This is a genomic window from Micromonospora sp. CP22 (assembly GCF_009712475.1).
Lineage (GTDB): Bacteria > Actinomycetota > Actinomycetes > Mycobacteriales > Micromonosporaceae > Micromonospora.
On sequence record NZ_VCJO01000001.1, the window covers coordinates 1 to 57,291 of the forward strand.

At 70.7% G+C, this 57,291-nt stretch carries 51 protein-coding genes, 2 tRNA genes, 1 other RNA gene and 1 pseudogene (1 of these 55 only partly in view); 28 read left to right on the top strand and 27 right to left on the bottom strand.

What is annotated here, in order from left to right; all coding sequences use genetic code 11:
- On the bottom strand, positions 1-919 hold a 919-nt coding region (locus FF096_RS00005; protein WP_155214323.1), incomplete at its 3' end, for a DNA-processing protein DprA.
- 234 nt (positions 920-1,153) lie between these two features.
- Here FF096_RS00005 and FF096_RS00010 point away from each other — a divergent pair.
- Positions 1,154-2,383 (top strand): cytochrome P450, encoded by a 1,230-nt coding sequence (locus tag FF096_RS00010; protein WP_155214324.1) that lies wholly within the window; start codon positions 1,154-1,156, stop codon positions 2,381-2,383.
- 24 nt (positions 2,384-2,407) lie between these two features.
- Here the strand turns inward: FF096_RS00010 and FF096_RS00015 are convergent, their stop codons facing one another.
- The 5 genes and pseudogenes from FF096_RS00015 to FF096_RS00035 all read right to left on the bottom strand — a co-directional run bounded on the left by FF096_RS00015 (position 2,408) and on the right by FF096_RS00035 (position 4,494).
- On the bottom strand, positions 2,408-2,938 hold the full coding sequence (locus FF096_RS00015) for a hypothetical protein (RefSeq protein ID WP_155214325.1): 531 nt from the start codon (positions 2,936-2,938) through the stop codon (positions 2,408-2,410).
- 39 nt (positions 2,939-2,977) lie between these two features.
- Positions 2,978-3,535, bottom strand: coding sequence for a hypothetical protein (locus FF096_RS00020; protein ID WP_309222375.1), 558 nt, complete (start codon positions 3,533-3,535; stop codon positions 2,978-2,980).
- A 43-nt stretch (positions 3,536-3,578) separates the two neighbouring features.
- The gene (locus FF096_RS00025; protein WP_155214326.1) at positions 3,579-3,785 is read right to left on the bottom strand and encodes a DUF397 domain-containing protein; all 207 of its coding nucleotides are present in this window, start codon (positions 3,783-3,785) and stop codon (positions 3,579-3,581) included.
- Positions 3,776-4,159, bottom strand: a pseudogene (locus FF096_RS00030) (DUF5753 domain-containing protein); the annotation flags it as partial. The gene FF096_RS00025 and the pseudogene FF096_RS00030, both read right to left, overlap by 10 nt.
- 250 nt (positions 4,160-4,409) lie before the next feature.
- Positions 4,410-4,494 (bottom strand) — tRNA-Ser (locus FF096_RS00035).
- Between the two features lie 81 nt (positions 4,495-4,575).
- Here FF096_RS00035 and ffs point away from each other — a divergent pair.
- The 9 genes from ffs to FF096_RS00080 all read left to right on the top strand — a co-directional run bounded on the left by ffs (position 4,576) and on the right by FF096_RS00080 (position 14,793).
- Positions 4,576-4,665: signal recognition particle sRNA small type (gene ffs / locus FF096_RS00040), an RNA gene on the top strand.
- A gap of 191 nt (positions 4,666-4,856) precedes the next feature.
- Positions 4,857-7,475 carry a DNA polymerase III subunit gamma and tau gene (locus FF096_RS00045; protein WP_309222376.1) on the top strand — a complete coding sequence of 873 codons (2,619 nt, stop codon included), beginning with the start codon at positions 4,857-4,859 and terminating at the stop codon, positions 7,473-7,475.
- 129 nt (positions 7,476-7,604) lie between these two features.
- A complete protein-coding gene (locus tag FF096_RS00050; protein ID WP_155214759.1) occupies positions 7,605-7,913 on the top strand; it encodes a YbaB/EbfC family nucleoid-associated protein in 309 nt (102 codons plus the stop codon).
- 6 nt (positions 7,914-7,919) lie between these two features.
- Complete coding sequence (gene recR, locus FF096_RS00055) at positions 7,920-8,513, top strand: recombination mediator RecR (RefSeq protein WP_155214327.1); 594 nt, start codon at positions 7,920-7,922, stop codon at positions 8,511-8,513.
- A gap of 269 nt (positions 8,514-8,782) precedes the next feature.
- Positions 8,783-10,444: an ABC transporter substrate-binding protein gene (locus tag FF096_RS00060; RefSeq protein ID WP_155214328.1), complete on the top strand. Its 1,662-nt coding sequence runs from the start codon at positions 8,783-8,785 to the stop codon at positions 10,442-10,444.
- 76 nt (positions 10,445-10,520) lie between these two features.
- Positions 10,521-11,525, top strand: a complete 1,005-nt coding sequence (locus tag FF096_RS00065; protein ID WP_309222377.1) for an ABC transporter permease — start codon at positions 10,521-10,523, stop codon at positions 11,523-11,525.
- Positions 11,522-12,490, top strand: a complete 969-nt coding sequence (locus FF096_RS00070; RefSeq protein WP_155214330.1) for an ABC transporter permease — start codon at positions 11,522-11,524, stop codon at positions 12,488-12,490. Before FF096_RS00065 ends, FF096_RS00070 begins: the two co-directional genes overlap by 4 nt.
- A gap of 63 nt (positions 12,491-12,553) precedes the next feature.
- A complete protein-coding gene (locus FF096_RS00075; RefSeq protein ID WP_155214331.1) occupies positions 12,554-13,666 on the top strand; it encodes an ABC transporter ATP-binding protein in 1,113 nt (370 codons plus the stop codon).
- Complete coding sequence (locus FF096_RS00080) at positions 13,663-14,793, top strand: ABC transporter ATP-binding protein (protein ID WP_155214332.1); 1,131 nt, start codon at positions 13,663-13,665, stop codon at positions 14,791-14,793. The genes FF096_RS00075 and FF096_RS00080 overlap by 4 nt, the downstream gene beginning before the upstream one ends.
- Before the next feature lie 83 nt (positions 14,794-14,876).
- Here the strand turns inward: FF096_RS00080 and FF096_RS00085 are convergent, their stop codons facing one another.
- Both FF096_RS00085 and FF096_RS00090 read right to left on the bottom strand, forming a co-directional pair.
- A complete protein-coding gene (locus FF096_RS00085) occupies positions 14,877-15,329 on the bottom strand; it encodes a hypothetical protein (RefSeq protein ID WP_155214333.1) in 453 nt (150 codons plus the stop codon).
- Complete coding sequence (locus FF096_RS00090) at positions 15,311-15,973, bottom strand: HNH endonuclease family protein (protein WP_309222378.1); 663 nt, start codon at positions 15,971-15,973, stop codon at positions 15,311-15,313. The genes FF096_RS00085 and FF096_RS00090 overlap by 19 nt, the downstream gene beginning before the upstream one ends.
- Positions 15,974-16,081: 108 nt before the next feature.
- Here FF096_RS00090 and FF096_RS00095 point away from each other — a divergent pair, with 108 nt between their 5' ends.
- Positions 16,082-17,518, top strand: coding sequence for an MFS transporter (locus FF096_RS00095; RefSeq protein WP_155214334.1), 1,437 nt, complete (start codon positions 16,082-16,084; stop codon positions 17,516-17,518).
- Positions 17,519-17,649: 131 nt separating this feature from the next.
- Here the strand turns inward: FF096_RS00095 and leuA are convergent, their stop codons facing one another.
- The 3 genes from leuA to FF096_RS00110 all read right to left on the bottom strand — a co-directional run bounded on the left by leuA (position 17,650) and on the right by FF096_RS00110 (position 21,160).
- Positions 17,650-19,407, bottom strand: a complete 1,758-nt coding sequence (leuA, locus tag FF096_RS00100; protein ID WP_155214761.1) for a 2-isopropylmalate synthase — start codon at positions 19,405-19,407, stop codon at positions 17,650-17,652.
- Positions 19,408-19,645: 238 nt separating this feature from the next.
- Entirely contained in the window at positions 19,646-20,194 is a 549-nt protein-coding gene (locus tag FF096_RS00105; protein WP_155214335.1) for a nitroreductase family protein, read from the bottom strand.
- A 156-nt stretch (positions 20,195-20,350) separates the two neighbouring features.
- Positions 20,351-21,160, bottom strand: a complete 810-nt coding sequence (locus tag FF096_RS00110) for a hypothetical protein (RefSeq protein ID WP_309222379.1) — start codon at positions 21,158-21,160, stop codon at positions 20,351-20,353.
- Between the two features lie 222 nt (positions 21,161-21,382).
- Here FF096_RS00110 and FF096_RS00115 point away from each other — a divergent pair, with 222 nt between their 5' ends.
- Both FF096_RS00115 and FF096_RS00120 read left to right on the top strand, forming a co-directional pair.
- A complete protein-coding gene (locus FF096_RS00115) occupies positions 21,383-22,648 on the top strand; it encodes an aspartate kinase (protein ID WP_309222380.1) in 1,266 nt (421 codons plus the stop codon).
- A 5-nt stretch (positions 22,649-22,653) separates the two neighbouring features.
- The gene (locus FF096_RS00120; protein ID WP_309222381.1) at positions 22,654-23,703 is read left to right on the top strand and encodes an aspartate-semialdehyde dehydrogenase; all 1,050 of its coding nucleotides are present in this window, start codon (positions 22,654-22,656) and stop codon (positions 23,701-23,703) included.
- Positions 23,704-23,850: 147 nt separating this feature from the next.
- Here FF096_RS00120 and FF096_RS00125 read toward each other — a convergent pair whose 3' ends face one another.
- Positions 23,851-25,224: a sensor domain-containing diguanylate cyclase gene (locus tag FF096_RS00125; protein WP_155214764.1), complete on the bottom strand. Its 1,374-nt coding sequence runs from the start codon at positions 25,222-25,224 to the stop codon at positions 23,851-23,853.
- Between the two features lie 232 nt (positions 25,225-25,456).
- Here FF096_RS00125 and FF096_RS00130 point away from each other — a divergent pair, with 232 nt between their 5' ends.
- From FF096_RS00130 to FF096_RS00140, 3 genes are all read left to right on the top strand, one after another.
- Complete coding sequence (locus FF096_RS00130; RefSeq protein ID WP_155214336.1) at positions 25,457-26,236, top strand: phosphodiesterase; 780 nt, start codon at positions 25,457-25,459, stop codon at positions 26,234-26,236.
- Positions 26,237-26,603: 367 nt separating this feature from the next.
- Positions 26,604-27,062, top strand: a complete 459-nt coding sequence (locus tag FF096_RS00135) for a lamin tail domain-containing protein (protein WP_155214337.1) — start codon at positions 26,604-26,606, stop codon at positions 27,060-27,062.
- A 123-nt stretch (positions 27,063-27,185) separates the two neighbouring features.
- Complete coding sequence (locus FF096_RS00140; protein WP_155214338.1) at positions 27,186-27,647, top strand: hypothetical protein; 462 nt, start codon at positions 27,186-27,188, stop codon at positions 27,645-27,647.
- 263 nt (positions 27,648-27,910) lie between these two features.
- Here FF096_RS00140 and FF096_RS00145 read toward each other — a convergent pair.
- Positions 27,911-27,987: transfer RNA gene (locus tag FF096_RS00145), tRNA-Pro, on the bottom strand.
- A 64-nt stretch (positions 27,988-28,051) separates the two neighbouring features.
- Positions 28,052-28,945: a metallophosphoesterase gene (locus tag FF096_RS00150; RefSeq protein ID WP_155214339.1), complete on the bottom strand. Its 894-nt coding sequence runs from the start codon at positions 28,943-28,945 to the stop codon at positions 28,052-28,054.
- Between the two features lie 25 nt (positions 28,946-28,970).
- Here FF096_RS00150 and FF096_RS00155 point away from each other — a divergent pair, with 25 nt between their 5' ends.
- The gene (locus tag FF096_RS00155) at positions 28,971-29,426 is read left to right on the top strand and encodes a GatB/YqeY domain-containing protein (protein WP_155214340.1); all 456 of its coding nucleotides are present in this window, start codon (positions 28,971-28,973) and stop codon (positions 29,424-29,426) included.
- Positions 29,427-29,623: 197 nt separating this feature from the next.
- Here the strand turns inward: FF096_RS00155 and FF096_RS00160 are convergent, their stop codons facing one another.
- On the bottom strand, positions 29,624-32,092 hold the full coding sequence (locus FF096_RS00160; protein WP_155214341.1) for a transglycosylase domain-containing protein: 2,469 nt from the start codon (positions 32,090-32,092) through the stop codon (positions 29,624-29,626).
- Between the two features lie 402 nt (positions 32,093-32,494).
- Here FF096_RS00160 and FF096_RS00165 point away from each other — a divergent pair, with 402 nt between their 5' ends.
- The gene (locus FF096_RS00165; protein ID WP_155214342.1) at positions 32,495-32,815 is read left to right on the top strand and encodes a WhiB family transcriptional regulator; all 321 of its coding nucleotides are present in this window, start codon (positions 32,495-32,497) and stop codon (positions 32,813-32,815) included.
- A 40-nt stretch (positions 32,816-32,855) separates the two neighbouring features.
- Here FF096_RS00165 and FF096_RS00170 read toward each other — a convergent pair whose 3' ends face one another.
- The 3 genes from FF096_RS00170 to FF096_RS00180 are packed head-to-tail and all read right to left on the bottom strand — an operon-like array spanning position 32,856 to position 35,622.
- Entirely contained in the window at positions 32,856-34,007 is a 1,152-nt protein-coding gene (locus tag FF096_RS00170; RefSeq protein ID WP_155214343.1) for an ArsA-related P-loop ATPase, read from the bottom strand.
- Positions 34,008-34,060: 53 nt separating this feature from the next.
- Complete coding sequence (locus FF096_RS00175) at positions 34,061-35,038, bottom strand: ArsA-related P-loop ATPase (protein ID WP_309222383.1); 978 nt, start codon at positions 35,036-35,038, stop codon at positions 34,061-34,063.
- 26 nt (positions 35,039-35,064) lie between these two features.
- Positions 35,065-35,622 (bottom strand): hypothetical protein, encoded by a 558-nt coding sequence (locus FF096_RS00180; protein ID WP_155214344.1) that lies wholly within the window; start codon positions 35,620-35,622, stop codon positions 35,065-35,067.
- Between the two features lie 326 nt (positions 35,623-35,948).
- Here FF096_RS00180 and FF096_RS00185 point away from each other — a divergent pair, with 326 nt between their 5' ends.
- The 7 genes from FF096_RS00185 to FF096_RS00215 all read left to right on the top strand — a co-directional run bounded on the left by FF096_RS00185 (position 35,949) and on the right by FF096_RS00215 (position 43,927).
- A complete protein-coding gene (locus FF096_RS00185; RefSeq protein WP_155214345.1) occupies positions 35,949-36,440 on the top strand; it encodes a hypothetical protein in 492 nt (163 codons plus the stop codon).
- Between the two features lie 44 nt (positions 36,441-36,484).
- The gene (locus FF096_RS00190; protein ID WP_013736319.1) at positions 36,485-36,640 is read left to right on the top strand and encodes a DUF4177 domain-containing protein; all 156 of its coding nucleotides are present in this window, start codon (positions 36,485-36,487) and stop codon (positions 36,638-36,640) included.
- The gene (locus FF096_RS00195) at positions 36,637-37,107 is read left to right on the top strand and encodes a RidA family protein (protein WP_155214346.1); all 471 of its coding nucleotides are present in this window, start codon (positions 36,637-36,639) and stop codon (positions 37,105-37,107) included. Before FF096_RS00190 ends, FF096_RS00195 begins: the two co-directional genes overlap by 4 nt.
- A gap of 132 nt (positions 37,108-37,239) precedes the next feature.
- Complete coding sequence (locus FF096_RS00200; protein WP_155214347.1) at positions 37,240-38,067, top strand: MBL fold metallo-hydrolase; 828 nt, start codon at positions 37,240-37,242, stop codon at positions 38,065-38,067.
- Entirely contained in the window at positions 38,064-41,651 is a 3,588-nt protein-coding gene (locus FF096_RS00205) for an adenylate/guanylate cyclase domain-containing protein (RefSeq protein WP_309222384.1), read from the top strand. Before FF096_RS00200 ends, FF096_RS00205 begins: the two co-directional genes overlap by 4 nt.
- 232 nt (positions 41,652-41,883) lie before the next feature.
- Complete coding sequence (locus FF096_RS00210) at positions 41,884-42,423, top strand: hypothetical protein (RefSeq protein ID WP_155214348.1); 540 nt, start codon at positions 41,884-41,886, stop codon at positions 42,421-42,423.
- A gap of 31 nt (positions 42,424-42,454) precedes the next feature.
- The gene (locus FF096_RS00215; protein WP_309222385.1) at positions 42,455-43,927 is read left to right on the top strand and encodes a serine/threonine-protein kinase; all 1,473 of its coding nucleotides are present in this window, start codon (positions 42,455-42,457) and stop codon (positions 43,925-43,927) included.
- A 93-nt stretch (positions 43,928-44,020) separates the two neighbouring features.
- Here FF096_RS00215 and FF096_RS00220 read toward each other — a convergent pair whose 3' ends face one another.
- Positions 44,021-44,323: a hypothetical protein gene (locus tag FF096_RS00220; protein WP_196222408.1), complete on the bottom strand. Its 303-nt coding sequence runs from the start codon at positions 44,321-44,323 to the stop codon at positions 44,021-44,023.
- A gap of 199 nt (positions 44,324-44,522) precedes the next feature.
- On the opposite strand from FF096_RS00220, the gene FF096_RS00225 reads away from it, so the two are divergent.
- Positions 44,523-45,464, top strand: coding sequence for a transporter substrate-binding domain-containing protein (locus tag FF096_RS00225; protein ID WP_155214351.1), 942 nt, complete (start codon positions 44,523-44,525; stop codon positions 45,462-45,464).
- Positions 45,461-46,588, top strand: coding sequence for a hypothetical protein (locus tag FF096_RS00230; RefSeq protein ID WP_155214352.1), 1,128 nt, complete (start codon positions 45,461-45,463; stop codon positions 46,586-46,588). Before FF096_RS00225 ends, FF096_RS00230 begins: the two co-directional genes overlap by 4 nt.
- A gap of 24 nt (positions 46,589-46,612) precedes the next feature.
- Here FF096_RS00230 and FF096_RS00235 read toward each other — a convergent pair whose 3' ends face one another.
- The 8 genes from FF096_RS00235 to FF096_RS00270 all read right to left on the bottom strand — a co-directional run bounded on the left by FF096_RS00235 (position 46,613) and on the right by FF096_RS00270 (position 56,614).
- Positions 46,613-47,776 (bottom strand): acyl-CoA dehydrogenase family protein, encoded by a 1,164-nt coding sequence (locus FF096_RS00235; protein WP_155214353.1) that lies wholly within the window; start codon positions 47,774-47,776, stop codon positions 46,613-46,615.
- Positions 47,773-49,776, bottom strand: coding sequence for a biotin carboxylase N-terminal domain-containing protein (locus tag FF096_RS00240; RefSeq protein WP_309222386.1), 2,004 nt, complete (start codon positions 49,774-49,776; stop codon positions 47,773-47,775). The genes FF096_RS00235 and FF096_RS00240 overlap by 4 nt, the downstream gene beginning before the upstream one ends.
- An 8-nt stretch (positions 49,777-49,784) precedes the next feature.
- The gene (locus FF096_RS00245; protein ID WP_309222387.1) at positions 49,785-51,386 is read right to left on the bottom strand and encodes a carboxyl transferase domain-containing protein; all 1,602 of its coding nucleotides are present in this window, start codon (positions 51,384-51,386) and stop codon (positions 49,785-49,787) included.
- 55 nt (positions 51,387-51,441) lie between these two features.
- Positions 51,442-52,641 (bottom strand): acyl-CoA dehydrogenase family protein, encoded by a 1,200-nt coding sequence (locus FF096_RS00250; protein WP_309222388.1) that lies wholly within the window; start codon positions 52,639-52,641, stop codon positions 51,442-51,444.
- Positions 52,638-54,350 (bottom strand): acyclic terpene utilization AtuA family protein, encoded by a 1,713-nt coding sequence (locus FF096_RS00255; protein WP_155214354.1) that lies wholly within the window; start codon positions 54,348-54,350, stop codon positions 52,638-52,640. Before FF096_RS00255 ends, FF096_RS00250 begins: the two co-directional genes overlap by 4 nt.
- Positions 54,351-54,390: 40 nt before the next feature.
- The gene (locus FF096_RS00260) at positions 54,391-55,179 is read right to left on the bottom strand and encodes a TIGR03084 family metal-binding protein (RefSeq protein WP_155214355.1); all 789 of its coding nucleotides are present in this window, start codon (positions 55,177-55,179) and stop codon (positions 54,391-54,393) included.
- Positions 55,180-55,197: 18 nt separating this feature from the next.
- Positions 55,198-55,818: a TetR/AcrR family transcriptional regulator gene (locus FF096_RS00265; protein ID WP_155214356.1), complete on the bottom strand. Its 621-nt coding sequence runs from the start codon at positions 55,816-55,818 to the stop codon at positions 55,198-55,200.
- Positions 55,819-55,936: 118 nt separating this feature from the next.
- Entirely contained in the window at positions 55,937-56,614 is a 678-nt protein-coding gene (locus tag FF096_RS00270) for a Crp/Fnr family transcriptional regulator (protein WP_013736306.1), read from the bottom strand.
- Positions 56,615-56,833: 219 nt separating this feature from the next.
- Between FF096_RS00270 and FF096_RS00275 the strand changes: the two genes are divergently transcribed.
- Positions 56,834-57,291: the 5' portion of an adenosylcobinamide amidohydrolase gene (locus FF096_RS00275; protein ID WP_309222389.1), read on the top strand. The gene runs 205 nt beyond the window's last position; only the first 458 of its 663 coding nucleotides appear in the window; the start codon lies at positions 56,834-56,836; the stop codon falls past the right edge of the window.

A 57,291-nucleotide genomic window follows, 5' to 3' on the forward strand; every position in this document is an offset into this window, starting at 1 on the left:
AACAGGGCGGCTGCGTCCACTTCGCACGCCCCACCACCGCATCCTGCCAGGTCAGACCGCCAATGGCGGCTGCCGTAGTAGCCACCAGTTCATTAGCTGTGGACACGACGTAGACGCCCGGTCGGGTGGCGTACTCGCGTGCCCAGTCGTGCTGAAGAAGCGAGTTGGCCAGGACTACGGGGCGGCCGTGCTGAAGCGCAAGGCGAGCCTGCATCCGCGCGCCGCTATGGTATGTCGCCTCAACGACGACTGTCGCGGCGGCATAGCCGCTCATAACCGCATTCCGCATGGGAAAAGTGTGCTTGCCGGGTGGCGCGTCTGGCCAGAACTGACTGAGCACCAATCCGTCTTTGACGATCTGATCCTGGAGAGCTCTGTTGGCCGCTGGGTAGTACCTGTTGACCCCTGTACCGATGACAGCGACGGTGCGGCCCCCGGCGCGGAGGGCTGCGGTGTGGGCTGCTGTGTCGATGCCGGCAGCAAGACCAGAAACGACGGTGATGCCGGACTCGGCCAAGGCGGTTGCGCAGGTCTCGGCGATGCCGATGCCATGGTCGCTGGGCTGGCGGGTCCCGACCACTGCCACTGCTCGCCGATCCTCCGCAGGCGTTCCGCGCGTGAACACGATCGGTGGCATCTGATGGATATCGCGCAGGCGCGCGGGATAGGTGTCATCGAACAGTGAGTGCACGTCGATCCCGTCCGCCGCCCACGTCCGCAGCTCAACGAGCGCATCGTTCAACCCGTCTCGCACAGGGTCGTCAGCAAACAGGGTCTGCCCTGCGCCAAGGTGGCGATGCAGGACGGCAAGCGCGCTGCCCTCGGCAAGCACCTCTGCGGTTATCTCGGTCCAGCGAACACCAGGCTGACGCAGCAGCGCGACAAGGGCTGCTACCTGGGCCTGGTGGTCTTCCGGCATGTCAGTGATCCTAGGAGTGCGATCTACCGGCGGCAGCGACACGGAGCTCATTGCCGCTCCTCCCTTCGGTTGACCCTCGACTCTAAGTTTCGTACAGCCGTACGACGGTTTCCGTTTGTCGTGTTTGTGGCGTTGTCTGGCCTTGCGGGTCGGTCGTGCGGCGTCGTCGGTTGCGTGGCGCCCAAATCGACAACGATCTTGCAGGTGGCGAGGTTCGTCGTGCATGGTGGCCCCATGGCGTCTATCGATGTTGATCCCGTGCGGCACCCGTTGAACGTCGACGCGGATGGCATCGATCGGACAACGGGACCGGACAAGCATCCCCTCTACGCGCGGATCGCCGCCTCGGGGTCCGGTGTGCTGCCGGTGGTGCGACAGGTCGGCGGGGAGTGGCTCCCGGCCTTGTTGGTCTGCCGGTACGACGACGTCCGGATGGTGCTTCGGCGGCAGGATCTCTTCTCCCGCGCCGCTGCGGCCCACGCCGACCAGGTCGACGTGTCCGGGACGATGCTCGGCATGGACGGGGCGGAACACGCCGCGGTCCGGGGCACCGTGAAGGACAGTTTCACCAAACCGGCTGTGTCCGAGCTGCGCGACACGGTGCGCGCCGCTGCCGAGGCGCAGCTCGCGGTGTTGGTCGCCAAGGATCGTCAGGCCGATCTGGTCAGCGACTTCGCGGTGCCGTTCGCCCTGAACGTGATCTCCGACCTGCTCGGCCTGCCGGAGCCGGATCGGGCGCAGTTCCACCGCTGGGGCGACATGTTCATGGGGTCGGGTGACCTCAGTCGGGCGGACGCCGCCCGGTCCGCCGAGGAGATGGGCGGCTATCTGTGGCAGCAGTTGGACGGGCGGCGGGGCTGCCCCCGCGAAGACCTGCTGACCCGGATCGCCACGGCGGCGGCGAACCAGCCGCTGGACGTTCAGGTCAAACTGCCGCTCTCGCTGATCGTCGGCGGGTGGGAAACCACTTCCAGTTCCATCTCGACCTTCCTGTATCTGCTGCGCACCTGCCCGTACGCCGGGCACGACCACGCGTGGGACTACCTGCTGGCGCATCCGGAGGCGGTCGACGGGGCGGTCACCGAGTTGGAACGGCTGCACTCGACCTCGAACGGTGACGAGATGCCCCGGCGGGTGATGGCGGATGTGACCCTGCCCAGCGGTACGCGGCTGGCCGAGGGTGACATCGTGATCCCGTCGCACGACGCCGCGAACCGGGATCCACGGGTTTTCCCGGACCCGGAGCGGATGGACTTCGGGCGTGATCCGAACCCGCACCTCTCGTTCGGGTACGGCCCGCACTACTGCATCGGCGCACACCTGGGCGCTTTGGAGGTGCGGGTCGCGTTGGCGCTGCTGCTGCGGGAGCTGCCGACGTTGCGGCTCGCCGTGGCCCCGGACGAGGTCCGATGGAAGCAGGGACACGCCATCCTCGGCCCTGCCGCACTACCGGTCACCTGGTGAAACCGGCCAGGTGGTGAGGCCGGGTCAGCAGGGGGCGTGGCCGTCGACGAAGAGGCGGTGCGCCCAGGTGGCGTAACCAACGATGATCTTGCGTACGGTCTGGCCGTCGTGCAGGAACAGGTACGCGCGGTCGCCGTCGCGGGCGAGCAGACCGTCGAAACGGTACGTCCCCTGTGGGGCATGAAGGTCGCGTACGGTCGGATAGCGGGCCCGGACCTCGGCGATGGGTGAGCCGGCGGAGATCCCCTCGGGGGTGCGGACCGGGTCGCCGGCCCAGAGCAGCACCAGTCGATCATCGATGAAGATCGGGCTGATCTCGTCATGCCCGGCCAGCGTCGGCCCGCAGGCGTCGACGTCGGTACGCAGGATGCCGCGCCGGGCCAGCTCGCGTTCCGACGCGCCGAAGTCCACATCGGCCAGCCCGTCGAGATCGACGATGCTGACCGAGGCGACGGGCTCGCGGACGGCGATGGTGTCCGGTGGCATGACTCCGCTACCCGATGCCGAGGCAGCCAGAAGTAGTGCGGCGATGAAGCCGAATTGTCGCAATTTCATCAGAATCCCCCAGTCCCCAACGTGACGGGGGCGCTGAGGTTATTGCCGGGACTCCCATTCGTCTGCCAATTCGTCCCAGTAGTCGACGCTGAGCCCTCGTCGGCCGTGCGCGAGCCAACCTTCGGTGCTCCGCTCGACGTGTAATCCCAGCTCAGCGAAGGGGTCGATCCACTGCCCCGGCTCCGCGCCCAGCTCGACCAGGGCCGCGTTGATCGGCCATCCGGGGCGCGGGCCGTCGAACGCCGCGTCGAAGCGCGGACCCCAGGAGAGGGTGCCGTCCAGCCAGACCGCCGCCGCCTGGTGCCCGGCCCCTCCGGCGAACTCCGCCTCGACGTACGCGACCGGCCCGCGCAGTGACCAGCGGGCCAGGGCGTCGGTCAGCGCGGGGGAGAGGATCAGCGTGAACGGGTGCTCCGGATCGGGCTCGTCGGTCGTGTAGTCGGGAGGTGTGCCGGTCAACTCCTCGACGAACTGCGGCGTGACGGGCAGCAGCGCGAAGTCCTGTCGCAGCTTTCCGAGGACGGCGTAGTCCAGCTCGCGGGTCTGCTCGCGCAGCAGCTCGGCGTCCGCGACGATCGCGCTGAGCTGGTAACTCACCCCGCGTCCACAGCCTGTGGATAGAACATGTGTACGATGGGAGTCAGGTCTTGTCGACCGTGGCGACGAAGGCGCGCCAGGCCGCCCGTGTGAAGATCAGCGCCGGCCCGGTCGGGTCCTTCGAATCGCGTACGCCAACCACGCCGGGCAGGTTGTCGGCGACCTCGACGCAAGCTCCCCCGTTGCCGCTGCTGCGGCTGCTCTTGCGCCAGCGGGCACCGGACAGCACCGGGATGTCGTTCACTGCCATGACTGCGCCACCTCCTTGATCAGGTCGACCGACTGCCAGTGCGACAGTGTCTCGCCGCGTACGTTCTCCCAGGCGGCCAGTATCGCCGCGATTTCGGCCTGCTCACTGACCACCTGCCCCTGCACCTGGTTGTCCAGGTAGCCGGCGATGCGGTGATCCGGCGCGGTGGCGATGATGAACGGGCCGTTCAACCCAGCGTATTCGCCCACTGTGGACGGCACCACATGGATCCGGATGTGCGGCTCGGCGCACGCCTCGACGAGCGCGAGCAACTGCTCGCGCATGGTGGCCGGGCCGCCGACCGGCCGACGCAACACCGCCTCGTCCAGCACGGCGGTGAACAGCGGCGGAGCGAAGGAAGGGCACCTTATTAACGCCTCGCGTTGTACAAGGGCCCCTTCCTAACCGCGCTACTAGTTAGGCGGCAGCCTCGATGGCGTGGGCGGCAGTTGAGGCCCTGACCCTGACCGCCCGCGACACCGGGGTGTGAAGCCGTAGTGCTGTTGCCGGTGTCCGGGAGCTGGCGAGCGGTCCGATCTTTCAACTGAGACGAGAGCGACCGTAGAGACGACTCAGGGCCGGTCCCAATGGGGCCGGCCCTGGCGTTTGTGCTGCTCAGGTGAGCGGAGGATACGAGATTCGAACTCGTGAGGGTGTTAACCCAACACGCTTTCCAAGCGTGCGCCCTAGGCCTCTAGGCGAATCCTCCGCGAGCCAGGATACAGGTCTGCGCCGAGCTTCCCACCCCACCACCCCCTGAGGATCCACGATCGGTCGGGTAGGCTGGGCGTACCTCCCGTGCGGCGGTATCTCGTGAACCTCCCCAGGGCCGGAAGGCAGCAAGGATAAGCGAGCTCTGCCGGGTGCACGGGAGGCCTTTCTGTCTCCGCCTCCGGTGTCTCCCACCTCACTCGCTGTGCCCGGGTGCTGCCGGCTCAGGTGTTAAGAGGGGCCCCTTCCTCTACCGGAGGCGTTAATAAGGTGCCCTTCCTTGCACCGCCGTCAGCGGGGTGGGTGGTCAGGCGGGGCGGGTCGGCGCAGAATGGCTCGGTCGAGAGGAGGCGGGACGCCGTGGCACTGGCGCTCTACCGCAAGTACCGGCCGCGTACCTTCGCCGAGGTCATCGGGCAGGAGCACGTCACCGAGCCGTTGTCGCAGGCGTTGCGTAGCGGGCGGCTGAACCACGCGTACCTCTTCTCCGGCCCGCGCGGCTGCGGCAAGACCTCCAGCGCCCGCATCCTGGCCCGCTCGCTCAACTGTGAGCACGGGCCCACCCCGGAGCCCTGTGGCACCTGTGACTCCTGTCGCTCGCTGGCCGGTGACGGGGCCGGCTCGATCGACGTCATCGAGATCGACGCGGCCAGCCACGGTGGCGTGGACGACGCCCGTGAGCTGCGCGAGAAGGCGTTCTTCGCGCCCGCCAACAGCCGCTTCAAGATCTATGTGATCGACGAGGCGCACATGGTCTCGTCGGCCGGCTTCAACGCCCTGCTCAAGCTGGTCGAGGAGCCGCCGGAGTACGTCAAGTTCATCTTCGCCACGACCGAGCCGGAGAAGGTCCTCGGCACGATCAAGTCGCGGACCCACCACTACCCGTTCCGGCTGATCCCGCCGAAGGTGCTCCGGCCCTATCTTGAGCAGCTCTGCGAGGCCGAGGGGGTGCAGGTCGAGTCGGCGGTGTTCCCGCTGGTGGTGCGGGCCGGTGGCGGCAGCGCCCGGGACAGCCTCTCCGTACTCGACCAGCTCATCGCCGGTGCCGGTCCCGACGGGGTGACCTACGCCCGAGCCGCCGCGCTGCTCGGGGTGACCGACGCGGCGCTGATCGACGAGATGTGCGACGCCCTCGCCGCCGGGGACGGTGCCGCCGCGTACGCCACCGTCGACCGGGTCGCCGAGGCCGGGCACGACCCCCGCCGGTTCGCCTCCGACCTGCTGGAACGTCTGCGGGATCTGATCGTGCTCCAGCAGGTGCCCGACGCGGTGGCCAAGGGGCTGATCGACGGGCCGGACGACCAGATCGAGCGGATGACCGCCCAGGCCCAGCGGCTCGGGCCGGGCACCCTGTCCCGCTGCGCCGACATCGTGCACGACGGCCTGGTGGAGATGCGCGGCACCACCGCGCCCCGGCTGCTGCTGGAGTTGATCTGCGCCCGGATGCTGCTACCGGGCGTGGACGACTCGACCGGTGGTCTGCTCCAGCGCCTCGAACGCATGGAGCGGCGGCTCACCGTCGTCGGCACCGACGCGCCGTCGGCCGCCGCCGACTCCGCGCCCGCCGCCAACCCCCCGGCCGTACGCACGCAGCCTCCCGCCGCGCCCGCGGCTGCCGCCGCGAACCGGGCCGGGACCGGCGCTGCCGCGCCGGCTACCGACGCCCCACCTGTCGATCCCGGCAACGGTCACCCGCACTCCTCACGTGGCGGCGTGACCTCGAACGGTGGCCCGAGGGCTGGTGGTACCGCAGCGGGTGGAGCCCACACCGGCACCACACCGGCCGGTGGGCCGGATGGCGGTCGGCCGGGGGCGACCGATGGTGTCGCCGCGCCCCGGCGACCGGTGCCGGCGTCGGCGGTCATGCCCGACCCGGCGACCCCGGAGCCGCCCCGCCCCGGAGCGGTGAGCCCCGGCGTGCTGGACGCGGTGGCGGTGCGCCGGGTCTGGCCGGAGGTGGTCGGCAAGGTCAACCGGAGCAACAAGCGGATCGCCGCGCTGATGCGGGACGCCGTCGTCCGGGACCTCGACGGGGACACTCTGGTGCTCACCGTGAAGTCGGCGGTGCTGGCCCGGATGATGTCCGACCACGCGCAGGTGCTCACCGACGCGCTCTACGAGGAGTTGGGCGGACGCTGGCAGATCCGGTGCGAGGTGGCCGGCGAGCGGGGCGGAGTATCGCTCGGTCCGTCGCGCGGCACCGCCGCTCCCAGCGCTGCTCCGGCGACCGCCAGCCCGGACACACCGCCGGGGCGTGCCGACCGGGGTCGTTCCGGCAACGCTCGTCGGCCCGGTGACGCCGCCGAGGGCGACGACGACTGGCCGGAACCGGCCCGCCCAGGTGGCAGTGATCCGTCCGCTGGCGGTGGCGGCTCCGACGACGACTGGCCGGAGGCCGCCCGCCCCGGCGGCGTCTCCGCCGCTGCGGCAGGGGGCCCGTCGGGTGCCTCCCGGGCGGCGGCGTCCGACACTTCGGCGGACCCGGCTGCCCGTGGCGTGACTCCGGGCAACGGTTCACCGGGCGGCGCGGCGGGTCGGGCCAACGGAAACGGGGTGGCTGGCTCGCCCGCCAGTGGGGGGAGCGCCGCTTCGGGCGGCCCTGGGTCGAACGGCACGCCACGCCAGGCGGCCGGGCCCAACGGAACCGGCAGCCCTCCGGTGAGCAGCGCGATCGCGGCAGCACGGGCGGCGGCGGCCGGGCGGGGTGCGCGTACCGCCAAGGGTGTCCGGCCGACCGCGGACGTGGAGTTCGCCGGCGAGCCACCGTACGACCCGGATTTCGACGGCCCGCTGCGCGGCGGCGCGGGACGTCCCGGCGGTGCCCAACCGGCCGTCACCGCCACCTACGAGGGCTTCGACCCGGGGGACGAGCCGCTCGACGAGATCATCGACGAGAAGACCGCCCGCGAGTCGAGCGAGGAGCAGGCCGTACGGCTGCTTCGGGAGACCTTCGGCAGCGTCGAGAAGGTCGGCGACTGACTCCGCCGCCCCGACCGGCGCGAGTACGGGGTGCGCCGCGCGGGGTAGGTCGGTGGGGGACGTTAGGGTGAGCGGCGGCAGCGTAGGCGAGTTGAGGGAGTCATCGTGCGGCCTGGTGGACAGCCGAACATGCAGCAGATGCTGAAGCAGGCGCAGAAGATGCAGCAGCAGATCGCCAAGGCGCAGGCCGAGTTGGCCGAGGCCGAGGTGACCGGCACCGCTGGCGGTGGGTTGGTCACCGCTGTCGTCTCCGGTTCCGGCGACGTCAAGAGCATCAAGATCGATCCGAAGGCCGTCGACCCGGACGACGTGGAGACCCTGGAGGACCTGGTCGTCGCCGCGCTGCACAACGCCACCGAGGCGGCCCGCGAGCTGACCGAGCAGAAGATGGGCCCGGTCGCGGGTGGGATGGGCGGCCTCGGCCTGCCCGGGTTCTGAGTCCGCATGTACGAGGGCGCCATCCAGGATCTGATCGACGAGTTGGGGCGGCTGCCGGGGGTTGGCCCCAAGAGCGCCCAGCGGATCGCCTTCCATGTGTTGTCCGCCGACCCGGCCGACGTCAACCGCCTGGCGAGCGCGCTGCGCAAGGTCAAGGATCTGGTGCGGTTCTGCACGAGTTGCTACAACGTCGCCGAGTCCGACCAGTGCCGGATCTGCCGCGACCCGCGCCGCACCGACGAGGTGGTCTGCGTGGTCGAGGAGCCGAAGGATGTCGTGGCGATCGAGCGGACCGGCGAGTTCCGGGGTCGCTACCACGTGCTCGGTGGTGCGATCAATCCGCTGGAGGGCATCGGGCCGGACAACCTGCGCATCCGTGAGCTGATGACCCGCCTCGGCGGCGGTGCGGTCCGTGAGCTGATCCTGGCCACCGATCCGAACACCGAGGGCGAGGCGACCGCGACCTACCTTGCGCTGATGGTGAAACCGATGGGGATCGCGGTGACCCGGCTGGCCAGTGGGCTGCCGGTCGGCGGCGACCTGGAGTACGCCGACGAGATCACCCTGGGCCGGGCCTTCGAGGGCCGCCGGGCGGTGTGAGGACGGCCTTGGCTCCACTGTGGCGGTCTAACATGTGGACTGGCTAGCCGACAATCGATGTAACAAATCCGCATCGCCCAATCCGGGCAAAACGGCCCTTTGCTGTGCGTCTACCCTGGCCGCCGGGTGCTGTCCCAACGATTAAGACACGATCCGGTACCAACCGCTTCGACAGCCGTTTCCGGGCGGTCCGGACGGGAGCTAAGGTCACGGCCATCGGTGACCCTGTCACCACGTTGTCCGTACCCCCAAGGACGAGGTGAAGCACCATGCGTGCATCCAGGCCGAAGGTCGCTATCGCGGCCGTGGCGGCCGCGGCCCTCGCGGTAGCAGGCTGTGCCGAGAGCGACCGCGAAGGTTCCAGCGGTAGTAGCAAGGACACCTTGGTCTTCGGCGTTGCCGGAGACCCGAAGGTGCTCGACCCCAGCTTCGCCAGTGACGGTGAGTCGCTGCGCGTGGCCCGTCAGGTGTTCGAGACGCTGGTCCGCCCCGAGGAGGGTGGCACCAAGGTCAGCCCCGGCCTCGCCGAGTCCTGGGAGCCGGACGCCGCGGGCACCACGTGGACGTTCAAGCTGCGCTCGGGCGTGAAGTTCCACGACGGCACCGACTTCAACGCCGAGGCCGTCTGCGTCAACTTCGACCGCTGGTACAACGCCAAGGGCCTCATGCAGAGCCCGGACGTGACCGCCTACTGGCAGGACGTCATGGGTGGCTTCGCCGCCAACGAGGACGACACCCTCGGTGAGAGCCTCTTCAAGTCCTGCTCGGTCACCGACCCGACCACGGTCGCGCTGACCTTCAGCCGGGTCTCCAGCAAGATCCCGGCCGCCCTGATGCTGCCGTCGTTCTCCATGCACAGCCCCAAGGCGCTCCAGGAGTACGACGCCAGCAACGTCACCGGTAGCGCGGACGACATCAAGTACCCCGTGTACGCGACCGAGCACCCGACCGGTACCGGCCCGTTCAAGTTCAAGACCTGGGACATCGCGAACAAGACGCTGACCCTGGAGCGGAACGAGGACTACTGGGGCGAGAAGGCCAAGCTGAAGAGCCTGATCTTCAAGACCATCTCGGACGAGAACGCCCGTAAGCAGGAGCTGCGTTCCGGTGGCATCCAGGGCTACGACCTGGTTGGTCCGGCCGACGTCGAGCCGCTCAAGAGCGAGGGCTTCAACGTCCTGACCCGCCCGGCCTTCAACATCCTCTACCTGGCGATCAACCAGAAGGGGAACCCGAAGCTGGCGGACCTGAAGGTCCGGCAGGCGCTGGCCCACGCCATCAACCGGCAGGCGCTGGTCGACTCGAAGCTGCCCCCGGGTGCCCAGGTCGCGGTGAACTTCTTCCCCGACACGGTCGAGGGCTGGAACGGCGACGTCACCAAGTACGAGTACGACGTCGAGAAGGCGAAGTCGCTGCTGGCCGAGGCCGGCGCGTCGGACCTGACCCTGCGGTTCCACTACCCGACCGAGGTCACCCGGCCCTACATGCCGAACCCGAAGGACCTGTTCGAGCTGGTCTCGGCGGACCTCCAGGCGGCCGGCATCAAGATCGAGCCGATTCCGCTGAAGTGGAGCCCGGACTACCTCAACGCCACCACCTCCGGTACCAAGCACGACCTGCACTTCCTCGGCTGGACCGGCGACTACGGCGACGGCTACAACTTCATCGGTACGTTCTTCGACCGGCAGAAGGACGAGTGGGGCTTCAACAACCCCGAGCTGTTCGAGAAGTTCAAGAAGGCGGACTCCACCGCGGACCAGGCGGCCAAGGTGGCGCTCTACAAGGAGCTGAACGCCGACATCATGAACTTCCTGCCCGGTGTGCCGATCTCGCACTCGCCGCCGGCCATCGTGTTCGGCAAGGACGTGACCGGGGTCAAGGCGAGCCCGCTCACCGACGAGCGGTTCTCCTCCGCTGAGTTCAAGTCCTGATCTGACGCACTGACCGCGGGCGGGCGCTGTACCCACAGCGCCCGCCCGCGATCCCCTGCACACCTTCGAGGCCGCCGTGATCCGGTTCATCGTCAGACGCCTGCTCCAGCTGATACCAACGCTGTTCGGGCTCTCCATCCTGTTGTTCATCTGGCTCCGTAGGCTGCCGGGTGGCCCCGAGACCGCGATCCTCGGCGAGCGGGGTACGCCCGAGATGCGGGCCGCGATCCGCCAGAACCTCGGCCTCGACGAGCCGATCCTGATCCAGTACGGCCGGTTCATCCGGCGGATGGTCCGGCTCGACCTGGGCACCTCGATCTCGACCAAGCGCGAGGTGACCACCGAGTTCCTCCAGCGCTTCCCCGGCACCGTCGAACTGACCATCACCGCGATGGTGATCGCGATCGGTATCGGCATCCCGCTGGGTTACCTGGCCGCCCGTCGGCGCGGCCGGTTCCTCGATCACGCCTCCGTCGGCGGCTCGTTGATCGGCATCTGCATCCCGGTCTTCTTCCTGGCGTACATCCTGAAGGCGATCTTCTCGGAGAACCTGGGCTGGTTCCCGTCCAGCGGCCGGCAGGACCCGACGCTCGGCGCCACCCGGATCACCAACTTCTTCGTGCTCGACGGACTGATGACCCGGGAGTGGGACGCCGCCGCCGACGCGATCTGGCACCTCGTACTGCCTGGCATGGCGTTGGCCAGCATCCCGTTGGCGATCATCGTCCGGATCACCCGGGCCAGCGTGCTTGAGGTGCTCAACGAGGACTTCGTCCGCACCGCCGAGGCCAAGGGCCTGACCGAGAACGTGGTCCGCCGCCGGCACGTGCTGCGCAACGCGATGCTCCCGGTGGCGACCTCGATCGGTCTGCTCACCGGCGGTCTGCTCTCCGGCGCGGTGCTCACCGAGACCGTCTTCGCGTTCAGCGGGATCGGCGCCTTCCTCGCCGACTCCATCAGCCAACGCGACTATCCGGTCCTGATGGGCTTCATCATGATCATCGCGGTGGTCTACGTGCTGGTGAACCTGATCGTGGACCTCTCATACAGCTTGATCGACCCGAGGGTGAGGGTCCGATGACGATCATCAGCGGGAAGAAGCGCGAGAAGATCGACCGCCTCGCCGAACTCGCCGCCCGTGACGAGGAGCGGGGCGTCAGCCTCTGGCAGGACGCCTTCCGTCGGCTGCGGCGTAACCCGGCGGCCGTCGTCGGAGCGGTGATCCTCACCGTCTTCCTCCTGGTCGCGATCGTCGGCCCGTTCTTCGTGCCGTACGGGCCGACCGACACGATGGGTATCCGCGAGGGCGTCGTCAAGGTGGGCCAGGGCCTGATCCCGGGCCACTCGGCCGAGCACTGGCTCGGCTACGACCACCAGGGCCGGGACGTCTTCAGCCGGATGATCGTCGGGGCGCGGCAGACCCTCTTGGTCGGTGTCGTCGCCACCATGATCGGTCTGGCCATCGGTGCGTTGATCGGTGGGGTCGCCGGTGCCGCCGCCGGGCTCGGCGGCCGGTGGGGCCGCTGGGTGGACGCCACACTGATGCGCTTCATCGACATGCTGCTGGCGATGCCCAGCCTGCTGCTCGCGGTGAGCATCGCCGCGCTGCTCGGGCCGAGCCTGATCACGGTGATGATCGCGGTCGGTATGGTCTCGGTGCCGGTCTTCGCCCGGCTGCTGCGGGGCTCGATGATCGCCCAGTCCAACAGCGACTACGTGCTGGCGGCCACCTCGTTGGGCGTACGCAAGTCGAAGATCGCGCTGGCCCACGTGCTGCCGAACTCGCTCGCCCCGGTCATCGTGCAGGCCACGCTGACCCTGGCCACCGCCATCATCGAGGCCGCCGCGCTGTCGTACCTCGGTCTCGGCAACCCCGACTCGGCCACCCCCGAATGGGGCGTGATGCTGGCCGACGCGCAGCCGTGGCTCGGTATCCGGCCCGCGCTGGCCATCTACCCGGCGGTCGCGATCATCATCACCGCGCTGGGGTTCACCCTGCTCGGTGAGGCGATGCGTGAGGCCCTCGACCCGAAGCTGCGGAAGTAGGTGTGGCGAGCATGAGACGTGCGTACGCGACCTCCGCAGCTGTGAACGAAAGGGCGGTGCGGCATGGCACTGCTTGATGTCGAAGAGTTGTCCGTCACCTTCGCCCGGCGCAATCAGCGGCCCGTCCGGGCCGTCGACGGGGTTTCCTTCTCCGTCGACGCGGGCGAGGTGGTCGGTCTGGTCGGCGAGTCCGGCTGCGGCAAGTCGGTGACCTCACTGGCGATCATGGGTCTGCTGCCCAAGCAGCCCGGTCTCACCGTCGGCGGTAAGGCCGTCTTCGACGGTACCGACCTGCTCAAGATCGACGACCGGTCGCGCCGGGACATCCGGGGCCGCGACATCGCGATGATCTTCCAGGATCCGCTCTCCTCGTTGAACCCGGTCGTGCCGATCGGCATCCAGGTGACCGAGGTGCTGACCCGGCACCGGGGGATGAAGGGCGAGGCGGCGGCGAAGGAGGCCGCGCAGCTGCTGGACCGGGTCGGTATCCCCGACCCGAAGCGGCGGCTGAAGGAGTACCCGCACCAGCTCTCCGGTGGGATGCGCCAGCGTGCCCTGATCGCCATGGCGGTGGCCTGTCAGCCCCGGCTGCTCATCGCCGACGAGCCGACCACCGCGCTGGACGTCACCATCCAGGCGCAGATCCTGGAGCTGCTCAAGGACCTGGTCCGGGACTCCGGCACCGCACTGGTGATGATCACGCACGACCTGGGCGTGGTGGCCGGCATGTGCGACACCATCAACGTGCTCTACGGCGGCCGGGTGGTGGAGACCGCCCGGCGACGTCCGCTGTTCCGTCAGCCTCGGCACCCGTACACCGTGGGGTTGCTCGGCTCGGTGCCTCGTCTCGACGCGGGGCGTGGGGAGCGGCTGAACCCCATCCCCGGATCGGTTCGTGACCTGCTGCCCTGGCCGGACGGCTGCGCCTTCGCCCCGCGCTGCACCCGGCGAATCGACTCCTGCGTCGGCGAACCGCCCGCGCTGGTGGTGACCCACGACAGTCGCGGTTACCGATGCGTCAACCCGGCCCCGCTGCCGGGGGCGCCCGGTGAGGAGGTTCGGGAGGTGGTACCGGGCTCGGCCACGCCGGGTTCGGTGCCCGCGCAGGCGGTACCGGACGACCCGCCGGCCGTGCCGGGTCTGGCCGCCACCCCGAGCGAGGAGGACGTGGCATGAGTACGGGCAGCGAGCGGACCACCGAGCCCAGGGACGACGTGCTCGTCGACGTACGGGATCTGAAGGTGCACTTCCCGATCAAGCGGGGGGTGCTGTTCGACCGTACGGTCGGCCACGTCAAGGCGGTCGACGGCGTCGACCTGCGGATCGTGCGCGGCGAGACGTACGGCCTGGTCGGTGAGTCGGGGTGTGGCAAGTCGACGCTCGGGCGGGCGCTGCTCCAGCTCACCCCGCCGACCTCGGGCGAGGTCAACTTCGACGGGGTCGAGCTGACCACGCTGGCGCCGAACAAGCTGCGCACGATGCGTCGGCGGATGCAAATGATCTTCCAGGATCCGATGTCCAGCCTCGACCCACGGCAGAACGTCGAGTCGATCCTCACCGAAGGGCTCCAGACGCACGGGATCGGCGGTGACCGGAACGCGCGCCGCAAGATCATCGCGGAGACGCTGGACCAGGTCGGACTGCCCCGCTGGGCGCTCTCCCGCTATCCGCACGAGTTCTCCGGCGGGCAGCGGCAGCGCATCGGTATCGCCCGTGCGCTGGTGCTGGGGCCGGAACTGATCGTGGCGGACGAGCCGGTCTCCGCGCTCGACGTGTCGATCCAGGCCCAGGTGGTCAACCTGCTCGACGAACTCCAGGACAACCTCGGCCTGACCTATCTGGTGATCGCGCACGACCTGGCGGTGGTCCGGCACATCTCCGACACCGTCGGCGTGATGTACCTGGGGGCACTGGTCGAGGAGGCGCCGAGCGACCGGCTCTACACCGAGCCGCTGCACCCGTACACCCGGGCGTTGATGTCGGCGGTGCCGGTGCCGGACCCCGACGTGGAGGACCGCCGGGAGCGGATCCTGCTCGCCGGGGACCTGCCCTCACCGGCCAACCCGCCGTCGGGGTGTCGCTTCCACACCCGGTGCCCGTGGGCCCAGCCGACCCGGTGCGCCGACGAGCGGCCGGAGCTGCGGGAGATCGGCGGAAGCCGGGTCGCCTGCCACTGGGCGGAGCAGATCGCCAGCGGGGAGCTGCGTCCGCACAAGGTCAGCGTGGAGGTCGTCCGGCCGGTGGACGAGGGGGAGGAACCCGCCGTCGTCTCCGCGCCCACCGAGCCCGGCTCCTTCGTCTAGTTGTAAGGAAGGGCCCCTTCCTAACGCCTGGTGTATAGGAAGGGGCCCTTCCTTACATCTGGGGCTGGCGTGCCGCGCGGCGGTCAGCCTTCGGGGCGGTGCAGCAGGCCGACGGCGATGGTGTGCACCGCGTCCAGCCCGGCGGCGTCGGCCAGCGGCGCGCTACCGCCGGTGACGGCGTACCACTCGTCGGCGTCCTTGTACTGCACGTGCAGGCTGACCAGCCCGTCGGCGAAGTCGGTGCGCAGGGTCAGCTCACCGGTCACCACCCCGACCTCGTCGGTCATCACCCCACCCGGTCCGGGCACGATGTCGGCGCTGCGGCTGCGGGGGCCGGTGGCACCGCCCGCGTCGGCGGTCATCCCGGCACCCGGCACCTCCACCTCGCCCGCGGCGGCACCGTCGGCGGTCATGCCGGCCGTGGCCGGACCTGGCGCAGGGCTGCCGGTGGCCGCCGCCGCGTCCTCACCGCCGGGATCCGGTACGCCCTCCGGTGCCGGTGCGCCGTCGGCACCGGTTACGGCTTGCTCTCCCATGTGCAGCCCTCCAACATGTCGGCCAGTTCGGCCCGCTCGGCACTGGTGACCGTCAGCTTCCAGTGGTGCTTCACCGCCACCCAGTCCCCGGCGTACTGGCACCAGTATGACCGGTTTGGTGGCTTCCACTGGGACGGGTCCTGGTCACCCTTTGCCCGGTTGGAGGAGGCGGAAACCGCGAACAACTGCGGTCGGTCGAGGTCGTTGGCGAAGTCGCCCCGCTTGGAGTCGTCCCATTCGTCGGCACCGGAGCGCCAGGCGTTGGCCAGCGGGACCATGTGGTCGATGTCCACACTGGACGGATCGGTGAAGGTGCGCCCGTCGTAGACGCTCTCCCACCGGCCGCCGACCACGTTGCAGCCGGAGTGTTCGATGTCCTTGCCGTCGCGCTCCAGCACGGTGTCGCGGACGTCGCAGTTCTTCCCGGTCTTGCGCCAGTGCGGGAAACGGTTGCGGCTGTAGCCGCGCATCGAGCCCGCCTCGGCGACGGTCAGCTCCGAGAGCATCTGGGTGATGTTGCTGTTGCCCCCGCTCGGCTCGGTGACGGGCTCCTCCTCAAGCGGGACGCAGCCGGCCACGCCGAAGGTCAGCGCCGCAGCGAGCGCGAGCGCTCCCAAGGCACGAGATCTTGATCTGGTACGCACAGACGACACCTCTCCAGCTTGCGGGCTTCCGGCGATCCCGCACAGTACCCGGCGAGGGTTTCGGCGTTTCGTGGTGTCTGACAGATGGCGCACGGCAGATTGGTAACCATGCCCGAACCCACGTCCAACCTCCGTCTGCGCAGCACTGCGGGGCGGGGCACGCTGGCCGCCGCCGTGCTGGCCTCCGGCATGGTCTTCCTGGACAGCACCGTGGTCAACGTGGCGCTGCCCCACCTCGGTGGGGACCTCGACGCGTCGGTGGCCGGTCTTCAGTGGACTGTCAACGGCTACCTGTTGACGCTCGCCGCGTTCGTCCTGCTCGGTGGGGCGTTGGGCGACAGGTTCGGGCGGCGGCGGGTGTTCCTGCTCGGCGTCGTGTCGTTCACCGCCGCGTCCGTACTCTGCGGGCTGGCGCTGCGCATCGACTGGCTGGTGGCCGCGCGGTTCCTCCAGGGGGCCGGTGGCGCGCTGCTGACCCCGGGATCCCTGGCGTTGCTCCAGGCCAGTTTCCATCCCGACGATCGGGCGAAGACGATCGGAGCGTGGTCGGGGCTGTCCGGCGTCTCCACCGCGCTCGGGCCGTTCATCGGCGGCTGGCTGATCGACGCGCTCTCCTGGCGGTGGATCTTCTTCCTGAACGTGCCGATGGCGGTGCTCGTCGCGGTGGCGACGCTCCGCTGGGTTCCGGAGAGCCGGGACGAGAACGCCTCCCGCAAACAGGGCACCCGCCAGTTCGATGTGGCCGGTGCCCTGCTCGGTGCACTGGCCCTGGCCGGGGTCACGTACGCCCTGGTCGACGCGCCCGGTCGAGGTCTGCACTCACCGGCGGTGGTGGCGGCGGCGCTGGCCGGGGTGGCCGCCGCCGTGGCGTTCGTGTTCCTGGAACGGCGTCGTGGCGACACCGCGATGCTGCCCGTCGGCCTGTTCCACAGTCGGCTGTTCTCGGTGCTGAACCTGTTCACCGTGCTGGTCTACGCCGCGCTGGGCGGATTCACCTTCTTCATCGCCGTGTACCTACAGAACGTGCTCGGCTGGTCGGCCCTGCTCACCGGCCTCGCCCTGCTGCCGATGACCTTCCTGCTGCTGGTCGGCTCACCGGTCACCGGCGCGCTGTCGACGCGGATCGGCCCCCGGCTGCCGCTGACCGTCGGGCCGGTGCTGGCCGCCGTCGGGCTGCTGATGCTGCGCGAGATAGAACCGGGGGCGTCGTACTGGCGGCAGGTGCTGCCCGGAGTCGCGCTCTTCGGGGCCGGGCTGACCCTGGTCGTGGCACCGCTGACCGCCTCGGTGCTGGCTGCCGTCGAGGACCGCTTCGCCGGTGTGGCCAGCGGCTTCAACAACGCCGCCTCGCGGGTCGGCGGACTGCTCGCGGTGGCGGCCCTGCCGTTGCTGGTCGGGCTCTCCGGCACCGGGTACGAGCAACCCGCCGAACTCACCAACGCCTACCGTGGCGCGTTGCTCTGGTGCGCCGGTCTGCTGCTGGCCGGTGCCTTCATCGCCGCCGTGCTGGTGCACCGCCCGACCCGCCGGCCGCTGCCGGCTTAGCTCTGCGCCCCGATGCCGGTATCCACTGCCAGGTCAACCGGCGTTAGGAAGGGGCCCGGGTTAACACCGACCTTGTTAACCCGGGCCCCTTCCTATACAGAATCCGTTAACAAGGGGCCCTTCCTTGCGTCTCAGGCTGGGGCGCGGTTGACGGCGCTGGTGACCGCCTTGATCGAGGCGGTGACGATGTTGGCGTCCATCCCGACACCCCACACGGTGCGCCCCTGCACCTCGCACTCCACGTACGCGGCGGCCTGCGCGTCGCCGCCGGAGGAGAGCGCGTGCTCGTGGTAGTCGAGCACCCGTACGCGCACGCCGGCCGAGCCCAACGCGTTGACGTACGCGTCGATCGGGCCGTTGCCGATCGCGGTGAGCGACCGGGACTGCCCGTCGGTTTCGACCCGGGCGGTGATCTCGACCTTGCCCTCGGCGGTGCCGATGGCGTAGTCGGACAGCGCCACCGCCGGGTCGCGCTGGTGGTCGATCAGGTACTGCTCGGCGAAGATCCGCCACATGGTGGCCGGGTCGACCTCACCGCCGTCGTGGTCGGTCACCTGCTGCACCACGCCGGAGAACTCGATCTGGAGCCGGCGCGGCAGGTCGAGCTGGTGCTCGGTCTTCATGATGTAGGCGACGCCGCCCTTGCCGGACTGCGAGTTGACCCGGATCACCGCTTCGTAGCTGCGGCCCAGGTCCTTCGGGTCGATCGGCAGGTACGGCACCGCCCAGGTGAACTCGTCGACCGGCACTCCGGCCGCTGCCGCGTCGGCCGCCAGCGCGGTGAACCCCTTGTTGATGGCGTCCTGGTGGGAGCCGGAGAAGGCGGTGTACACCAGGTCACCGGCGTACGGGTGGCGTTCGTGCACGGGCAGCTGGTTGCAGTACTCGACGGCCCGCTTGATCTCGTCGATGTCGGAGAAGTCGATCATCGGGTCGATGCCCTGGGAGAAGAGGTTCAGCCCCAGCGTCACCAGGTCGACGTTGCCGGTGCGCTCGCCGTTGCCGAACAGGCAGCCCTCGATCCGGTCGGCACCGGCCAGCAGGCCCAGCTCGGCGGCGGCCACTCCGGTGCCCCGGTCGTTGTGCGGGTGCAGGCTGAGTACCAGGCTGTCGCGGCGGGGCAGGTGCCGGTGCATCCACTCGATCGAGTCGGCGTACACGTTCGGCATGGCCATCTCGACGGTCGCCGGTAGGTTGACGATCAGCTTGCGGTCCGGGGTGGGGTCGACCACCTCGATGACCTTCGCGCACACCTCCAGCGCGTACTCCAGCTCGGTGCCGGTGTACGACTCCGGCGAGTACTCGTAGAAGATGTCGGTGTCCGGGGTGTGGATCTCGGCGTACTTCTGGCAGAGCCGGGCCCCGGTGGTGGCGATGTCGGTGATGCCGTCGCGGTCCAGCCCGAACACCACCCGCCGTTGCAGCGTCGACGTCGAGTTGTAGAAGTGCACGATCGCCCGGCGGGCCCCGCGCAGCGACTCGAAGGTGCGGTCGATCAGGTGCTCCCGGCACTGGGTCAGCACCTGGATGGTGACGTCCTCGGGGATCAGATCCTGCTCGATCAGCTGCCGGACGAAGTCGTAGTCGGTCTGGCTGGCCGAGGGAAAGCCGACCTCGATCTCCTTGTAGCCCATCTGCACCAGGAGCTGGAACATGCGGCGCTTGCGTTCCGGTGACATCGGGTCGATCAGTGCCTGGTTGCCGTCCCGCAGGTCGACCGCGCACCAGCGCGGGGCGGCCTCGACGTGCCGGGTCGGCCAGACGCGGTCCGGCAGGTCGATCCGGAACTGCTGCCGATAGGGCTGGTAGCGGGTGTACGGCATCCGGCTGGGGCGCTGCCGGGCGATCGGATCAGAGTCGATGTCGGTGGTGCCGGCTGGGTGGGCCATGGCGGAGTTCTCCCTGGTCATGTGACGTCAGCGTTGGAGGTCGGCACTCAGGCCGAGGAACGGTCCGGGAAATGCTGGCGGCGCGGTTCGACTCCGCGACGAGGTGCCGGCCGTCAGGCCCCGTCGCGGCGACCAAGGAGGAGGTGCGCCTGCCACATGACAGAGTGACAGTACGTGATGGGGCTCAACCCCGGGAAGGTGCGTCCGCAATCTGGGACGAGAGTCGCACCGCAACCCCTCAAACCGAGCTGTCTGAGCAGCTCAGGAGCAGTTCGGGCAATGGTCGGCGACTGCGTAGCGAGGTCTCGCGGGCCAGTAGGTCGGCCGGCAGGCTGAACGGATCGCCGAGTTGCCCGACCGCCGTCACCACGTACGGTCGCACGCCTGCGGGGAGGTCGAGATCGGCGACCAGCCCGGGGTGGTCCAGGTCGGTCACCTGACGTACGTGCAGGCCCAGCGCGGTGGCCTGCACCGTCAGGTGGGCCACCGCCTGCCCCAGGTCGTACGCGGCGAACGGGGTGGTGCCGGCGTGGTACGCGGCGAGCAGCAGGACGCTCGCCCGTCCGGCCCACCGCTGGTCGGTGGCCGGCAGGTTGACCAGGATCCGCTTGAAGGTCTCGTCCTCGCGGTGCCCGACGGCGAACCGCCAGGGTTGCCGGTTGTCGACCGAGGGCGCCCATCGTGCCGCCTCCAGCAGCGTCACCACCTCGGCCGGGGTCACCTCCGCGATCGGGTCGAAGGAGCGGGGACTCCAGCGGAAGGCGAGCAGCGGCGTGAGGTCGGTCATGGCAAAAGCGTCCCCTATGGGCGATTTGACCGATCGGTCGGGCTGGGTGAATGTGGGCAATGACACCCGTAACGGGATCTACCGTCGAGCGTTTCTGCATCCTCGGCCGTCAGACCGTTGCCGTCACTTGCCGGTTTCGTCGCTCCGCCGGTGTCGTCACTCGCCGGTGTCGTCGCTCGCCGCCTCCGGAGCGTCCGGCGGGTCCGGCGGGTCCACGGGTGGCGCCTCCATGCCCAGCGGCTCACCCTCGAACACCGGACCGGGCAGCTGCACCGTGCCCGGAGCCGGTTCCGGCGGGGCGGCCAACGTCAGCGTGCCGAACGCCGTCCGAACAGCGGTCGGCGTGCCGTCGGCGTCGAAGCAGTAGATCCCTACGTCCAGTGGTGGGTTGATCGACGCCGACGTGGTCTCCACCGAGTAACAGCTGCCGCTCGCCCCGGGGGGTGCCATGGCGGGTGACACCGACAGCGGGGCACGCCGGTCGGTCAGCACGTCCAACCAGTCGGTGAACGGATGCTGCACCCGAGGGTCGAGCCGCCGGGGCAGCGTGTCGTCCCGCTCGCCGAGGCGTACGCAACTCGCCGGCTCCGGCTGGGCGGTCGATGGCAGCCCGCACTGGAACAACCCGTCCGCGGTGGCGGCCAGGGCGATGTCGCGGGTGCCGCCGAGCGCCCCGCCAGGCACGTCCATCCGCCAGCTGCCGTCGTTCGCGCTGGTGAAGGCGAGCAGGCGATCGCCGACGCCGTCTACCCGCCAGGCGTACCTGGCGATCAGGTGCCGGTCCTGCGCGGCGGCCGCGAGCGCTGCCAACTCGTCCCGGGCCGCGTCCGGACCGGCCGGACGCGGTGCGGTCGGGGGCGGCGAGGAACCGGCGGGCGGGCCGGACGAGCAGGCGGTGAGGAAAGCGGGCGCGGCGAGCGCGAGCGCGACGGCCAGTCGGCGGATCGGATGACGGGCGGCGGACACCCGGTCATTCTGGGTGTTGGGCAGGGTTCGGGACACCCCCGGAAAGGCTGCGTTTTCCGGCGTGTCGCAGGCCACTGCGGTCGCGTCCGGGGGCCGGATCGTGGGATCACCTGACCCGGCGGTCAGAGCCGACCGATACCCTGAGGTCGTCCGACCCGCGCCGCCGGCCCCGGTGCCGGCGGCGCCGGCACGCTCAGGGCAACCGGGAGGGAGTGCGCCGTCGTGGCACTCGTGGTGCAGAAGTACGGCGGATCCTCCGTCGCCAACGCCGAGCGGATCAAGCGCGTGGCCGAGCGCATCGTCGCGGCCCGCAAGGCCGGTGACGACGTGGTCGTGGTGGTGTCCGCGATGGGCGACACCACGGACGAACTGCTCGACCTGGCCAACCAGGTGAGCCCGCTGCCGCCCGGTCGGGAGCTGGACATGCTCCTCACCGCCGGGGAGCGGATCTCCATGGCGCTGCTCGCGATGGCGATCCACAACCTGGGGTACGAAGCCCGTTCGTTCACCGGTTCCCAGGCTGGCGTGATCACCACCTCGGTGCACGGCCGGGCACGGATCATCGACGTCACGCCGGGCCGCCTCAAGGGGGCGCTGGACGAGGGCGCGGTGGTCATCGTCGCCGGCTTCCAGGGCGTGTCGCAGGACACCAAGGACGTCACCACCCTCGGCCGGGGCGGTTCCGACACCACCGCGGTGGCGCTGGCGGCGGCGCTGCGCGCGGACGTCTGCGAGATCTACACCGACGTGGACGGGGTGTTCACCGCCGATCCCCGGATCGTGCCCAACGCCCGGCACATCAAGCAGATCACCTACGAGGAGATGCTTGAGCTGGCCGCCTGCGGCGCCAAGGTGCTGCACCTGCGTAGCGTGGAGTACGCCCGGCGGGCCGGGCTGCCGATCCATGTCCGTTCGTCATACTCGACCAACACCGGAACCATGGTCACCGGATCGATGGAGGAGCTCTCTGTGGAGCAGGCACTGATCACCGGGGTCGCCCACGACCGCAGCGAAGCCAAGATCACCATCGTCGGGGTGCCCGACGAGCCGGGTGCCGCCGCGAGCATCTTCGACACCGTCGCGGGCGCCGAGATCAACATCGACATGATCGTGCAGAACGTCTCCACCGAGGGCACCGGCCGTACGGACATCTCCTTCACCCTGCCGAAGGCCGACGGCCCGACCGCGATGGCCGCGTTGAGCAAGATCCAGGAGACGGTCAACTTCAAGGGCCTGCTCTACGACGACCACGTCGGCAAGGTCTCCCTGATCGGCGCGGGGATGCGGTCGCACCCCGGGGTGGCCGCCGGCTTCTTCGCCGCGCTGGGCCAGGCCGGGGTGAACATCGAGATGATCTCCACCTCGGAGATCCGTGTCTCGGTGGTCTGCCGGGACACCGACCTCGACGCGGCGGTCCGTGCCATCCACGAGGCGTTCGACCTCGGCGGCGACACCGAGGCCGTGGTGTACGCGGGGACGGGGCGGTAGCGGGCGTGACCGGGCTGCCCACCCTGGCCGTGGTCGGGGCAACGGGAGCCGTCGGCACGGTGATGTGTGAGCTGCTCACCGGGCGACGCAACGTCTGGGGCGAGATCCGGCTGCTGGCCAGCGAACGATCCGCCGGACGCAAGGTCCGCTGCCGGGGCGAGGAACTGACCGTCCAGGTGCTCACCGAGGAGGCGCTCGACGGCGTCGACGTGGCCATGTTCGACGTGCCGGACGAGGTCTCCGCCCACTGGGCGCCCATCGCGGTCTCTCGCGGCGCCATCGTGGTGGACAACTCCGGCGCCTTCCGGATGGATCCCGAGGTACCGCTGGTGGTGCCCGAGATCAATCCGGAGCAGGTGGGTAACCGGCCCAAGGGCATCATCGCCAACGCCAACTGCACCACTCTCGCGATGATCGTCGCGGTCGCGCCGCTGCACCGCGAGTACGGCCTGCGGGAACTGGTGCTCGCGTCGTACCAGTCGGTCTCCGGGGTCGGGCAGGCCGGCGCGGACACGCTGCACGACCAACTGACCAAGGTGGCCGGTGACCGGCAACTCGGCTCGCGTACCGGCGACGTGCGGCAGGCGGTCGGCGACGACCTCGGCCCGTTTCCCGCCCCGCTGGCGCTCAACGTCGTCCCGTGGGCCGGCTCGCTGGCCGACGACGGCTGGTCGTCCGAGGAGATGAAGATGCGCAACGAGTCGCGCAAGATCCTCGGGCTGCGTGACCTCAAGGTCTCGGCCACCTGTGTACGGGTACCCGTGGTGACCGGTCACTCGGTCGCGGTGCACGCCGTCTTCGCCACCGAGATCGACGCCGAGGGCGCACGTGGTGTGCTGCGAAACGCGCCCGGCGTGATCGTGGTCGACGATCCGGCGGCCGGTGAGTTCCCGATGCCGATCGACGCGGTGGGCACCGACCCCTCCTGGGTCGGCCGGATCCGCCGTGCCGTGGACGACCCTCGGGCCCTGGACTTCTTCGTCACCGGCGACAACCTCCGCAAGGGCGCCGCCCTCAACACCGCCCAAATCGCCGAACTCCTAGCCCACCCCTAACCCCCCCCACCCCACCCCCCCGGGACCCCGCCCTGCTCGGTGATCAAGAAGTTTTGGTCTAACGAGAGCGCTCTCCAAGACCAAAACTTCTTGATCACCGGACGAGGGTGGGTGGGGGTGGGTGGGGGGTGGGTGGGGTGGGGGGGGTTAGGCGGCGGAGAGGTGGACGCCGTCGCGGCCTTGTCGCTTGACAGCGTAGAGGGCCTGGTCGGCGCGTTGGAGAGCCAGCTCGGGTGACTCGCCGGGGCGGGGCAGGGCCACGCCGACGCTGATCGTACGGCCCACCCGGCGGGCGGCCTCGGTGAGCCGCTCGGCGACGCGTACCGCCTCCTCGGGACGACTCACCTCGATCACCGCGACGAACTCGTCACCACCGATCCGGTACAACTCGTCGCCGTGGCGCAGCGCATCCTCCAGCGCCCGGGCGAGCCCGATCAGCACCTGGTCACCCGCCTGGTGCCCGTACGTGTCGTTGACGCTTTTGAAGTCGTCCACGTCGATCGCCAGCAGGGCGGTGCGGCCGGGGACCACGGTGGCGATGCGCTGCCCGAACGGGCCGGTGTGCCGTAGCCCGGTAAGCGGGTCGGAGCTGGCCTGCTCGCGTAGTCGGTCCAGGGTGCGCAACCGGTCCAGGCAGCTCCACGCCTGCCCGGCCAGCAGCTCCAGCAGGTTGACCGTGATCGGATCCGGCCGGAGCAGCCGCTCGTCGGCGACGAGCAGCACCCCGCCGCGTTCCGGCGGCCCGAACGGCACCGCCACCAGGGTGCGTACCCCGGCCCGGACCAGCGGCTGGTGCTCCTCGGTAGGCGGATGGCCGGCCTCGCCGAGGGTGTAACCGGCCCCGTAGCGATGTGCCCGGCCGATGATGCGTCCGAGTGCCGGGGTGTCCAACCCAACCAGCTCGGCACGCATCCGGGCTTCCAGATCGCCCGGGGCGGCCGTCGGGGCGCCGAGTCGTGGCCCGCCCCGGCCACCGAGCAGCAGGACGGCGGCGGAGAGCGTCGACACGTCCCGGGCCGCAGCGATCGCGGCGGTCATCAGGTCCCACTCGGTGGTCGCGGCGGTCATTGCCGACGCGTGCCGGAGCAGCTTCTCGCTGCGGCTCTCCGACGGGCCGCCGAGCGCCGAGATCCGGGCGCCGAGGCGGGCGGCGACACCTTCGGCGACCCGCCGCCACCAGTCGAGATCGGCCGACGCGGTCCATTGCAGGTCGAGCACGCCGATGGCCCGTCCGCCCGGGTTCAGGACCGGTACGCACACCTCGGCGACGACGTCGGGGCGTACCGGAATGTGATCGGGGTCGGCGGCCACGTCCGGGACGACGGCGGACCGTCCACTGGCATGGACCCGCCCGACGATCCCGGTGCCCGGGGCGACGGTGGCGAATACCTGCCAGGACCCGGTGGCGGCGACGCAGCGGAGCCGATCCTGGACGTGCAACAGGACGGCGATGGTGGCCGGGGTGTACCGGGCGAGGGCGTCGACGGCTGCGTCGCACACCTCGGCCACGGTCGAAGCCATCGGCAGGCGGACCGTCACGTCACGGATGACTTCTTGCTGATCCACTCGTACGTCGTTCCAGGTCGGATCCGGTCCCGGTGGCGCCGGGTCGCGGATCAAGCGTACTCAGACGAAACGGAGCGCCGATTTCAGTCGTACACATGTGCTATCCACAGGGTGTGGACACGGCCTGTGGGGCCCCGGCGCGGCGCGGCGACGATAGCGTGGTGGCATCTGGTCGAGTGGAGGTCCGATGCTCATCGCCCACCTCAGCGACCCGCACCTGACCACCGGTGTCCTCGGTGCCGAGCCGGCCGCCGGGCTGCACCGGGCGCTCGGCCGGGTGCTGGCGCTGAACCCCAGGCCCGACTGTGTGGTAATCACCGGCGACCTGGCCGACCACGGCCGTCCCGACGAGTACGCCGTGCTGCGTGAGGTGCTCGGGCGGTACCCGCTGCCGGTGCACCTGGCCACCGGCAACCACGACGACCGGGAATCGCTGCTCGACGCCTTCGGCGGCACACCCTGGCTGGGTGGTGGCTTCTCCGCGCACTACCAGGTCGACCACCCCGGGGCGACCGTGGTGGTGCTCGACTCCCTCGTGCCCGGCGCGGACGGCGGACGGCTCGGCGAGGAACAGCTCGCCTGGCTGGACGGGGTGCTGGCCGCCCGGCCCGACGTGCCGGCCGTGGTCTGTCTGCACCACCCGCCGATCGAGGTCGGCGTCCCGGCTGCCGACGCGATCCGGCTCGCCGACGGTGCCGAGTTCGCCGAGGTGCTGCTTCGACACCCGCACGTGGTACGCGTCGCGGCGGGTCACCTGCACCGTCCGGTGAGCGCGACCTTCGCGGGCACGATGTTGTCGGTCGCCCCGAGCACCTGGCGGCAGGCGACGCTGACCATGAGCGGCGACGAGCGGATCGGCTGGGTGGACGAGCCGACCGCACTGCTGCTGCACGTGGTGTCCAGCGCGGGCTGCGTCACGCACACCGTGCAGGTGAGCCACACCGCCGGGATGACCTGCGGCTTCTGAGCGGCGCCGAACCCGTAGCGGCGGACGCCCGACGGGAGACCGAGGCGCGCCACCCGGCAGATGGTCCGAAGTGGACAGCTAACGCGCGGTCCGGGAACGCCGTTCGGGCGGCTGATCGTCGTCGTGCGTCGGGTCCGACCGGTCGTACCGGATGCCGCAGCGACACCGGTCGTACGCCCAACCGACGCCGGCCAGGTGCGCCGGAAACGCTGGCCGGGTCGCCCTGAGTCGCCGGTCGGCCCTAATCGGTGGCGGGGCGTGTTTGGGTGTTCGCCGTGCCGTGACGCGTCGTTAGCCTCGCTCCGTCACGCGTCGGCGTGACACTTCCGCGCCGACTTCCGGCGCCGTCCGTGGGGGTAACACGCGCATGACGAGAAGGCTCATCGGGTTCGTGGCCGCGTTCGCCGTGGTGGTGGGTGGATCGTTCACCGTCGCCGCCCCGGCGCAGGCCGCCACCCCGGCCATCGAGATCACCAAGGTCTACTACGACTCGCCGGGTGTCGACCGGCGTACCAACGCCAGCCTCAACGCCGAGTACGTGAAGCTGACCAACCGGCGGGCCCGCACCATCAACCTCAAGAACTGGACGCTGCGCGACAAGGCCAACCACGTCTACAAGTTCAGCGGCAACGTCAAGCTCGCCAAGGGCAAGAGCATCGTCATCCGTACCGGCTCGGGCAAGAACACCGCCAGTACCCGCTACTGGGGCTCGGGCAACTACATCTGGAACAACACCGGCGACACCGCGTACCTGCGTAACGCCAGCGGCAAGCAGATCGACAAGTGCTCCTGGAAGAAGAAGGGCAAGGGCTACACGAACTGCTGACCGACGGATGTGGCCCGGGACGACGTCTAGCGACGTAGATCACTATCGTGGTTCGCTGAACGTGCTGGTAGGTCGTCCCGGGCCGTCCGACTCGACAACCCAGCGGAACAGAGGGATGTCGTGTTGAGGCGTGGTCTTGCGGTGCTCGCGGTGGCTCTGTTGGTGAGTACGCCGGTGGTGACCGGCTGGCTCCTCGGTGACCTGACCGGGGAGGCCGCCCGACGGCTCGCGGCCGAGGGAGAACCGCTCGACTACGCGGTGGAACCGGTCAGTCTGGGCGCGGTCGGCGACCGGGTACTGGTGATCGTGGCCACCGTGGTCATGGTGGTGTCGCTGGCCGTGTTGGTCCGCGCCACCATCACCCGCAAGCTTGATCCACGCTGGTGGTCAGTGCTGGTGCCGGTGATCCTCGCCGGTGCGTTGCTCGGCCTGGCCTGGCGGATCGTGACCGCCGGGGCGATCGGGGCGAACATCGGTGCCGGTCTGGTCGTCCTCCTCGGCGGCCCGGTGCTCCTGGTCCTCCTCGTCGTCGCCGCCGTCCAGGCGGTCCGGCTGAGCAGGGAGCATCGCCACCGGGTCGGCTAGCCCGGCGACCCGGCGCGCGGTCGGCCCGAGACGCCGCGCGTTTGGGCCCGAGCCACGGGCGAGCGGTGCCCGAGTCGCTGGACGGGTGCGCCTGGAGCCGCATGGATAGGTAGGCCCGGCACCGCCGTGCGGTTGGGCCGGTGATGGCCGTCGGCGCAGCCGGGGAGGAAGGGGGCCATCTCCGCGCAGGATCCAAACCTGCACCGCTCGGCCTCGGGTGGCACACGCACTGAGGGGCACATCCATTGGATGTGCCCCTCAACTGGTCGGGGTGGCCGGATTCGAACCGACGACCTCTTCGTCCCGAACGAAGCGCGCTACCAAGCTGCGCCACACCCCGAGGCGTGCCGACAAATAGTAGCCCACCCGTCCCGGGGCTCAAACTCGGTACCCGGGTCGGGCGGTCAGCGTGGGATCAGGGTGAGCACGCTGGCCTCCGGCGGGCAGGCGAATCGGACGGGAGCGGTCGGGTGGGTGCCGAGCCCGGCGGATACGTGTAGCCAGGAGTTCGACCCGGGCCAGCGGTGCAGCCCCTTCGCCATCGACCGGGGTAGTCCGCAGTTGGTCACCAGGGCGCCCACTCCCGGTACGCACACCTGGCCGCCGTGGGTGTGCCCGGCGAGCAGCAGATCGAAGCCGTCGGCGGCCATCTCGTCGAGCAGTGCCGGCTCGGGGGAGTGGGTGAGCGCGATGGAGAGGTCGGCGGCGGAGGAGACCGGGCCGGAGACCGAGGCGTAGTCGTCGCGCTCGACGTGCGGATCGTCCACGCCGGCCATCTCGATCGAGCGACCGCCGGCCTTGACCGTCGTACGCCTGTTGTTCAGGTCGACCCAGCCGGCCCCGGTGAGCACCTCGCGCAGGTCCTCGGTGGGCAGCTCGACCCCCTCGGTGTACTCCCGGTCGGGCATGAAGTAGCTGAACGGGTTCTTCCAGACCGGCCCGGTGTAGTCGTTCGAGCCGAACACGAACGCGCCCGGGTAGTCGAGCAGCGGTTGCAGCGCCCGCAGCACCCCCGGCACCGCGTCCGGGTGCGCCATGTTGTCTCCGGTCACCACCACCAGATCGGGGTCGAGCGCGGCCAGCGAGGCGACCCAATGCTGCTTGCGTACCTGGTTGGGGGTCATGTGCAGGTCTGACAGGTGCAGCACGCGCAGCGGCTCGGTGCCGGTGGGCAGCACCGGGACGTCGAAGCGGCGGAGGGTGAACATGTTGCGCTCGACGAGGGAGGCGTACGCCAGGGCGGCGGCACCCGTCGCCACGGTCGCGGTCGCGAGCCGGAATAGTGTGCGCTTTCGCATGCCGATCAGGGTAGTTTGACCGTCCATGAGCACGCTGAAGGACCGCCTCACCGCCGACATGCGCGCCGCGCTGAAGGCCCGCGACGAGCTGACCACCTCCACCCTGCGGATGGCTCTGGCCGCTGTGGGCACCGCCGAGGTCTCCGGCAAGGCCAAGCGGGAACTCAGCGACGACGAGGTGGTGGCCGTGTTGACCAAGGAGGCCAAGAAGCGCCGCGAGGCGGCTGCCGCCTTCGCCGACGCGGGCCGTGCCGAGCAGGCCGCCAAGGAGTCCGCCGAGGGTGAGGTGCTGGAGCGCTACCTGCCGAAGCAGCTCTCCGACGCCGAGCTGACCGAGGTGGTCACGCAGGCGCTCGCTGCGGGCGGCTTCACCGGCAAGGCGCAGATGGGCCCGGCCATGAAGGCGGCCCAGGCCGCGGTGGCGGGCCAGGCCGAGGGGGGCCGGGTGGCCGCCGAGGTACGCCGCCAGCTGGGCCTCTGAATCGTCGCCGATAACCGCCGGGGTACGCCCTCCGCGCCGTGGGAGGTATCACCGCGGCGGCCTGGGTGAACGACGTGCTGGCGCTGGGCTGCCTGGCCGTCCTGCTGCTGACTTCGCTGGCCCGGTTGATCCGTACATAGAACGGGTGGGCACCCCCGACAAGGGGTGCCCACCCGTTCACCGTCAACGAGGCCCGATCAGCCGCCGGGTCGATCCGGTGCGCGTCCGGGCGGGCTGGGCGGGTTGGGCGGTCCGCTGGACGGATCCGTGCCCGGCCGGCCGTTGCCGCCACCGTCGTTGTTGTCGGCCTTACCGGCGCTGACCATGATCGTCACGATGCCGCCCTTGATGGTGCGACCGCTGGGGCTGGTGCCGGCGGCGGTGCCGGCCGGGCAGTCCGAGGCGATCCGGCTGGTGGAGACGAGCGGTTGGAAGCCGGCACCGGAGATGCGGGACTTGGCCCGTTCGATATCCAGGCAGGTGACACCGGGGATGGTGCGCTGGTCGCCCAGGGAGATCTTCTTGCCGGGCGGGTCGAAGTCGATCCCCTTCTTGCCCTTCATGGCGGCCTTCAACGTCTTCCACACCGGCGGGTTGATGCCGTCGGGACGGTTGTGCTTCATCTTGACGTTGGTCTGCGGCCAGTCCGGGTCGGCCAGGATGCCGGCCACCGCGTACTGCTTGGTCATCGCGACCAGCGAGGCGGTCTTCTCGGAGTCGGTGGTGCCGGACTTTCCGGCCACCGGCTTGCCGACGTTCCACTTCACCTCGGCTGCGGTGCGGCTGCCGCCACACTTGCTGGTGGAGGAGTTGTCACCGACCGGGCAGCGGGCCGCGTCCACCGCCGCGCGGGCCACCTCGGTGCTGAACCGCTTCTCGCAGCGCGGGTTGGCCACGTCCAGCTTGTTGCCGTCCAGGTCCCGGATCTCCTGCACCGGGATCGGTTCGCAGTACTTGCCGTCGGCGGCCAGGGTGGCGTACGAGTTGGCCAGCTCGAGCGGGGTGACCTGCGAGACGCCCAGCGTGAAGGCGCCCCACTGGTGTGCGGCCTCCTTGTTGTTGGCGTACTCCGCGTCCTTGCTCTGCCGGAACTGGATGCCGAGGCGCTTGGCCACGTCCACCACGTTCTCCGCGCCGACCTGCTGCTGCAACGGCACGAAGTACGTGTTGATCGAGGCGGAGAAGGCGCTCCACATGTTCTGCACGCCGCCGGGCTTCTTGCCGGAGTTGGTCGGGCAGTAGAAGTTGGTGCCCGGACAGGCGGCGGGGCTGCCTCTCTCGACGATGTACTCCGACTTGAACTGCTGCGGCGCGTTGAAGGTGTAGCTGAGCGGGATGCCCTTCTCCAGCGCGGCGACGATCGTGTACATCTTGAAGACGGAGCCGGCCTGGTAGCCGGTGATGCCGTCCCCGCCGGTCAGCAACGGGTTGACCGTGTTCGGATAGTTGCCGAGCTTGCCCCGGTTGCGCTGCACCGGGTCGCTGTGCGGCTTGTTCTTGGGCTTGTCCGGGTTGTCGAGCTTGAAGTTCCGGTTGACCGACAGCGCCCGGACCCGGCCGGTGCCGGGCTCGACCACCGCGATCATCACGGCCTCCTTGGCGGTCACCGGCTTGGCCTCGCGGACCGCGTTGTCGGCACCGTTCTGGGCCTGCTTGTCCAGGGTCGTGACGATGGTGTAGCCGCCGCTCTTGAGCCGCCGCTCCCGGTCGTACGAGGTCGAGCCGAACGTTTCCTGCGACATCCACCAGCGGTAGAAGTAGTCGCAGAAGAAGCCCCAGGCGTTCTTGTTGGTGGCGACGCAGCCGTTCGGGGCCCGCTTGCCCTTGACGACGAGCTTGACGGCCTTCGCCTCCTTGGCCTGCTGCTCGGTGATCGCCCCGATCTTGACCATGTTGTCGATGACGTAGTCGCGTCGGGCCACCGCGTGCGGGTAGCCGTCCTTGGTCGTGGGGTCGAACGAGGTGGGGGCCTTGACCAGGCCGGCCAGCATGGCCGCCTCTTCGACCTTCAGGTCCTTCGGCGGCTTGTTGAAGTAGACCTGGCTGGCGGCGTAGATGCCGTAGGCGCCGTTGCCGAAGGCCGCGAGGTTGAGGTAGCGCTCCAGGATCTCGTCCTTCGACATCTCCTTGTCGAGCTGGAGCGCGTAGCGCATCTCGCGCAGCTTGCGGGCGCTGGTGTCCTCGGTCGCGGCGATCACGTCGGCCGGGTGGGTCGCCGAGTACGCGATGCCCATCCGGACGTACTGCATGGTCAGCGTCGAGGCGCCCTGCCGGTCGGCACCGGCCTTGCTGTTGTTGACGAAGGCCCGGGCCACGCCGTTGAGGTCGACCCCGTTGTGCTCGTAGAAGTCGTGGTCCTCGGCGGCGATGATCGCGTTGCGCATGTTCTCCGAGACGTCGGAGAGCTTCACGTCGCGCCGGTTCTCGTCGTACATGGTGGCCAGCGGTGTCTTGCCGTCCGCGGCCAGTAGATAACTGATCTGGGGTGCGCGCGCCACGGTGAGTTCCTTCGGCAGCGCGCCGAAGGTCTCCGCTCCGGCCTTCGCGGCCAAGCCCGACATCGCCACGGCGGGGAAGGCCGCGGCGGCAACCACCACACCGGCCAGCAGCCCACAGATGAGTAGCGATGCGGCGTTGGTCAGGACGTTGTGGTCACGTTTCCGCATCCAGGTCACCTCGACAGGGTACGCGAACAGGTAACGAGGGGCGCTGGGGCGTCTTTTCCCCATTTCCTGCGCGCGCCGTCCTCGTTGTGCTAGACGCGTGGCACCGGGTGTCCGGTTGCGTGGATCCGAGCCGAGTTTCCTCCTCGCCGAGGTTGCTCGCAGCGTTTTCGCGGACCTAGGTGGGGTAAGCGGCGGTCCCGGGCCCGAGAAGCCGGGAGTGTCCGGAATGATGGATTTCGCCAACAACGTTGCGTAATCGTGCGACTACAGAGCATGATGTAGGCGGCGACAGCGCCACATGTCGTCTGTGCCGCCTTTGGGGTAGGTGTGCCGGACGATCCGGGGGGATTGCCGGCTGGCCCGCGACGGCGTCGGTAGTACTGCAAGGGGGGACGTGTACAGATGGGCATGATCACTGACTGGCCGTCGTTGGCGGCGTGTCAGAACGGGGACCCGGACGCGTTGTTCGTACAGGGCGCCGAACAGAACGTGGCCAAGCGGATCTGCCGGAGCTGCCCAGTCCGGTACGAATGCCTGGCCGACGCGCTGGACAACCGGATCGAGTTCGGCGTGTGGGGTGGCATGACCGAACGGGAACGTCGCGCGCTGCTGCGCCGCCACCCCCAGGTCACCAGCTGGCGCAAGATGTTCGAGGCGGCGATGAAGAAGAACGCCAAGGACAAGGCGGGCAAGGACAAGATCCTGGCCGCCGCAGGCAACTGAGCAACCGGCACGCCTCAGCCGCCGTCGACCGCCTCGTCGGTCAGCAGCGGCTGATCGCCGCCGCGATCGTCCGCAGCCCGTCGACGTCATGCACGTCGGCGGGCTGGGCCGTCACCGACACGGTCGGCACCTGCGGAAACGCCTCGGTGAACCGCGCCGCCACCTGCTGCTCCCGTACCGCCTGCTCGGCCAGTGCGGCGTGCGCCCGCAGCACCTCGACGGTGCCCTCGTGGCCCCCGGCCGCCGCCAGCCGGTCAGCGGCAGCGCGGCTCTCCGCCGCGCCCAACTCGGTCACGGTCGGCTGGTGCACCCGGTTGAGCACCAGGCCGGCCAGCGGCATCTTCTCCGCGCCCAGCCGACCGGCGAAGTAGGCGGCCTCCCGGACCGCGTCCGGCTCCGGCGCCGCGACCAGCAGGAAGGCCGTCTCCCGCGCCTGCAGGATGCGGTACGTCTGCTCGGCGCGCTGCCGGAAGCCACCGAACATCGAGTCGAGTGCGGCGACGAAGCCGGACAGGTCGGTCAGCAACTGCGTGCCGATGACCTTCTGCACCACCCGGGAGAACATCCCGAAGGAGGCGGTGACCAGGCTGAACATGCTGCGTCCGCCGGTACGCGCCGGAGCGAGCAGCAGCCGCAGCATCCGCCCGTCGAGGAACCGCGACAACCGGGCCGGCGCGTCGAGGAAATCCAGCGCCGAGCGCGACGGAGGAGTATCCACCACGATCAGGTCCCACTCGCCCCGCGCGTGCAACTGGCCGAGCTTCTCCATCGCCATGTACTCCTGCGTGCCCGCGAAGGTGGAACTCATGGCCTGGTAAAAGGGGTTGGCGAAGATCTCCGCCGCCTTCGCCGGATCGGTGTGCGCCAGCACCACGTCGTCGAAGGTGCGCTTCATGTCGAGCATCATGGCGTGCAACTCGCCGCCGCTGTCCTCGACGTCGATCCCCTTGACCTGCCGGGGCGTGTTGTCCAGCTCGGTCAGCCCGAGGGACTGGGCCAGCCGCCGCGCCGGGTCGATGGTGAGCACCACCGTGCGTCGGCCGTGCCGCTCGGCGGCGCGCAGCGCCAGCGCCGCAGCCGTGGTCGTCTTGCCCACCCCGCCCGCACCACAGCAGACCACGATCCGTACTCCCGGGTCCGCCAGGATCCGGTCGACGTCCAGCGGCGGCGTGGCGTTGTCGAAAGGCACCAATCGAGCGTATAGGGCTGGCTGGCTCCGCGCGCCTGGCCAACCTCAGGTGTGAGTCAATCGCCCTGGACGAGCGCGGCGGCGAGCATGTCCAGCCCTGCCCGGTTCACCCCGTCGGGCAGCAGCGGCAGCTCGACCAGGGGCACGCCGAGGTCCACCAGATCCGTACGGAGCGAATCCTCCAGTTCCCGGCGGATCATCAGGTCGTGTGCCTCGTCGCGCAGACCGGTGACGATCGACTTCCTGACCGGCAGCCCCGCCGCCCGCAGGCCGCGCTCCAACTCCGCCTCGGTGACCAGCCGTCCTGTCGGCAACGGCGGTCGGGTGCCGTTGACGATCACCCGGCCCAGGTTGAAACCGAGCGAGGTCAGCTCGGCGATCGCGTCGACGGTCTCCTGCACCGGCATCTCTTCGAGCAGGGTCACCACGTGCACGGCCGTCATCGGTGAGCGCAGCAGCGCGGAGACTCCCTCGCTCTGCGTCTTGATCGGCCCAACCTTGGCCAGCCGGGCGGTCTCGGCGGTGACGTTCAGGAAGCGCCCGATCCGGCCGGTCGGTGGTGCGTCCAGCACCACCGCGTCGTACACCCGCCGCCGGTCGACGGTGCGGGTGGTGGCTTCCTTGACCTTGCCGGTGAGCAGCACGTCGCGCAGACCCGGGGCGATCGTGGTGGCGAAGTCGATCGCTCCGAACTTGCGCAGCGCCCGCCCGGCCGCACCGAGCTTGTAGAACATGTCGAGGTACTCGAGCAGCGCCTCCTCGGCGTCCACCGCCAGCGCCGACACCTCGCCGCCGCCGGGAGCGTCGGCCAGGTGCCGTTCGGCGTACGGCAGCGGTTCGGTGCCGAAGAGCTGGGCGATGCCCTGTCGCCCCTCCACCTCCACCAGCAGGGTGCGTCGACCACCGGCGGCCAGGCCCAGGGCCAGGGCGGCGGCCACGCTGGTCTTGCCGGTGCCCCCCTTGCCGGTCACCACGTGCAGGCGGGCCGGCCAGTCGAGGACGGCCCGATCAGTCGGTCGCTGCGCTGCTCCCACCCATCGAGCCTATCCACCCGCAGTGGTCAGGCGACCTCGCAGACCCACCAGCCGGTCTTGCGGACCACCGTGAAGCGCAGGTTCTGGTCGGCGATCTTCTCGTCGGCGGTGGTGACGGTCACCGTGGTGGTGACGGTCGCCCGGTCGCCGGTCTCGTTGTCCACCTTCGGGGTGTCCCAACGGAACCGGGGACTCTGGTGGGTCGAGACGTACTTCTCGACCTCGGCCACCTTGGCCCGGATCTTGCCCTGGTCGCGGGCGGCGGTGCAGACCAGACTCGCCGCCTTGGCGGCGTCCCGGTCCTGGTAGACCGCGGTCAGGAACTCGTCGACCGCCACCGACGGATCGGCCGCGCCCTCGCCCGCCTCGGTGTCGCGCAGGGTGAAGAAGGCGGCCACGCCGCCTCCGGCGCAGAGCAGCAGCACCACGACCAGTGCGAGTGTGGCCAGCAGCGCCCCCCGCTTTCGGGGCGGTGCGGACGGTGCCTGGTACGGCGGGACGCCGGGCCCGGTGGCCGGCGGGGCGGACTGGGTCGGCGGAAGGTCGGTGGGGCCGGTCGGGCCGCCGGCGGGTGGCTGGGTCATCGGTCCCCCCGGGTGCGGCGCAGCACCGCGTGCGGGCGGTGAGCGTGGGATCGGGTGGCCGGGCCGGGCGCCCGTCCAGACGGGAAGGGTAGCGGTCCGCGGTCGCGCTGCGGAGTGCCGGTAGCGCCCCGGACAAAGATCACGATCAACTTTCCGCTGGTCGGGTGTCGCAAATGTGACCGAACGCGATCAGGCGCGCGCGTCCTGTTGATGGGACCGACGAGCCGGTCCTACGGTCGCTCCGGCACGCCCCGGCGCGGGCCGGGCGGATGGGTCCCGGACCGGTGGGCGGCGCCGTGACCAGGTACGACGCCCGGAGGCAGCGCATGCGCGACACCGACAACACCCCCCGAGCCCAGTTTTCCACCGGGCTGCGGAGGGGCAGCCGGACACCCGGTGCGGACTCCGCCGGCCGGCTACCGCTGAATGAGCGCTCGTACCGGCGTCCGGTCGATCCGGTCACGAGTGTCGAGCCGGCCGGTGGGCGGGAGGAGGACGGCCCCGGCTACGTCATCCACCTGCCCATCCGGGTGACCGACCTGGCCGCCGCCACCGCGCTGGCCGGTCGGGTGGCCACCTCACTGAACTTCCTGCTCGAACTGGACGCCGGTGAGACCGAGGTGTCGACCGCCGACGACCAGAACAACCGTCACCGGGTCTTCTGCGACCTGCTGCTGCCGGACCGTACGCGTTGCCCCCAGCCCTACGACCATGCCGGTCCCTGTGGGGAGCTGCCCGCGCCCGAGCAACGCGGCGCCGTCGAACAACGGCCCGTCGCGGACCAGCGTCCCGCATCCCGGCCGGTCGGCGGACCGTAGGCTGTGCCCCGAAGTGTCCATGCCACCGAGGGAGCCCTCCACCGATGCAGAAGTGGGAATACGCCACCGTCCCGCTGCTGGTCCACGCGACCAAGCAGATCCTCGACAACTGGGGTGAGGACGGCTGGGAACTCGTCTCCGTCGTTCCGGGGCCGAACCCGGAGCAACTGGTCGCCTACCTGAAGCGCCCGAAGGCATGAGCGTCGTGGCCAACGGACCACACGCCAGGCTGGCGGAACTCGGGCTGGAGCTGCCGGAGGTGGTGCCGCCGGTGGCGAGCTACCTGCCGGCGGTGCAGTCCGGGCAGCACGTGTACGTCTCCGGGCAGCTGCCGATGGCCGACGGCAAGCTGCTGGCCACCGGCAAGGTCGGTGCCGGCGTCTCCGCCGACCAGGCCAAGCAGCTCGCCCAGCGGTGCGCGCTCAACGCGCTCGCCGCCATCGACTCGCTGGTCGGCCTGGAGAACGTCGTCAAGGTGGTGAAGCTGACCGGCTTCGTCGCCAGCGCACCCGGCTTCACCGGTCAGCCCGCGGTCATCAACGGCGCGTCGGACCTGTTCGGCACCGTCTTCGGCGAGGCGGGCCGACACGCCCGCTCGGCGGTCGGCGTCGCGGAACTGCCCCTGGACGCCCCGGTCGAGGTCGAGGTCATCGTCGAGGTCTCCTGACCGCGACGCCACCCGGGATGTTCCCGCGATCTTGCACTTTTTGGTCGGGACGAAAGCCCCTATCGAGGGCGAATCGGAGGCCGGAACTGCAAGATCGCGGGGGTGGGGTCGGGGAGTCGTACGATCGCAGCCATGGGAGGGCATGTGACGGGGGCGGTGAGCGCCCTCGCCAGCGAACTGCCGGAATGGGTGACGCTGCTGCGGGCACCCAATCCGGGGCCGATGACGCTGGACGGCACCAACACCTGGCTGCTGCGGGCCGCGCCCGGCGAGCCGGCCGTGGTGGTCGACCCAGGGCCGGCGGACGAGGCGCACCTCGCCGCGATCGTCGCGCAGGGACCGGTCGGGCTGGTGCTGATCACGCACGGGCACCCCGACCACACCGAGGGCTCGGCGCGCCTGCACGATCTGCTCGGTGGGGCACCCGTCCTCGCCGTCGACCCGGCGCACACGATCGGCGGTGCGCCGCTGACCGGGCCGGGGCAGGACCTGGATGGCTTCGGCCTGGACATCCGCCTGCTCTCCACTCCCGGGCACACCGCCGACTCGGTCTGCTTCCTCGCCGAGCGGAACGGTCGACGTGCGGTCCTCACCGGCGACACGATCCTCGGCCGGGGTACCACCGTCGTGGCGCACCCGGACGGGAACCTCGGCGACTACCTGACGAGCCTGGAACTGCTCTCGACGTACCGGGGAATCCCGGCGCTGCCCGGACACGGCCCGGCACTGGCCGACTGCGGTGCCGCCGCCGACTTCTACCTCGCCCACCGTCGGGCCCGCCTCGACCAGGTCCGGCAGGCGCTGGAGGCGGGCGCGCGGACCGCGGCCGAGGTGGTCGCGACGGTCTACGCCGACGTCGACCGGTCGCTGTGGTGGGCGGCGGAATGGTCGGTACGCGCGCAGCTCGAATACCTGGGCCGGGAATCCGGCGACGGCGACGCGAGGTTGGAACCAGCGTGACCTGCCCGGTGTGCGGAACTGTCGCGGTGCCCGGCGCCCGGTTCTGCCACAACTGCGGCGCCGCGCTGCCAGCCGCCGCGACCCTGCCCGCCGCCGAGCGTCGGGTGGTGACCGTCCTCTTCGGTGACCTGTCCGACTTCACCTCCTGGTCGGAGGATCTCGACCCGGAACGCGTCGGCGCGGTCACCGACCGCGTGCTGGCCGCGTTGGCCGGAGCGGTCAAGACCTTCGGCGGGCACGTCGACAAGCTGACCGGTGACGGGATCATGGCGGTCTTCGGCGCACCCGTGGCGCACGAGGACGACGCCGAGCGGGCGGTCCGCGCCGCGTTGTCCATGCAGCGAGCGGTCCGCCGGGTGCTCGACGACGAGCAGGGCGGCGGCGCGCCGCTGGGGTTGCGGGTCGGACTCAACACCGGTGACGTGATCGCCGGCATCCAGGCCGCCATCGAGTACACCGTCATCGGTGACACGGTGAACACCGCCGCCCGGCTGGCCGACGCCGCCGCCGTCGGCGCGGTCTACGCCGGTGGGCGTACCGCCATGGCGACCCGGCACGTCGCGAGCTGGCGGGCACTGCGACCGCTGCGGCTCAAGGGCAAGCGCGAGCCGGTCGAGGCGTACGAACTGCTCGGCCTGCTGGACGCGCCCGGCACCCGCTCCGGCCTGGGCGACGAGGCGCCGTTCGTGGGCCGGGAGACGGAGATCGGTCGGGTGGCCGGCCGGCTCGCCGAGGTGATCGACCGTAGCGAGCCCCGGGTGCTGCTGATGACGGCCGAGGCGGGCATCGGCAAGTCCCGGTTCGCGGCCGAGGTGGAACGGCTCGCCGCCGGTTACGACGTCGGTGCCGGTCGGTACGCCGCGCACACCGGTGCCCGGGTCCTGTCGGTGCGTTGCGCGGCCTTCGGTGAGCGTCGACGGTTGGCTCCCCTCGCCGACCTGGTGCGCGCCGCGACAGGGCTGCCGAACGACGCCGCGACCGCGGTCACCCGCGCGGCCGTGGAGGAGCGGCTGCGTCGGCTCGGGCAACGGCTCAGCCGCAGCCGGACGGAGCCGGCGCCGGTCGCCGTCGATCAACTCCTGGCCCTGCTCGGGTATGCCGAGCTACCCGCCAGTGGCTCCACGGAGGGTGAGTGGAGCACCACCGGGCCGCCGGCCGACGCCGACGCGGTGCCCAACGCGGTGGCCGACCTGCTCAGCGCGCTCGCCGAGGAGGCGCCGCTGGTGGTGATCGTGGACGATCTGCACGACGCCACCGCGGAGACCATCGGCGCGCTGGAGGTCACGCTGTCCCGGCTCAGCGGACCGGTGCTGGTGCTGCTGCTCGGTCGCCCCGAGCTGGTGCGTACCGCCGGTACGCTGGCCCGGGTCGCCGACGCCGAGGTGCAGCCGTTGCCGCCGCTGCGCGGTGCCGACGCGGCCAGGCTGTTGACCAGTTACCTCGGTGGTGGACGGTTGCCCCAGGCCGACACCGACCGGCTGCTCGCCACCGCCCAGGGCAACGCCTTCTACCTCGCGGAACTGGTCACCCTGCTGATGGAGCGTGGCGCGCTGACCGCCGGGGCGCGCAACAGTTGGCGGTTGGTGCCCGGTTCCCTCGGCAGCCGGTTGCTCTCCCGGGATCTCGCGGCGGTGCTCGCCGCCCGGATCGACGCGCTGCCCGTCGAGGCCCGTTCGGTGTTGCGGGACGCCGCGGTGGTCGGCGACACGGTGCCCGAGGGCGCGCTGGAGGCGCTGCGGGAGCAGCGCACCGGCGGCCGGGACGGCCGCCCGGCCGCAGTCGCCGCCGTCGAGTTTGAACGGGCCGTGGAGGAGCTGCTGCAACGCCGGATGCTGCACCGCACCCGCAGCGGGTACGCCTTCGCCACTCCGCTGATGCGGGAGGCGGCGTACTCCGGAATCAGCAAGGCGGAGCTGGCGGAGCGGCACGCCGCGTTGGCCCGCTGGGCGGCCCCGGCGACCGAGGCGACCGCGACGGGCAGCACCGGAAGCGGCCCCGGCGGTTTCTCGGAGGCGGCCCGGGACGACTTCGTGGCCGAGCACGTCGAGCGGGCCACCGCGCTGGCCGATGCGATCACGCTCCGCCCGGACGCGCCGGCCCGGGCGGTCGCGCCGCTGGGTGTGGCGGCGCTCGGCCGGGCCACCCGTCGGGCGCTGCACGCGGGGGAGCCGGCGCTGGCCGTGGAGTACGCCGAACGCGCGGCGGAACTGGCCCGAGACGGGGTACCCGCGGTCGACCGGGTGGCACATGCCCGGGCACTGCTCCAGGTCGGTCGGGCCGCCGACGCCCTGGCCTCGGCCGAGAAGATCGCGGCCAACACGGGCGATCCGGCGACGCGGGCCAGCGCTCTGCTGCTCGCCGGTCAGGCCCAGCAGGCGATGGGTGACCTGCAACGCGCCGAGGCCAGCTGGCAGGAGGTGTTGCAGGTGGCCGGTGACGCCAACCTGCCCGCCCTGCGCGCGTCGGCGATGCGTCGACTGGGCATGACCGACTTCCTGGTCGGCCGGCTGGGCCAGGCCAGCAGCCGGCTCGCTGCCTCGTACCAGGTGAGCCTCGCCGTGGGTGATCGGCGGGGGCAGGCCTGGTCGTTGCAGAACCTCGCCTGGGTGACCACCACGCGGGGTGACTTCGCCGGTACGGACGCGGTGCTGGGCCGGGCCGCCCGGCTGTTCGCCGAGTTGAAGGACCCGTACGGCCGGGCGTGGTTGCGCGGCACCACCGCCTTCGCCCGGCTGCTGGCCGGTCGGTTGCGGGAGGCACGTCGGCTGGCCCGGGTCTTCCTGCCGTTCGGTGAACGGGTCGGTGAGGCGTGGGCGGTGGGCACGCTGCGGGCGGTCGACGCGTACGCCAACGCCGAGCTGGGCGAGCTGGCCGACGCCGACCGGGAGGCCCGGCGGGCGTACCGGGACTTCGCCGCCGCCTCGGACGACTGGGGCCAGGGCTTCGCGCTGGTGGTCCGGGGGGTGATCGCCCGAGGGCTGGGCGAGCCGGAGCACGCCGCCGACCTGCTCACCGATGCGCTCGCCTACGGCCACCGGACGGCTCACCCGCTGCTCACCGGGATGGCCGGCACGTTGCGCGGGTTCGTCGCGTTGGAGATGGGTGACGTGGCTGGTGCGGAGCGGGACGCGCGCGCGGTACTGACCACAGTGGAACCACACAATCCCCAAGCTCCGGCGCAGGTCGCACCCCGGGTGTTGCTGGCCACCGCCCGGTTGGCGGCGGGCGACTCCGGCACGGCGGTCGGCCTGCTCGCCCCGGTCGCCACGATGGCGGCCACCACTCCGTCGCTGCTCTTCTCCCGTCGGCAGTCGATGGCGCGCTACGCCTCTGCTCTGCTCGCCCACGGTCAGCGCGAGCAGGCGCTGGACTGGGCTCACCGGGCGGTGCGCGCGCCGGCCGAGGACGTCCGCAGCCAGGTGATCGCGGCGAGCGTACTGGCCGAGGCGTTGGCCGCGTGTGGACGGCCGGCGGAGGCGAAGGCCAGCGCCGAGGACGCGGTCCGGACGGCGTACGCCACCGAGCAGCGCAGCGAACGGGTCGCGGCGGAGGCATTGCTCACCCGCCTGCGTACCCCCGGCTGACCGCACCCGCCCGCCACCTCGACGCGCCCGACGACGCTGCCCGGGTGCGGCGCTCACGGCTCCGGCAGCCGCCGCTGATGCGCCGGAGTCGGTAACCGAATCGTCCAGCCTGATGGGCGACCGGTACGGATCTGGCGGTTCCGGGGATGTGGCCGGTCGGGACGGCCGCTAGCGTGACGGTTCACGCGATGCGTCGATGTCGGCGGTCGCGCCGTCGAGGGGGAGGGCCAAGATGAGACTGCCGCGTTCGGTCGCGGGGTGGACGATCGCGGTGTTCGGTGTGCTGGCGCTGCTGATGGGGGCAGTAGGCCTGCTCTGGCCGGAGGCGCTGCTGCGGATGCTGGGCTTCGAGATCCCGCAGACCCGCGCCCCTGGCGACTACACGGGCACCTTCGTGACGGCTTCCTCGATGGCGTCGTTCAACATGGGGGTCTACTACCTGCTCGCCACGGCCACCGAGTGGCGCGCCTTCTACCGCTTCACCGTGGTGTTCCGGCTGGTCACGTTCACCGTCTTCACCATCGCGGTGCTGGCCGACATCACGCCGGGGCGGTTCTTCGGGGTGGCGGCGTGGGAGGGGCTGGGGGCGTTGGCCACCGCCGCCGGTCTCTGGTGGGACGCGCGTCGGTCCGTGGGGTTGGGTACGGCTGGCGGCCGGGATGCCGCCGGCCCGGGCCAGCGCGGATCGATTCCTGACGAATCGGTGCCGAACGACGGTGGACGCGGTGCCGGAACATCGGGTTTGGGGTCGGCCACCGATGCGGTTCACTGAGCGGCCAGCACAGTTCGGTATTTTCGAGGTTGTGACCGACACCCCGCCCGGCGCTCTGCCGACGCCCATCGTGCCTGGTCTGACTGATTTGCAAGTGTTTGCCCGAGGTGGCTACGCCACCGTCTACCGGGCGACGCAGATCTCGGTGGGCCGCGAGGTCGCCGTCAAGGTGGAGAACCGGACCCTGGCCAGCGACCGGGACCAGGCCCGCTTCCTGCGGGAGGCACGTGCCGCCGGTCGGATGTCGTCCCACCCGCACGTGGTCGATCTGTTCGACGTCGGGGTCACCATCGACCAGCACCCCTACCTGATCATGGAACTCTGCGACGGCTCGTACGCCGAGCGGATGCGTAACTCACCGCTGGACGCCGTCGAGGCCCGCGACCTCGGTATCAAGATCGCGGACGCCATCGCCCACTCGCACGCCGCCGGTGTGCTGCATCGTGACGTCAAGCCGGCCAACATCCTCCACTCCCACTTCAACTCGGCGGTGCTGGCCGACTTCGGGCTCGCCGTGGTCGCCGAGATGCGGGACGCCACCGTCGCGCTGGAGGTGCTCACACCGGCGTACGCGCCGCCGGAGATGTTCAGCCACAGCCCACCGTCGCCGGCCGTCGACGTGTACGCGCTCTGCGCCACGCTCTACGCGGTGATGCACGGCAGGCCGCCGCGCTGGCAGAGTGAGCGCAACCCGAGCCTGGTCACCGTGCTGGAGATGTTCCACCAGCCGATTCCCGGCCTGCCCGGCATCCCGGAGAGCCTGGTCGACATTTTGCGGGCCGGCATGGCCAACGACCCCGGTGACCGGCCCTCCGCCGCGGAACTACGGGACATGCTGACGAACCTGACGCTGGACGGCTCGGGGGCGTCGAGCGCCGCTGCCGCACCGATCGGTGGCGCGTCCGCCAACTCCCGCGACACCGGCCGTCCGGCCGGGTCGGTCGGGGGTGGCACCGCCGAGCGCAGCCGTCGCCGCCGTCGCCGCCGTTGGTTCCTGGGTGCCACCGGGGTGGTCGCCCTCGCCGCGTCGGCGGGTGTCGGCGCCTGGGCGGCCGGCGGTGTGCCGTCACCGCAGTCCAGCACCCCGGCTCGCCCGGCGGCTACCGGGCTGCTCCGTCCGGGCTGCGCCACCCACGCGGAGGCGCTGCCCGCCGGTGCCCAGTGTGCGACGGAGTTGGAGTGCTTCGGGCCGGTGCAGGTGCGTGGCCAACGGGCCGAGGCCGACCGGATGCCCTGCGACTCCCGGCACACCTGGGAGAGCTACGCCCAGGGGCAGCTGCCGACCGCGTTGGTCGATGCCGGCCACGACGAGGTCGTCGCGGATCCCCGGGTACGCCAGGTCTGCAACCAGAAGACGTTCCGGCTGGTCAGCGGGCTGAGTAAGACGTCCGGCTGGAATCTTGAGGTGCTGCCGCCGACCGACACCGACACCGACCGCACCTACCGCTGTCTGGCGGGACGGGGTCTGGACGGGTTGGCCGCGCCGACGTTGACCAGCGGCTGAACCACCCGGACGGTCGGCTGTGCCTGCCGGGGGCCGCGCGCGGGCCACCGCCGACGTCACCCGCATCCCGGAGCGGATCGACCCGGTGGAACCTCAGCGTTCCGGGTGGTCGCGTCGATGCCGGTCCCGCATCGCCCGGACCGCGTCCCGATCGCCGAGCATCTCCAGCGTGTCGGCGTCGATGCCGGACGGTTCGATTCCCGGCTCCAGGGGCGGTTGCCCCGGATCCGGTCGAGCGTCCGCCTCCTGTTGCCGGGCGGCGGTGGCAGCCACCCCGGCGACGGTGGCGAGCAGGACGCAGAGCAGTGCCCCCGCCACGCCCACCAGATCCTGCCGGCGCGCCACGATCAGCACCGCCAATAACCAGAACGCCGCCAGGGCCGCGACCACTGCCACGGTCCGTGCGTCGGATCCTGGGAACCGTCTCATCCGTCCAGAATGTCGGAGAGTGCCGATCTGTCAACACCGGTCGGGTTTGGTGCTGCGTAACTCCTGACTAACAACAGCTTGTCGGATGGTAGGCGGTGCGGCGGCACCTCGACAGTCGGCACTACGCTCAGTGGAACCTGACAACTCGAAACGTAGCGAGGTGGCGATGAGTGCAAGCCTCTCCAGCTCCCGATGGCGTTCGATGGCCACCACGGCAGCGGTCGCCCTGACCCTGCTGCTGGGCGCGGCTGCCGGCTGCGACAGCCGGCAGGAGCCGGATCTGCCGTCCGTGCAGGAGAAGCTCCGCGAGTCGCACATCTGGGGCCAGTCGGTTCTGCGGATCGGAGTGGCCGATGACGAGCCGTTGATGGGTGAGGTGCGCAACGGTGTCCGATTCGGGTTCGACGTCGAGATCGCCCGTTACATCGCCGCCTCGCTCGGCTACGAGGGGGAGCACCGCGTCGAGTTCGTCACCGTGTCCACCGAGGATCGGATCCCCGCCCTCCAGGGCGGCGTCGTCGACCTCGTCGTCTCCAGCTTCTCCATCACCGAGGAGCGCAAGAAGCAGGTCAACTTCGCCGGGCCGTACTTCGTCACCACTCAGGAGGTGCTGGTGCCGAACCGGCACCGGGGGGCGATCCGCACCATCGAGGACCTACGGAACCCGGAATACAAGATCTGCACCAGCGGTGGCTCCACCACCGAGGCGGAGCTGGAGAAGCACAAGGTCCCGACGCTGGTGGTGAAGGACGTCTGGGACTGCGTCGAGGGCATCCGAGCCGGCAAGTACGACGCGGTCAGCTCGGACGAGACGATCCTCGCCGGCTTCGTCGCCCGCTATCCGAAAGAGTTCGAGATCGTCGACATGCCCTTCGGCACCAGCGAACTGCTCGGGGTAGGCGTGCCGATCGGTGATCCCGCGCTGTGTGAATTGGTGGCGTACTTCCTCGACAAGAGTTACCAGCAGGGGCGCAACGGAGAAGCCAGCCCGTGGCAGACCGCGTACAACCAGACGCTGGGGCCCTGGCTGCGCTCCGAGAAGCGGCAACCGCAGCCGCTGGAAGTGCCGAAACTCGTCGACTTCGACGACAAGGCACCACGGCGATGAGCACGGCACCCGCCACCTCCGGCGACCCCGACGCCGATCGCCCCGCGGCGCGGCTACCACGCCCCGCCGTGCCGCTGGCTGACGCGCCGCAGCCGGTGTCGGCTACCGGTTCGAAGGCACCCGCCACCACCTCGGCCGGAACCGACGTCGGCCTGGATCCGGCCGAGCGTCGGGCCCGAGCCAGCCAGTCGTTCTGGACGGCCGTGGTCGGCGTACCGGCGATCTTCTCGGTGCTGCGGCTCGGCATCGAGGCCGGCGGCGAACTACAGACCACGTTGCTGCTGGTCGCCAATGTGGGGCCGGTCAACCTGCTCGCCGGCTTCCTCACCACGGCAGCCCGACTGCTCTCCACAGTGCTCGTCGCGGTGTTCGCCCTCGGCGGGGTGCTCGCGGCCAGTGGACGCCAGCTGGGCCGGCAACCGCTCTTCGCCCGGTGGGCCGAGATCATGCCGAGTTGGTTCGTCGCGGCGAGCTTCCTGATGGCCCTGGTGACCTGGCCGCTGCTGTATCTTCCGCTGCTGCTGCCCGCGATGGCGGCGGCCTTCCAACTCCGCCCGGAACGCCTGCACGAGCACCCGGTCGTCCGTGCCCTGATCGTCGTCGTGGTGTACGCCGGCTATCTCTGGTTGCTCGCGCCGACGCTGGGCGAAGCCTGGCAGCAGGGCGAGATGCTGCCGATCGCGCTACTGGCCGTACCACCGACGCTGGCACTCTTCGTCGCCGGGCCGCTGCCCAGGATGGTCGTCCGGGCGCTCGCCCCGATGACCCAGCTCGCCGTGTTGATGATGCTGGTCTGGGCGGCGCTGCCGGTGATCAGCACGCCGGTGCTGCCGCTGACGGTGACCACCGTGGGCGAGCCGGACGCGACCTCGGCCGTTGCCACCGAGGAGATCCGGGGTCACGTGGTTACCACCGACGACGTCAACATGGTGATCCTTCAGGAGCGCGGCGGGGTGCGCTACGTTCCGGTCGACCAGGTACGCGGGCAGGTGCTCTGCCCCTCGGAGGAGGAACTGCCCCGCTACCAGCTACGCATCCACGACTTCCACGTCGAGGATTCGCTGCTGGAAGGGCTGGGCCGACGCGTACGGCCCGTGCACCGGGTGGACGCCGCCTGCCGCTGAGACGCCCACCCGGGCTACGTCACCTCAGTACGACTTGTCCTGGCCGAGGACGTGTTGGGCGACGAAGTTCAGGATCATCTCCCGGCTGACCGGGGCGATGCGGCCCGCCCGTACCGCCCCCAGCAGGGTGGCCACGCCGTACTCAGTGGTCATGCCGGCACCGCCGAGCGCCTGCACGGCCGTGTCGACCGCGAGCGCGGCGGCCTCGCCAGCCGCGTACTTGGCCATGTTGGCCGAGACGGCCGCCTCCAGGTCGCGGTCGGCGTCGTAGAGCGTCGCCGCCTTCTGGATCATCAGACGGGCCAACTCCACCTGCACGGCGGCATGGGCCAACGGATGCGACACGCCCTGGTGGGAGCCGATCGACCGCTCGCCCCAGACCTTCCGCGAAGCCGTGTACTCCGCCGCCCGCTCGATCGCGTACCGGCCGGTGCCGGCACCCATGGCGGCGACGGTGATCCGTTCCGGGTTGAGCCCGGAGAAGAGCGCCGGCAGACCGGCGTCCAACGACTCGCCGACCAACGCGTCGGCAGGTAGCCGTACGTCGTCCAGAAAGAGCAGGAACTGGTTCTCCGGGGAGACGATCTCCATGTCCAGCTTGGACCGGGTCAGCCCGGCGACGTCGGTCGGCACGATGAACAGCGCAGGCTTGAGCTTCCCCGTCGAGGAGTCCTCGGTACGGGCCACCACGAGCACGTGCCCGGCCTCGTCGACACCGGAGATGTAGCACTTGCGACCGGACAACACCCAGTCCTCGCCGTCGCGGCGGGCCACCGTGGCGAGCCGGTGGAAGTTCGAGCCGGCGTCCGGCTCGGTGATCGCGAAGACGATCTTCTGGGAGCCGTCGGCGAGGCCCGGCAGGTGCCGTTTGCGCTGCTCCTCGGTGCCGTGCCGGTTGATGACGGTGGCGGCGATAGCGGGGGAGACCACCAGCAGCAGCAGCGGACAACCGGCGGCGGCAAGTTCCTCGCAGACGATGGCCAGGTCGGTGATGCCGCCGCCGCCACCGCCGTACTCGGTGGGGATGTTGACGCCCAGGTAGCCGAGTTGACCGGCCTCCTGCCACAGCTCGGTGGTGTGCTCACCGGCCTTGGCCTTCGCCACGAAGTACCGGTGGCCGTACCGCTTGCCCAGCGCGCGCACGGCGTCGCGGAGCTGCTCCTGCTCGGGGGTGAGGTCGAAGTTCATGACGGCGACTCCTCATCGGGGGTGACCACGGCCAGCACCGTGCCCGTGTCGACCTGCCCACCGGCGGCCACCGGCAGCTCGGTGACCAAACCATCGGTGGGGGCGAGCACGGGGTGTTCCAGCTTCATCGCTTCCAGGGTCAGCAGCAGGTCACCGGCGGCGACCCGCTGACCGACCTCGACATGCACCCGGGCCACCGCGCCGGGCAGCGGCGCGAGCAGCGACCCGGCGGCCAGCTCCGTGCTGGGCAGCGGGAAACGAGGCAGCTCGACCAGGCTCGTCGCCCCGTCCGGGCCGTCCACGAACACGTCCGACCCCACCCGGTGTACGCGGTACGCCCGCCGTACCCCGGCCACGTCGAGCACGACCCGCTCCGGTCGGGCCTCGACGAGCGTGACGGCCGGTGTCGTGCTCGCGGAGGCTCCGTCGGCGGCGGGCGACACCGACCACTCGGCGAGGGCACCCGAGCGATCCAGTCGGTAGCGGATCTCGATCTCGTCGCCGTTCGTTGCGGTGAACCGGGTGACCTGCGGGAAGGCGGGCACGTTACGCCAGCCCGAGGGCAGAGTGCCCAGCACCTGAGCCGCAACTCGGCGAGCGGCGGCCGACGCCAGCGCGGCGGCCAGCGCGGTCACCGGAATCTCGGTGTCGGGCAGGACCGGCTCGAAGACCTCGGCGTGCCGCTCCAGGAAGCCGGTGTCGATGTCGACCGCAGCGAATTCCGGGCTGCGCAGGACCCTGACCAGCAGGTCCCGGTTGGTGGCCACGCCGTGCAGTTCGGCACGGGCCAGCGCCCCGGCCAACGCGCGGGCCGCCTCCGCGCGGGTGGGTGCCCAGGCGATCACCTTGGCGAGCATCGAGTCGTAGTGGACGCTGACCGTCGAGCCGTCGACGACGCCGGAGTCCAGCCGCAGACCGGGCGCGGCCAGCGGGCCGAACTCGGCGGCCACGCCCGGCACGGTGAACCGGTGCAGGGTGCCGGTGGCGGGCCGGTTGCCCTGCGCGGGATCCTCGGCGCAGAGGCGTACCTCGATCGCGTGGCCGGTGGACGGCGGTGTCGCGGCCAACGGCAGCGCCGCGCCCTCGGCAACCAGCAGTTGCAGCCGGACCAGATCCAGCCCGGTGGTCAGCTCCGTGACCGGGTGCTCCACCTGGAGACGGGTGTTCATCTCCAGGAAGTGGATCTCCCCGTCCGGCGCGAGCAGGAACTCGACCGTGCCGGCCCCCACGTAGTCGACCGCCCGCCCAGCGGCCACCGCCGCCTCGTGCAGCCGCTCCCGCACGTCGTCGGGCAGGACACCGGGTGCCTCCTCGACGATTTTCTGATGCCGACGCTGAATCGAGCAGTCGCGCACACCCAACGCGAGCACCGTGCCGTACCGGTCGCCGAAGATCTGCACCTCGACGTGGCGGCCGTGTTCGACGTACCGCTCGACGAAGACCGTGCCGTCGCCGAACGCCGACATCGCCTCGCGGCGCGCACCGGCGACGGCCTCGGCGAGCGCCCCGGCGTCACGGACCACCCGCATGCCCCGCCCACCGCCACCGGCGGCCGCCTTCACCAGCACCGGGAAGCCGGTGACCTGGTCGGGGTCGGTCCAACTGGGCAGCATCGGTACGCCGGCCTCGGCGAGCAGCGCCTTCGCGGCCAGCTTGTCGCCCATGGCGGCGATCGCCTTGGCCGGTGGGCCGACCCAGGTCAACCCGGCGTCGGTCACCGCCGTGGCGAAACCGGCGTGCTCGGCGAGGAATCCGTAGCCGGGATGGACCGCGTCGGCACCGCACCGGCGGGCCGCGTCCAGGATCAGGTCGGCCCGGAGGTACGTCTCGGCAGGTGTGTTGCCGGGCAACCGGACCGCCTGGTCGGCCTCGGCGACGAAGGGCGCGTCGGCGTCCGCGTCGGAGTACACGGCGACCGTCTCGATCCCGAGAGTCCGGCAGGTGGCGTAGACCCGGCGGGCGATCTCGCCCCGGTTCGCCACGAGAAGTTTCGAAATCACGCCAGCTCCTACATTCGGAAGACGCCGAAGCGGTCGGCGCCCGCCACCGGTCCGCTGTGGATGGCCGAGAGACAGAGGCCGAGGACGGTACGGGTGTCCCGGGGGTCGATCACCCCGTCGTCGTAGAGTCGGCCGGAGAGGAAGAGCGCACCGGACTGGGACTCGATCTGCTGCTCGACCATCATCCGCATCGCCGCGTCGGAGTCCTCGTCGAACTCGCGACCGCGTGCTGCGGCGGCCTGCCGGGCCACGATGGACAGCACCCCGGCCAGCTGCGCCGGCCCCATCACCGCCGACTTCGCATTCGGCCAGGTGAACAGGAACCTCGGCTCGTACGCCCGGCCGCACATGCCGTAGTTGCCCGCGCCGTAGGACGCGCCCAGGTTCACCGTCAGGTGCGGCACGGTCGAGTTCGACACCGCGTTGATCATGAGCGCGCCGTGCTTGATGATGCCGCGCTGCTCGTACTCCGTGCCGACCATGTAGCCGGTGGTGTTCTGGAGGAAGATCAGCGGAGTGTCGGTGGCGTTCGCCAACTGGATGAACTGCGCCGCCTTCTGCGCCTCCTCGCTGAACAGCACCCCCCGGGCGTTGGCCAGCACGCCGACCGGGTAGCCGTGCAACTCGCCCCAGCCGGTCACCAACGCGGTGCCGTAGGTCGGCTTGAACTCGTCGAACTCGCTGCCGTCGAGCACCCGGGCGAGCACCTCGCGCGGATCGAAGGGCACCTTGAGGTCGGAACTGACGATGCCGAGCAACTCCTCCGGGTCGTACTTCGGTGGCTGCGGCATCGGGTTGCGCGGTGCCGGCCCCTGCTTGCGCCAGTTGAGTCGGCGTACGCACTGCCGCGCCAGCCGGATGCCGTCGCGCTCGTCGGTGGCGAGGAAGTCGGCCAGGCCGGAGGTGGTGGCGTGCATGGCGGCACCGCCCAGCGACTCGTCGTCGGCGTCCTCGCCGGTGGCCATCTTCACCAGCGGTGGCCCGGCCAGGTAGACCTGCGAGCGGTCCCGGATCATGATCGTGTAGTCGGACATCCCGGGCACGTACGCGCCACCGGCGGTGGCATTGCCGAAGACCACGCTGACCGTGGGGATCCGTTCCGCCGAGAGCCGGGTCAGGTCGCGGAACACCCGACCGCCCGGAATGAAGATCTCCGCCTGGGTGGGCAGGTCCGCGCCGGCCGACTCGACCAGGTTCACCATCGGCAGCCGGTTGGCCAGGGCGATCTCGCCCGCCCGCCGGGTCTTCGCCAGCGACCACGGGTTCACCGCGCCGCCGCGTACCGTCGGATCGTTGGCGACGATCAGGCACTCCACGCCCTCGACCACGCCGATCCCGGTCACCACGCTGGCCCCGACCGGGAAATCCGTGCCGAACGCGGCGACCGGTGACAGTTCGAGGAACGGGCTGTCCTGGTCGAGCAGCAGTTCGATGCGCTCCCGGGGGAGTAGCTTGCCGCGCCGGTGGTGCCGGGCCACGTACTTCTCGCCACCACCGCCACGGGCGGTGTCGAGCGCGGCGTCCAGCTCGGCGAGGCGTTCCAGCAGTGCGTCCCGGTTGGCGCGGAAAGCCGGCGAGGACGGGTCGATCCCCGTCTGGAGTGTGCTCACAGCGTGCCTTTCGTTCGTGACCGTAGGGCTCGCGAACCCGGCCCACGCTCCGCCCTCACAGGCCCATGCCCTTCGCGACGATCTCGTTCATGATTTCGGTGGTGCCGCCGCCGATGCCGAGGATCCGGGCGTCGCGGTAGTGCCGCTCCACCTCCGCGTCGCGCAGGTAGCCGAAGCCGCCGTGCAGTTGCAGGGCCTGGTCGACGACCCAGTCGGCGGCCGATACCGCCACGTTCTTCGCCATCGCCACCTCGGTCACCACCGGTTCACCCGCGGCCACCCGGGCGGCCACCTGGTGCACGTACGCGCGAGCGGCCTCGGCCCGGGTGTGCATCTCGGCCAGCCGGTGCCGGACCAGCTGTCGGCTCGCCAACGGTCGGCCGAAGGTGGACCGGTCACGACACCAGGCGGTGGCCAGCTCGACACAGCGCTGCGCGATGGCGTACGCCTGGGTGGCCAGGGAGAGTCGCTCGGCGGCGAACTGCTGCATGATCGCCAGGAAGCCGGTCTCCTCCTCGCCGATCCGGTTCCGCACCGGCACGCGTACGTCGACGAAGGAGAGTTCGGCGGTGTCCGAGCAGTGCCAGCCGAGCTTCTCCAGCCGACGCCCGACCGTGAAGCCGGGCGTACCCCGGTCGATCACCAGCAGGGTCAGCGCCCCGCTGCCCGGCACGCCGGTGCAGACCGCGGTGGTCACGAAGTCGGCCCGGACCCCGCTGGTGATGTAGGTCTTCGCGCCGTTGACCACGTAGTGGTCGCCGTCGAGTCGGGCGTGGGTGCGGATGCCCGCCACGTCCGATCCGGTGTCCGGTTCGGTGATGGCCAGCGCGCCGATCATCGAACCGGCAAGCGTCGGCCGGACGTAGCGGTCGATCAGGTCGTGGTCCCTGATCGCCTCCACCGGCTCGGCGGCTGGCCCGGGGAGCCGGCCGCCCGCGCGGGCACCGGCAGCGGCCACCATGTGCGGCAGCGCGATGCCGTGGGTGAACAGGGCGGCCACCAGCCCCGACGAGCCACCCGAGCGGATGATCTCCTCGGTGACGATGATCGAGTCGAGCAGATCGCCGCCGCTGCCGCCGACCACCTCGGGAAAACCGATGCCGAGCAGCCCGATCCGGGCGGCGGTCGCGTGCAGCTCGCGAGGTATCTCGCCGGCCCGTTCCCAGTCGGCCAGGTGCGGCAGCACCTCCCGGGTGACGAAGGCGCGGGTCAGCTCCCGCAACTGTCGCCGCTCGGGGGTGTCGACGATCGTCACGGCCGCACCTCCCCGATGGCCGTCGCCGGTTCGTCACGCGCCAGCAGCTCGACCGGCAGGTCGACGACCCGGGAGCGGAGCAGCTCGCCGAGGGCCTTGGCCTGCGGGTCGAACCGGGTGGAGGCGGCCACCCCGTCCCCGAGCAGTCCACGGATCACGAAGTTGACGGCCCGCAGGTTCGGCAGTTCGTGGCGTTCGACGGTCAACGGCGCGGTCTCCGGCAGCAGCTCCGCCAGCCGCGCCACGGTGAGCCAGCCACGCAACCAGGCCCAGGTGGCGTCGGTACGCGCCCAGACCCCCAGGTTCGCGTCACCGCCCTTGTCACCCGACCGGGCACCCACCACCTCGCCCAGCGGCCCCCGGCGGGTCGGACCGACCGTCGCCGGGACGGTCTCCTCGGGCGTCGGCTCGGCGGTCACGGTCGCGGTGACCGGCGGTGGGGCGATCGGCAGGCGGGTGCCGTCCGGCAGTACGGCGACGTGGTCGACCGCCTCCTGGGCCACGGTGTCGGCGGTGAACACGCCGTACGGGGTGGCGTCACCGGGCAGGGTGGTCAGGGTGCAGCCCGGGTAGGAGGCCAGGGCCAGCTCGACCGCCGCCGCCGAGAACGCCCGCCCCGCCCGCGCCCGGTCACCGTCCCGCAGGTGTACGTGCAGCAGGGCGCTGGCCGTCTCGGTGTCGGACGAGTCCGGGTGGTCGGTGCGGGCCAGCGTGAACTCCAGCCCCTCCCGACCGACCGCCTCCGTCAGCTGGGCCTGGACCAGCGCCGCCTTGGCCGGGATGTCCAGCCCACAAAGCACGAACGTCATCGAGTTGCGGAAGCCGCCGAGGTTGTTGACGCCGACCTTGAGGGTGTCCGGTGGCGGGGTTCCCCGCACGCCATGGACGAGCACTCGATCCGGGCCCTGCTGGCTCAGCCGTACCGAGTCCAGCCGGGTCACCACGTCGGGGCCCAGGTAGGCCGGCCCCGCCACCTCGTACAACAACTGGGCGGTGACCGTCTCGACGGTGACCGCGCCGCCGGTGCCGGGATGTTTCGTGATCACCGCCGAGCCGTCGGCGCGCAGCTCGGCCACCGGGAATCCCGGCCGCCGCCCGCCGTCGGGCAGCTCGCGGAAGAAGCTGAAGTTGCCCCCGGTCACCTGCGCCCCGCACTCGACGAGGTGCCCGGCGACGGTGGCCCCGGCCAGCGCGTCGAGGTCGCCGCGCCCCCAGCCGAAGCGGGCGATGGCCGGGCCCACGACCAGCGAGGCGTCGGTGACCCGCCCGGTCACCACCACGTCCGCCCCGGCGTCGAGGCAGGCGGCGATGCCGAACGCCCCCAGATACGCGTTCGCGGTCAGCGCGTCCGGCCGGGCCAGGGCGTCACCCTCGACGTACCCGACCTGGACGCGGAGCCCGAGCCGGTCGGCGAGGGCACGGATCGCGGCGGCCAGTCCGGCCGGATTGAGGCCACCGGCGTTGGTGACCAGGGCGACCCGGTGGTCGAGCGCGGTGCCGAGGCAGCCCTCCAGCTGCCGCAGGAACGTCTTCGCGTAGCCCAGGTCGGGGTCACGCATCCGGTCCCGACCCAGGATGAGCATGGTCAACTCGGCCAGGTAGTCGCCGGTCAACACGTCCAGCTCGCCGCCGTCGAGCATCTCCTGCCAGGCGGAGAACCGGTCGCCGTAGAAGCCGGAGGCGTTGCCGATCCGCAGTACGTCGTCCATCAGCACCACCTACGGGTCACGGTCACTGTCTGCGGCGCGGTCACGGGGCCACCTCGCGTGGGGCGCGGCTGACACCGGGCGGACCGGCGAATGCCTGGGCCACGTCGAGCCAGCCGTCGGCGACCGGCCCGGTGGCGATCAGGGCGAGGTCGGCGCGGTGCCGACGCCGGGTCACCAGCAGACAGAAGTCGAGCGCCGGGCCGGTGACCCGGTCGGCTGCGTGCGCCGGACCGAAGGCCCAGGTGCCGCCGTCGGGCGCGGTCAGCTCCACCCGTACCGGTGTCGTGGGTACCGGCCGGCCATGGGTGGCGAAACTGTGCCCGACGGTACGGAAGCCGAGGTACGCGATGTGTCGCAGCCGGTCGGTGGCGGGGCGGGTGACGCCGAGCGCCTCGGCCACGTCCTCGCCGTGTGCCCAGGTCTCCATGATCCGGGCGGTCGCCATCGAGGCCGGTGACATGCGAGTGCCGTACCAGGGCAGCTTCTCCCCGGCGGGGGCGGCGACGAGGGCGGCGGCGAGCGCCGCGCGACCGGCACGCCAGCGGGGCAGCAGCCGGTCGGGCGAGTCGAGGAAGGCCGTCGCACCGTCGTCGACCAGCCGGGCGAGATCAGCGGCGGCGGTGACCGAGGCGTAGAAGGCGTCGGCGTCGGTCGCGGCCAGCCGGGCCACGTGGTCCGTCCAAGCCAGGTGGGCGATCTGGTGGGCGATGGTCCAGCCCACGGCGGGGGTCGGCCGCGCCCACTCCTGCGGCGGCAGTGGCGAGACGAGCGCGTCGAGCTGCTCGGACTCGATGGCCAGGTCCGTGAGCAGGTCGGTCAGGTCGACCATGGCACCTCCGGGGCGGGGTCAGGGTGCGGTGTCGGTGTGGGCGAGCAGCGTGGCGAGCTGGGTCTTCCAGGCGTGCAGCAGGGTGGTCCGGCGGGCCGAGTCGTCGCTGAGCAGGTTGGCCACGCCGAGGCCGCGCAGCAGGTCCAGGGTGGCCTGCACGGTCTCGCGTACGCCCGGCCGTCGCTCGTCGACGCCGAGCAGCTCGACGGTCAGCCGGTGCATCTCGCGGCCGATGCGGGCTTCGAGGGGGAGGAGGGCGGCACGTAGTTCGGCGTCGGTGCGGGCGGCCACCCAGAGTTCGAGGGCGGCGACGAAAAGTGGCCCGGTGAAGGCGGCGGCGAGCAGGTCCACCACCCGGTCCAGCCGGTCGGCGCCGGTGGGCAGGGCATCGGCCTCGGCGCGCAGCTCGACCGCACGCCGTTCGGCGAGGTAACCGACGGCGGCGGTGACCAGGGCGGTCCGGGTCGGGTAGTGGTGCAGCTGCGCCCCCCGGGAGACGCCGGCCCGCGCCGCCACGACGGTGGTGGTGGTGCCGGACCAGCCATGCTCGACCAGGCAGTCGACGGTCGCCTCCAGCAGCCGGGCCCGGGTGGCACGGCTGCGCTCCTGCTGAGGGACTCGGGTCGATGCGGCGGACATGCGGACAGCCTGCCGGTCGAAAAACAAACAGTCAAGACTGATTTTTTTGTGTGGCCACAAACGACCACGCGGGTGCCGACGCCGTGCGTCGACACCCGCGTGGGTGATGGTCAGCAGGTCAGACCCGCGCGCGTCGGGCCAGCCGCTCCGGGTCGAGGATGATGATGCTCTTGCCGTCCAGCCGGAGCCAGCCGCGCGAGGCGAAATCCGCGAGAGCCTTGTTGACCGTCTCCCGGGAGGCGCCGACGAGCTGGGCGATCTCCTCCTGGGTCAGGTCGTGCGTCACCCGCAGCACGCCGCCGTCGCGGGTGCCGAAGCGGCCCGCCATCTGGAGCAGGTTCTTGGCGACGCGGCCGGGCACGTCGGTGAAGATCAGATCGGCGAGGGCGTCGTTGGTCCGGCGTAGCCGTCGGGCCAGCACCCGCAGCAACTGCTCGGCGATCTCCGGCCGGTTGTTCAGCCACGGCCGCAGCGCCTGCTTGCGCAGCCGGGCCAGGCGGCTGTCCGTCACCGCGGTCGCGGTCGCCGTACGCGGACCCGGGTCGAAGAGCGACAGCTCGCCGACCATGTCCGACGGGCCCATCACGGCGATCAGATTCTGCCGCCCGTCCGCGGCCCGTCGGCCGACCTTGATCTTCCCGGACAGCAGGATGTAGAGACTGTCGCCGGGCTCGCCCTCGTTGAAGACGACCTCGCCCTTGCGGACCTCGATCGTCTCCATCTCCTTGGCGAGCGCCTCGGCCGCCTCCGGGTCGACACCCTGGAAGATCCCGCTGCGGGCCAGTACCTCGTCCATCGCGCACCTCCGGTTGCGCGTGCCGTCTGCTCGGCCGGGTCCGCCGTCCGCTGATCCCTCGCGCGCCGACCAGTCTAGGCGCACGTGAGCAGGAATCAGAGGTGCACCCCTGGAATCTTGATCGTTGGGCGTAACCTCCGCGTCGCGATCACTCTTTAGAATCCCGCGCCTGGTCAGGCCGGGGTCGGCGGGTCGGCTACCGGGCCGTAGGGTCACCGCGTGCTGCACGAGCCTGAGCTGACCGGTCGCCGCGAGGACGAACGCGACATTCCGGTACTCATCTGGCGGGCCGAGCGACCACTGCGGGCGGTCAGTTCCGCCCCGCTCGGCGGTGGGATCGGCCTACGGCGGTGGGTGGTGAACGCGACGGTGCCCATGTCGTACGACCGGGACGACCCCGCCGCCCACCTGGCCGACCTGGCCCGGGGGTTCGGCCTGGACGGGCCCGGTGTGGGCCTGCTGACCGGGGTCGACGTGGCCGAGGTGATCCGGCGGACCGACACCGGCGTGCAGGTCTGGGCCACCGTCGGTCTGGGCACTCCGGTACCGGCGGCGGCACCCACCGTGGCGGCGTCGGCGCAGCCGGTCGGCACGGTCAACATCGTGGCGTACGTCCCGGTACGACTCAGCGACGCGGCACTGGTCAACGCGGTCGCCACGGCCACCGAGGCGAAGGC

Bases quoted from the DNA above. Each gene is read 5' to 3' on its own strand.
- leuA (WP_155214761.1), bottom strand. From the start codon at position 19,407: ATGGCCCACCCAGCCGGCACCACCGACATCGACTCTGATCCGATCGCC.
- FF096_RS00260 (WP_155214355.1), bottom strand. From the start codon at position 55,179: ATGGTCGACCTGACCGACCTGCTCACGGACCTGGCCATCGAGTCCGAG.
- FF096_RS00060 (WP_155214328.1), top strand. From the start codon at position 8,783: ATGCGTGCATCCAGGCCGAAGGTCGCTATCGCGGCCGTGGCGGCCGCG.
- FF096_RS00255 (WP_155214354.1), bottom strand. From the start codon at position 54,350: ATGGACGACGTACTGCGGATCGGCAACGCCTCCGGCTTCTACGGCGAC.
- FF096_RS00025 (WP_155214326.1), bottom strand. From the start codon at position 3,785: ATGGCAGTGAACGACATCCCGGTGCTGTCCGGTGCCCGCTGGCGCAAG.
- FF096_RS00200 (WP_155214347.1), top strand. From the start codon at position 37,240: ATGGGAGGGCATGTGACGGGGGCGGTGAGCGCCCTCGCCAGCGAACTG.
- FF096_RS00235 (WP_155214353.1), bottom strand. From the start codon at position 47,776: ATGAACTTCGACCTCACCCCCGAGCAGGAGCAGCTCCGCGACGCCGTG.
- recR (WP_155214327.1), top strand. From the start codon at position 7,920: ATGTACGAGGGCGCCATCCAGGATCTGATCGACGAGTTGGGGCGGCTG.
- FF096_RS00225 (WP_155214351.1), top strand. From the start codon at position 44,523: ATGAGTGCAAGCCTCTCCAGCTCCCGATGGCGTTCGATGGCCACCACG.
- FF096_RS00185 (WP_155214345.1), top strand. From the start codon at position 35,949: ATGCGCGACACCGACAACACCCCCCGAGCCCAGTTTTCCACCGGGCTG.
- FF096_RS00015 (WP_155214325.1), bottom strand. From the start codon at position 2,938: ATGAAATTGCGACAATTCGGCTTCATCGCCGCACTACTTCTGGCTGCC.
- FF096_RS00265 (WP_155214356.1), bottom strand. From the start codon at position 55,818: ATGTCCGCCGCATCGACCCGAGTCCCTCAGCAGGAGCGCAGCCGTGCC.
- FF096_RS00160 (WP_155214341.1), bottom strand. From the start codon at position 32,092: ATGCGGAAACGTGACCACAACGTCCTGACCAACGCCGCATCGCTACTC.
- FF096_RS00190 (WP_013736319.1), top strand. From the start codon at position 36,485: ATGCAGAAGTGGGAATACGCCACCGTCCCGCTGCTGGTCCACGCGACC.
- FF096_RS00150 (WP_155214339.1), bottom strand. From the start codon at position 28,945: ATGCGAAAGCGCACACTATTCCGGCTCGCGACCGCGACCGTGGCGACG.
- FF096_RS00180 (WP_155214344.1), bottom strand. From the start codon at position 35,622: ATGACCCAGCCACCCGCCGGCGGCCCGACCGGCCCCACCGACCTTCCG.
- FF096_RS00165 (WP_155214342.1), top strand. From the start codon at position 32,495: ATGGGCATGATCACTGACTGGCCGTCGTTGGCGGCGTGTCAGAACGGG.
- FF096_RS00105 (WP_155214335.1), bottom strand. From the start codon at position 20,194: ATGACCGACCTCACGCCGCTGCTCGCCTTCCGCTGGAGTCCCCGCTCC.
- FF096_RS00155 (WP_155214340.1), top strand. From the start codon at position 28,971: ATGAGCACGCTGAAGGACCGCCTCACCGCCGACATGCGCGCCGCGCTG.
- FF096_RS00195 (WP_155214346.1), top strand. From the start codon at position 36,637: ATGAGCGTCGTGGCCAACGGACCACACGCCAGGCTGGCGGAACTCGGG.
- FF096_RS00080 (WP_155214332.1), top strand. From the start codon at position 13,663: ATGAGTACGGGCAGCGAGCGGACCACCGAGCCCAGGGACGACGTGCTC.
- FF096_RS00010 (WP_155214324.1), top strand. From the start codon at position 1,154: ATGGCGTCTATCGATGTTGATCCCGTGCGGCACCCGTTGAACGTCGAC.
- FF096_RS00270 (WP_013736306.1), bottom strand. From the start codon at position 56,614: ATGGACGAGGTACTGGCCCGCAGCGGGATCTTCCAGGGTGTCGACCCG.
- FF096_RS00130 (WP_155214336.1), top strand. From the start codon at position 25,457: ATGCTCATCGCCCACCTCAGCGACCCGCACCTGACCACCGGTGTCCTC.
- FF096_RS00085 (WP_155214333.1), bottom strand. From the start codon at position 15,329: ATGGGAGAGCAAGCCGTAACCGGTGCCGACGGCGCACCGGCACCGGAG.
- FF096_RS00095 (WP_155214334.1), top strand. From the start codon at position 16,082: ATGCCCGAACCCACGTCCAACCTCCGTCTGCGCAGCACTGCGGGGCGG.
- FF096_RS00075 (WP_155214331.1), top strand. From the start codon at position 12,554: ATGGCACTGCTTGATGTCGAAGAGTTGTCCGTCACCTTCGCCCGGCGC.
- FF096_RS00210 (WP_155214348.1), top strand. From the start codon at position 41,884: ATGAGACTGCCGCGTTCGGTCGCGGGGTGGACGATCGCGGTGTTCGGT.
- FF096_RS00125 (WP_155214764.1), bottom strand. From the start codon at position 25,224: ATGGCTTCGACCGTGGCCGAGGTGTGCGACGCAGCCGTCGACGCCCTC.
- FF096_RS00135 (WP_155214337.1), top strand. From the start codon at position 26,604: ATGACGAGAAGGCTCATCGGGTTCGTGGCCGCGTTCGCCGTGGTGGTG.
- FF096_RS00070 (WP_155214330.1), top strand. From the start codon at position 11,522: ATGACGATCATCAGCGGGAAGAAGCGCGAGAAGATCGACCGCCTCGCC.
- FF096_RS00230 (WP_155214352.1), top strand. From the start codon at position 45,461: ATGAGCACGGCACCCGCCACCTCCGGCGACCCCGACGCCGATCGCCCC.
- FF096_RS00050 (WP_155214759.1), top strand. From the start codon at position 7,605: ATGCAGCAGATGCTGAAGCAGGCGCAGAAGATGCAGCAGCAGATCGCC.